The sequence below is a fragment of the Bacteroides cellulosilyticus genome (genome assembly GCF_020091405.1).
In the GTDB taxonomy this organism is placed as follows: domain Bacteria; phylum Bacteroidota; class Bacteroidia; order Bacteroidales; family Bacteroidaceae; genus Bacteroides.
In genome coordinates, this window is sequence record NZ_CP081903.1 from 2,364,530 (window position 1) to 2,422,200 (window position 57,671).

Below are 57,671 nucleotides of genomic sequence, written 5' to 3' on the forward strand. Positions count from 1 at the left end.
ACACCCCGTGGAACTTCTGCGGAATGACGGCGGATGAGAGCTGGGGAAAGATGGCCTACTTCTGGGGAACCGAATATCATGTGGACGGATCTGACAGAAACTACCAGCCCGGTGGTTACGCAAGTGCAGAAGCGGAAATGGAAGCTCTTTTCAAAAAGATGCAGACGAAATATGTAAGCAAGGGTATTCCGGTGATTCTGGGTGAGTTCGGTGCTAACAGACGTTCTTCCCTGACCGGAGATGAGCTGACCAAGCATTTGGCTTCGCGCGCTTACTATCTGAAAACGGTGGTTGCCAATGCCGGAAAGTATGGTCTTGTGCCTTTCTACTGGGATAATGGATATAATGGAGACAATACGATGGCTCTCTTTAACCGTAATACCTGTAAGGTTTACGACCAGCAAGCGTTGGATGCCTTGATAGAGGGGATTGCAAACTAATTGGGAAAGATAGGTTTTTCATAAATATAGGTTCTCTTAGTTAAGAGATAGGTTTTTAATACAGGTTTTTTTTTGATTGGTGCTGGGGAGCGGCTTCTGTGAGGGAAGTGGCTTCCCTATTTTCTGTTGTTGAAACAAATGATGGGGTATCAAATGATAAAAAAACACATTGAAAACTTTGTTTTTACGATTCCTTTTTGTTTCATTTGCAGTATGTTAACGATATTCCTATATCTACTACTATGAAGAGATTGATTTTACTTATCGTTTCAGTCGTTGTGGCATGTTTCTCTGCCTTTTCACACGACTTTATGTTCAAACATCTGGAGGTTAAGGACGGAATGCCCAGCAACCAAATCAATGCCATTTATAAAGATTCAAGAGGCTTTATGTGGTTCGGTACCGCTGCCGGACTGGCTCGTTATGACGGATATCGTTTCAAGATATTCCGGAGCACGGACAATGCTTCTACGTCTTTGCCCGACAACTATATTGAGAAGATAGTGGAAGACGGTGAGGGGCGTTTATGGATACGGACGGGAGAAAACGGATATGTCATTTATAACTGGGATACGGAGAGCTTTGTCTGTGATGTTCGTTCCCGGATGTGGGATATAGGGATAGATGGGACTCCTCGCTATGTATTTGTCGACAAGCAAAAGAATACATGGTTTGCCGTAGACGGGAAAGGGTGCTATTGCTATCGGCCCGGTGAAAAGAATGCTGTATCCCTGCCTTTCGGTGAGAAAGGGATACCCGAAGGTGTCATTATAGACATGGCCGAATGTAAGGATGGCATTCTGCTGGTATATGATAACGGACGTGTAATCTGTATCGACCGTGAGACGGTACGTGTAAAATGGACTTTGACAGATATTGCAGAGCACATGGGAACGCGTACTGAAATATTCTTCCTGTACGTGGATAAGGATGAAGATTTATGGATATATGGTGCCCCGGGTGTATGGGCTTATGATTTGTCTGACAGGAAGTGGCATTCACAATGGAATTTCAGCGATAGAGGTCAGGCACATATCGTAGCAATAGCTCAGGATAAGCAGGGGCGTATTTGGTTTGGGAAGGACCAGGATGGCATCGATATCTGGAATAAGGCGACTGGTGAAACGGTCTCGCTTACGTATGATGTGGATGATGAACGCGGTTTGCCCAATAATACCATCAATGTGCTTTATGAAGATGAAGGCGGTGTGATGTGGATAGGTACTTATAAGAAAAGTGTGGCTTATTACGATGAGGGCATTTTTAAGTTCGGCATCAACCACTTGGGAGATATTAACTGTCTGGAAGAAAGTAATGACGGTTCGTTGTGGCTGGGTACCAATGACGCCGGGCTGATACGTTGGAATCCGAAGACGGATGAAAAGAAATTGTATGCATACTCGCCGGGAGGAAACTCTATTGCTTCGAATGTCATTGTAAGTTTGTTACAAGCTAAGGACGGCAAACTCTGGATAGGGACATTTTGGGAAGGATTGGATTGTTTCGACGGCAATCGCTTCGTGCATTACCGGAACAGACCGGGAGATGATAATTCGCTGGCTAATAACAATGTCTGGTCATTGGCAGAAGATAAGAACGGAAATATCTGGATTGGAACCTTGGGAGGTGGTTTGCAATGTCTGAATCCGGGGACAGGTGAGTTCACCACCTATAAGATAAGCAACTCCGGGATTATTTCCAATCATATAGCCTCTTTATGTATGAGTCGTGATAATCGTTTGATAATCGGTACTTCTTCTACGGGGGTATCCATTATGGATCTGACTACCCGGAAAATAACGAATCTGGTAGGCAACCAGTCGGGAAGTATCCGCTTTTCCAATCAGAGCATTAACCAGGTCTATGAGGATAGCCGGGGATTGATATGGGTGGGAACACGTGAAGGACTGAATCTCTATAACCCGAAGAACGACCATTTACAGGTAGTTCCTCTTTCGCGGAACGATTCTAGGGTATTTATTACCGGTATCGTAGAAGATGATAATAAAAATATGTGGGTGACTACGGCCAATGGTGTAGTGAATGTAATTCCTTCTATCGATACAAAAAACGGAGATTATACTTTCAACTATTACAGGTATGATGATAAGGACGGTTTGCAGGGCTGTGAGTTCAATCAACGTTCCATTAAACGTCTTTCCTCGGGTGAGATTGCAATGGGAGGTATGTATGGATTGAATACCTTCAGACCGGAGAATATCAAATATAACCGGACGTTGCCCAAGGTGATGTTTACCGGCTTCCAGCTTTTCAATGAAGAAGTGGAGGTTGGAAAGGAGTATGGTGGACGTGTTTTGCTGCGTGAGTCGCTGAATAAAGCCAGAGAGGTGAAACTTGATTATAAACAGAATGTCTTTACTGTATTGTTTGCATCGGATAATTACGTCTTGCCTGAGAAAACCCAGTATCTGTATAAACTGGAGGGCTTTAATGAGGATTGGATGACAGGTGCGGCTGATATGCACCGCGTTACTTATACGAATCTGGCACCCGGTACTTATACGCTGAAAGTAAAGGCCATCAATAGTGATGGATTTGCCGGAACAGAAGAGTCAAGTCTTAAAATAGTAATCCTGCCACCTTTCTGGATGACGCCCTGGGCGTATGTTCTGTATGCTATGCTATTGATAGGCACATTGCTTCTCGCCCGCAATGCTGTGCTGCGCCGTGAACGCAATAAGTTCAGGATACAACAGATGGAACGTGAAGCGGAGCGGAATGAAGAAGTCAATCAGATGAAATTCCGTTTCTTTACCAATGTGAGCCATGAACTGCGTACACCGCTGACGTTGATCATTTCTCCGTTGGAAGGAATGATGAAAGAAACCCATGACGAACGGAAGCTGGATCAACTGAAGTTGATGCATCGTAATGCATTGCGGTTGCTGAATCTTGTGAACCAATTACTTGATTTCCGTAAAAATGAGGTGGCAGGGTTGCATTTGAATCTTTCGGAGGGGGAGGTTGTGTCGTATGTTCACTCTATATGCAACTCATTCCTGATGCTTTCGGAAAAGAAAAACGTGCATCTCACTTTTTTCTCGGCAATCGAATCGCTGAATATGTCGTTCGATGAGGATAAGATAGGTAAGGTAGTGATGAATCTGCTTTCTAATGCATTTAAGTTTACTCCGGATGGAGGGCGGGTGGATGTTTCTCTTGAACTGATAAAAGGAACTACGGAAACATTGGAAATCAAAGTATCCGATACGGGGGTAGGTATCAGTGACCTTGATAAAGAACGCATATTCGAACGTTTCTATCAATCGGAGCGTAAAGGTGATAGTAACCCCAGTACGGGGAGTGGTATCGGTTTGAGCCTGGTACGTGATTACGTTACGCTGCATGGCGGTGTGGTGCGCGTGTTCGACAATGTGGGTACGGGCAGTGTATTTGTGGTAGATATTCCGGTGAAACATTCGGTGGTGAACGTAGCGACTCCACTCTCGGAAGAAGCTGCGGAAGAGGATGCGGTGGCACTTGCTTCGGTGGAAGATTTGAATGAAGAAGAACGGAAGAAGCCACTTGCACTGATTGTGGATGATAATGAAGATTTTGTTTCTTTCATGCGCTATACATTAAGTCTGTATTTCCGCATAGAATCTGCCGGAAACGGAAAGATAGCCTGGCAGATGATACCGGAACTGATGCCGGATATCATCGTTTGTGATGTGATGATGCCTGAAATGGACGGGAACGAACTGTGTCGTTGGGTGAAGGCTGACAAGCGTACAAGTAATATTCCGTTTGTGTTGCTTACGGCCAAGCAATCCGTAGAGAATAAGGTGGAAGGCCTGACGATTGGTGCGGATGACTATGTGACGAAACCTTTCAATATGGAGGTACTGATTTTGCGCATGCGCAAACTGATAGATTTGAGTAGCAAAAATAAACTTCGCACCCGTATTGATCCCGAACCGAGTGAAATCGTTATCACTTCAATGGACGAGAAGCTGATTGAGAATGCGATAAAGTATGTGGAGACGCATATTGCCCGTCCCGATTTATCTGTGGAAGAATTGAGTCATGAACTGGGCATGAGCCGGGTGCATCTCTATAAAAAGCTGTTGCAGATTACCGGTAAAACTCCGATAGAATTTATTCGTATTATCCGACTGAAACGTGCGGCACAACTTCTGCGCGAGAGCCAGCAGAATGTGTCGGAGGTTGCCTATCAGGTGGGCTTCAATAACCCTAAATATTTCAGTAAGTATTTCAAGGATGAATTCGGCGTTTTACCCTCTGTATATCAGGAAAAGGAGGGTAAATAACAAAAAGTACCCATTGTTGAAACATCTGATATTTCTATAAATCAAATAAGCCCTTTCCTTTCAACATCGGGAGGGCTTGTTTACTGTATGATTTCCTACTTTTACACTCGGAGAAAATAACTTTAAAAACAAAGATATGAAATTGAAAAACACTTCAGTTTGTTTGCTCGCAGGATGGATGCTGATGGCATGCTCCGGAGGCGGGTATGAGAAGACGAGTAACGGCATTATTGTAAATGTCGAACAACAGCAACCGACGGATGTGCGAAAGGTGAAGGTTGAAGTAATGGGAGAGAAGTTGATTCATGTGTCGGCCACTCCCGAAAAAAACTTTTCAAAGGCGGAAAGCCTGATTATAGTTCCCCAAAAAGATAAGACGGACTTCAGCGTGGAAGAAAGTGAAGATGCCGTTTCGGTAAAAACCTCAGAGGTGTGCGCCATTGTATCCAAAGCTACGGGTGAAGTACGTTTTACCGATGCTTCCGGTAACCTGATTTTGGCGGAAGATGAGAAAGGCAGGAGTTTCCAGCCTATCGAAGTGCAGGGAACAAAGGCGTATACGGTACGTCAGGTATTCCAGTCACCCGATGATGAGGCGTTCTACGGACTGGGACAACACCAGGCTGATGAATTCAACTATAAAGGTAAGAACGAGGAACTTTTCCAGTATAATACAAAGGTTTCCGTACCTTTTATCGTTTCCAATAAGAATTACGGTATTCTGTGGGATAGTTATTCGCTTTGCCGTTTCGGCGATCCGCGTGATTATGCACAGTTAAGCACTGTTTTCAAACTCTATGATAAGGAGGGTAAGGAAGGCGCTTTGACAGGAACATACGTACCCTCTCAGAAATCAACAGCGGAAACACTGGTACGCCGGGAAGATTCTGTTTATTTTGAGCATCTGAAATCGGAAGATTTGTCGAAAGTCGTGAACTTACCAGAAGGATTTCCTTTCATGGGTTCACAGGTGACGTATGAAGGCGAAATTGAGCCGATGGAGAGCGGTCGGTTCCGTTTTATCCTTTATTATGCAGGATATACGAAGGTATATATTGACGGTGAACTGGTGGTTCCCGAACGTTGGCGTACGGCTTGGAACCCGAACAGTTATAAGTTTGCCGTAGATTTGAAAGCCGGTAAACGTGTTCCATTGAAAATTGAATGGATTCCTGATGGATATGTATCCTATTGCGGTTTGCGTGCATTGTCTCCTGTATCTGCTGAAGAACAGAACAAACAGTCGTGGTGGGGAGAAATGCAGAATGAAATCGATTATTATTTTGTTTATGGCGAGGATATGGACGAGGTAATCAGTGGATACCGTGCTTTGACCGGAAAATCACAAATCATGCCGAAGTGGGCGATGGGATACTGGCAGAGCCGCGAACGTTATAAGACGCAGGAAGAAATACTGGATGCTTTGAAGGAATTCCGTAAACGTCAGATTCCCATTGATAATATTGTGCTCGACTGGAGCTACTGGCCGGAAAATGCCTGGGGCAGTCATGAGTTCGACAAAGCTCGTTTCCCTGATCCGAAAGGAATGGTAGATTCTATTCATGCCCTGAATGCCAAGATGATGATTTCCGTTTGGCCAAAATTCTATATGACTACGGAACATTATAAAGAGTTTGATGAAAAAGGCTGGATGTATCAGCAGGCCGTTAAAGACAGCATCCGTGACTGGATTGGCCCCGGCTACGTCGGTTCTTTCTATGATGCTTATGCTGAGGGTGCACGGAAGCTGTTCTGGAAACAGATGGAAGATCATCTTTATCCCCTCGGAATTGATGCCTGGTGGATGGATGCCAGTGAACCGAATGTACGCGACTGTACGGATTTGGCTTACCGGAAAGCTTTGTGTGGTCCGACTGCTCTCGGCCCGTCCGATCAATATTTCAATGCGTATGCGTTGATGAATGCTGAGGCTATTTATGACGGGCAACGTGCCGTAGACAATGACAAGCGTGTATTCTTGCTGACTCGTTCGGGATTTGCCGGATTGCAACGTTATTCTACCGCAACATGGAGTGGCGATATCGCTACCCGTTGGGAAGATATGAAGGCACAGATTTCTGCCGGGCTGAATTTTGCAGTCAGCGGTATTCCTTACTGGACAATGGACATTGGCGGATTTTGCGTAGAAAAACGCTATGAAGACGGACAAAAGGAATTCAACAGGACCGGAAAAGAGAATGCGGACTATAAGGAATGGCGTGAGTTGAATACACGTTGGTATCAGTTTGGCGCATTCTGCCCGTTGTTCCGTGCACATGGACAGTATCCGTTCCGTGAGGTGTGGAATATAGCTCCCGAAGGACATCCGGCTTATAGTTCTATAGTGTATTATACGAAGTTGCGCTATACGATGATGCCTTATATTTATTCATTGGCCGGGATGACTTATTTTGATGATTATACGATTATGCGTCCGCTGGTAATGGACTTTACGGCAGATACAAAGGTGAATAATATCAGTGACCAGTTTATGTTCGGTCCGGCGTTGATGGCGGCTCCGGTGTATGAGTATGGTGCACGCAATCGGGAGGTCTATTTCCCGGCAACTTGCGGTTGGTATGATTTCTATACCGGTAAGTACATGGCTGGTGGGCAACAGTTGAAGGTGGACGCTCCCTATGAACGCATGCCGCTCTATGTACGCGAAGGGGCTATTGTGCCTTACGGACCGGAAATGCAGTATAGTGATGAGAAGCCTGCGGAAGAAATTACACTGTATGTATATGCGGGTAAAGATGGTGAGTTCACTTTGTACGAGGATGAAGGTGTGAATTACAACTACGAAAAAGGACAGTATGCCACTATCCCGTTTACTTACAATGATGCGGAAGGCACTCTGACTATTGGTGACCGTGCAGGAGAATTTCCCGGTATGCTGAAAGAACGTATATTCAACGTTGTAAAGGTAAGTAAGGATAAGCCGCAACCTTTTGACGCGAAGGCTAAGGGTACGGTGGTGAAGTATGATGGGAAGGAACAGAAGGTGAAGCTGTATTAAGTTACGAGCTACGAGCTGCCAGTAACGAGTTGCTGCGCTATAAGGGCGAATAAGTATTCGCCCGGCTATCACGCCGAAAGGCACTTGTCACTTGTAGCTCGTAGCTTGTCACTTAATTTAGCGCAGAGCGCTAAATTCTCATTTTATAGAATAAATGACATGAAAAGATTATTGCTAATACAAATATCCTGTTTTCTTCTTTTTCTGACGGTGGGAAGCTGCACTTCCGCTGAGAAGATGACGAATGACCGTCGACAGGATTTCACCGCTGACTGGACTTTCCATCTGGGAGATGACTCTGCGGCATCCCGTCCCGATTATGACGACACGGCATGGCGGATCCTCAATCTTCCACATGACTGGGCCATTGAAGGAGAGTTCAGCAGGGATAATCCTTCCGGAACAGGAGGCGGGGCATTACCCGGTGGTATCGGTTGGTATCGCAAAACGTTTACTGTTGACAAAGCGGATGAAGGCAAGCGCCTGTATATTGATTTTGACGGTGTATATATGAATTCGGAAGTTTTCATCAACGGTCATTCCCTCGGTGTGCGTCCTTATGGATATGTCTCGTTCAGTTACGATCTGACTCCCTATATCAAGTGGGGCGGAAAGAATGTAGTTGCCGTACGTGTGGACAATGGGGAACAACCTAATTCCCGCTGGTATTCGGGATGTGGCATCTACCGTAATGTATGGCTTACGAAACTTAACCCCGTGCATATAGCGCAATGGGGTACTTTTATCACGGCGGAAGATGTGTCGAAGAACAGTGCCCGGCTAAACATACGTACTAAAATACAGTATGATGCGGCCGCTCAACTGCAAGATTCCGTGAAGCAGGCGGATGGCACGTATGTTGTTTTTGACTCGGAAATTGTTCCCCTGGCAGATGTCGTGTTGCAGTCACGGCTGATGGATGCGGAAGGGAATGTTGTGGGTGAGGTTGCATCGGAACTGCAAGTGATACCTACCTGTCTGAACGAGGTAGAACAGGAAATTGTAGTGAAGAACCCTAATCTCTGGAGCGTGAACACTCCTTATATATATAAGGTGAACAGTATCCTTATTGATAAGATAACCGGTAAGGTACTGGATAATTACTGTACGAATACCGGTATCCGTACCTTCCGTTTTGATGCACAGAAAGGATTTATTCTGAATGGAGAACGGCTGAAGATTAATGGTGTATGTATGCATCACGATCTGGGGTGTCTTGGGGCGGCAGTCAATATCCGCGCTATCGAGCGTCAGCTGGAGATACTGCAAGAAATGGGCTGTAACGGCATTCGCTGTTCTCATAATCCTCCCTCACCGGAACTACTCGATCTTTGTGACCGTATGGGATTTATCGTAATGGATGAGACGTTCGATATGTGGCGCAAAAGAAAAACGGCTCATGACTATTCCCGCTACTTCAACGAGTGGCACGAACGCGATTTGACGGATTTGATACTTCGCGACCGTAACCATCCTTCTGTTTTCATTTGGAGCATCGGTAACGAAGTGCTGGAACAATGGTCGGATGCAAAAGCGGATACGCTGACCTTGGAACAAGCGAACCTGATTCTGAATTTTGGTCATGATCAGAGTATGCTGGCGAAAGAAGGTGAGATGAGCGTGAACTCTTTACTGACGAAGAAACTGGCAGATATGGTAAAAGCCCTCGATTCTACTCGTCCCGTTACGGCTGGCTGTAATGAACCGAACCCGAATAATCACTTGTTCCGTTCGGGAGTATTAGATCTCATCGGCTTCAATTACCATGATGATTGGTTTGCCGGTGTGCCCGAGAAATTTCCCGGTAAACCCTTCATTGTGGCGGAAAGTGTATCAGCACTGATGACACGTGGCTACTACCGGATGCCGAGTGACGAAACTGTTATTTGTCCTGAACGTTGGGATAAACCTTATTTTGATGATAGTTTCTCCTGTTCTTCGTATGATAACTGTCATGTACCTTGGGGGAACAGCCATGAGGGCACGATGCGCCACGTGAAAAATAATGATTTTATCAGCGGACAGTATGTCTGGACCGGGTTTGACTATTTGGGTGAACCGACTCCTTACGGTTGGCCTGCCCGTAGCTCTTATTTCGGCATTGTCGATCTGGCCGGTTTCCCGAAAGATGTGTATTATCTCTATCAGTCGGAATGGCATCCGGAGAAAAAGGTATTGCACCTTTTTCCGCATTGGAACTGGACACCGGGACAGGATATAGATATGTGGGCTTATTATAATAATGCGGATGAGGTGGAGCTTTTTGTAAATGGCGAGTCACAGGGCGTGCGTACAAAAGGTAAGGATGATTTTCATGTCGTATGGCGTGTGAAGTATGAACCGGGTGTGGTAAAAGTCGTTTCCCGCAAGGATGGAAAAACGGTATTGGAAAAGGAAATACATACAGCCGGAGAACCTGCACAGATACGCTTGACGGCTGATCGGAATGAAATCAAATCAGATGGCAGAGATCTTAGTTTTGTAACAGTGGAAGTACTGGATAAAGATGGTAATCTTTGTCCGAATGCCGATAATCAGATCATGTTCGATGTGCAAGGTGCAGGATTCATTGCCGGTGTAGACAATGGTAGTCCTGTTTCAATGGAGAAATTCAAAGCTGATCATCGCAGGGCTTTCTATGGGAAGTGCCTGGTGGTTGTTCAAAGTGATGGAAAATCCGGAGGCATCAAACTGACGGCTACATCCGAAGGATTGAAAACGGCAGTGACCGCTATTAAAGCAAAATAAAAGTAACTTGTTAGCGGAATTCATTCATAACGGTAGAAGAATAAAGCTACGAGCTACAGGCTACAAGCTACAAGTAGCTGCGCTATGTTCCGAAAGGCACTTGTAGCTTGTAGCCTGTAGCTCGTAACTGATTCAGAAATGAATTCCGCCAACGACTAAAAATAATATCTTTAATGTAATAATAATGAAGAAACAACTCTTTTCAACTCTCCTGTTTGCTTGTTCATTGACTACTCTGACAGCGCAAACTCCTGTATATTTAGATGATACGCAACCCATTGAAGCACGTGTAAAAGATGCTCTCAACCGTATGACACTGGAAGAGAAAGTAGCCCTTTGCCATGCGCAGAGCAAATTCAGCAGTCCCGGTGTGCCCCGTCTTGGTATCCCCGAGCTTTGGATGAGTGATGGACCTCACGGTGTTCGTGCAGAAATCAACTGGAACGATTGGGGATATGCCAAATGGACTAATGACAGTATTACTGCTTTTCCTGCTTTGACTTGTCTTGCCGCTACCTGGAATCCGGAAATGTCTGCCATCTACGGCAAGGCTATTGGTGAAGAAGCTCGTTATCGGGAAAAAGATGTTCTTTTGGGCCCCGGTGTTAATATCTATCGTACTCCTCTAAATGGTCGTAATTTTGAATACATGGGGGAAGATCCTTATCTGGCAGGCGTAATGTGTGTACCTTATATTCGGGAGATACAGAAAAACGGGGTTGCCGTAAGTGTGAAACACTATGCTCTGAACAATCAGGAGTTATGGCGTGGACACATTGATGTGCAACTAAGCAACCGTGCCTTACACGAAATCTACCTCCCCGCTTTCAAGGCTGCTGTGCAGAAAGGCGGTGCCTGGACCGTGATGGGAGCCTATAACAAGGTGCGTGGTCAGCATGCCTGCCACAATGATCTTTTGCTGAATAAGATTTTGAAGAATGACTGGGGTTTTGACGGCGTAGTCGTAACCGATTGGGGTGGTGCCCATGATACTTACGAAGCAGCCATGAATGGCTTGGACATCGAGATGGGATCCTATACCAACGGTCTGACCTCAGAAAGTGCATTTACCTTCGACGATTATTATCTGGCTAAGCCTTATCTTCGGATGTTGAAGGAAGGTAAGGTGCCTATGAGTACAGTGGATGATAAAGCTTCCCGTATTCTTCGCCTGATATTCCGCACGGCGATGAATCGTCAGAAACCGTATGGTTCGCTGACAAGTGAAGAGCATTATCAGGCTGCCCGTGAGATTGGTAATGAGGGTATTGTGCTTCTGAAAAACACACCTGTCCAGAAAAAAGGCACCCCTTTGCTGCCGCTTGATGGCTCTAAATATCAACGTATACTGGTAGTAGGTGACAATGCTGTCCGCTTGTTGAACGAAGGAGGCGGTTCTTCTGAACTGAAGGTAAAAGATATGGTATCTCCGCTCGATGGCATGCATACTCTTTATGGTGATAAGGTAGTTTATACGAAAGGTTACGCTGCCGGACGTCCGATGTATGGGCGTGCAGAAGAAATTCCCCAGTCGGTGATGGATTCCTTGCGCACAGCAGCAACTGAACTTGCCAAAGAAGCCGATCTTGTGATTTTGTTCGGCGGATTGAATAAGAATCATTTCCAGGATTGTGAAGCCGGCGACCGTGTGACATACGGTTTGCCATTCGGACAAAATGAACTGATTGAATCTCTGTTGGGAGTCAATAAAAATATGGTATTGGTATTGTTGAGTGGTAATGCCGTGGAAATGCCTTGGCTGAATAAAGTTCCGGCCGTCCTGCAAGGCTGGTATCTGGGATCTATGGGTGGCAATTCACTTGCTGATGTACTGAGTGGTGCGGTGAATCCCAGCGGAAAACTTCCTTTCTCCTTTCCTGTGAAATTGACGGATTGCGGTGCACATGCATTTGACGAATTGAGTTATCCGGGTGATAGTATCAAGCAGGTCTACAAAGAAGATATTCTGGTAGGTTATCGCTGGCATGATACCAAGAAGATTCCCGCCTTATTCCCTTTCGGGTATGGTTTGAGTTATACGACTTTTGCCTATGGCAAACCGGTAGCTTCTGCTAAAACAATAACTGCTGACAATTCTCTGACTGTGACTATTCCTGTAAAGAATACGGGTAGTGTTGCCGGAAAGGAAGTCGTACAACTGTATGTGGGAGATGAAAAATGTAGTGTTTTGCGTCCTGTGAAAGAGTTAAAGGCATTCCAAAAGATAACTTTGGCACCGGGTGAAAAAAAAGAAGTAACCTTCACCATCACCCCGGATGATTTGAAGTTCTATGATGAAGCTGTTGACGGATGGACGGCAGAACCGGGTAAGTTTAAGGCTTATATCGGAGCCTCTTCCGCAGATATTCGTGGAACGGTTCCGTTCGAGTTGAAATAAGATAGTGATTGCTGAATGGGGAAGGGGTGTGGAGTGTTTTTCGCATTTCTTCTCCATTTATTATATTCCCCTTTATTACAAGCCCTTTGCAGGGCTTTTTTCGATAATATCTATCGAACCTACAGTTAGAAATTTCTTTTTATTTTTCTGCAAAATCAATCAGTTTATCAGGCAATATGTTTCACAAACTCACGGATTCGTCTGCCACAGTATGTCTACTACTGGGGATGTTTTGCAAATCTTTATCTATTTTCTTAGGCATTTCTATTGCTTTTGTTGCGGGAGCTTAGTACATTTGTATACGAATACTATTTCTTTCCACCACGGGGATTTTTCCTTTCTTCCACGGTGGAAAGAAAAAATCCCCGTGGTGGAAAGAAACTTTCTCCATGATAGAAAGAATAAGCGTTTGCTGCGATTTCCCTTAGCCGTCGTAGGAAAAAGAGATAGAAATGGCGGTGCGGCCACTTAACCCCGGCACTTCATGTTTTCTGACGTGGAGTACCCCGTAAAAAACATATAGATGAGTGCATATTATGATCTTTTTGAGAAGCCTGACATTCGCCAAACCGGTGAACAGCAACCCCTTTACGCCCGTTTCATACCTAAAGGAACCATTGAGCGGAAAGAATTTATAAACCGTGTCCACCTTTTCACCGGCATCAGCCGCAGTCTGTTGGAAGGCGCTATGGCTTCCTTTATGGATGAGTTGCGCGACTGCCTTGCCGATGGCTGGACGGTGGAACTGGGCGAACTTGGCTATTTCACCCCCTCACTGAATTGCCGTCGCGAAGCAATGGAAAAGAAAGAACTGCGTGCCGCTTCGGTGACGCTTCGCGGTTTGAACTTCCGTTTGGGGAAGGAATTCTATAAGGAATTGCATAAAAAGATGCGATTGGAACGTCATCCGCAGTCGTCATCCAAGCCCGAATCTTCTACTCCGCTTCTGTCCGTAGAGCAGCGTTTCCGGTTACTTGACGAATACTTGCGGCAGGAACAGCCCTGCATCAACCGTGCACAGTATGCCCGTCTGACAGGACGCAGCGTGAAACAGGCGGTTACGGACTTGAACTTGTTTATTGAGGACGGGCTGTTGAAGAGGTGCGGAGCGGGGAGGAATGTGGTGTATATGAGAAAGATCCAGAAATAAAAAGAGTATTGCTGATATTTGTTAATAAGTAAGTGCTTATAATTAGTTCACATAATAATTAGGTAGCTAAATTATCATTTATAGTACGAATTAATTTTGATAGAGTACTTAAACTAAATATTTCATACTTTTGATATGCCAAGAGAGGCTTTGTTGGATTTGCAGATTAATTGCATCGGTTAAAGGTTGTAGGCTAAGCTGATCGATAGCTTCAGTTTTTAGCAGTTATAATAAATGCAAATCCTCATATTTATATATAGTGATTCTTTTCAATAGTGTAAAAACTTTATCTGCTTTCCTCCGTCACATTTCTAATATCGTGTGTGGAAATGATATTCATATGCGTGAAAGTTAATTGCCGGTTGCGGCAAAAATTACTGCTTTATATTATTTTGCATTTTATTTTTGGGGGATTTATACTTATCCTTCGTCATTTAAACAAAACTATCAAAATTCTTATGAAAAGTTGTACTATGTTTAAATGCGTTGTTTCTATTTCTTTAATACTGCTTTTTTTGTTTGTGGGAAAGAATGCTCAGGCAAAAGATCTGGTGAAATATGCTAATACATTACAAGGAACAGATTCTAATTTTGGATTGAGTTGGGGAAATACATATCCGACAACGGCACTGCCTTATCCCATGCATGCTTGGTCAGCGCAGACCGGAAAGAATGGTAATGGATGGAAATACCAGTATGCGTCAACTACCATCAGGGGATTTCAGCAGACACATCAATGCAGTCCATGGATGGGAGATTATAATGTCTTTTCTATAATGCCCGTGATTAATCGATTGGAGGTAGATGAAAATAAGCGGGCATCTGCTTTCAGTCATAACAATGAAATAGCAAAACCACATTACTATCGTGTAAAGTTTGATAATGGTGTGGTAACAGAGATGTCTCCTACGACACGATGTGCCCATTTGCGTTTTTCTTTTCCCTATTCACAAAAGGCCTATCTCGTGTTGGATGGGTATACCAATATGAGTAGTGTCAAGATTGATGTGGAGAAACGCCGTATTACTGGGTATGTAAACAATGGGAAATGGGCGCCTGAATCCTTCAAAGCCTTTTTTGTTGTTCAGTTTGATAAACCGTTTGTTTCTTGTGGTACTTGGGAGAATAGACAGAATACAATAAAAGAAGGAAATGTTGCAGATGAAGGAAAGGGAGTGGGAGCATATATTGAATTTTCCAAAGGGGTAAAGGTGGAAGCTCGCGTGACTTCTTCTTATATAAGCGTAGAGCAAGCCGAACTTACCTTGAATACTGAATTAGGAAGATTTACGTGTTTGGAAGATACCAAACGTAATGCTTTTCAAGAATGGAACAATCTGTTTAACCGTATCCTGGTAGAGGGGGGCAGTGAGGAACAAAAAGCCACATTCTATTCCTGTCTGTTTAGAGCCAACTTGTTTTCTCATAAATTTTATGAAGAAAAGAGTGATGGAAGTCCTTACTACTATAGTCCGTATGACGGAAAAATACATACTGGCTATATGTATACGGACAATGGTTTCTGGGATACGTTTCGTTCACAATTTCCTTTAACTAACATCTTGCACCCTACCATGCAAGGACGCTATATGAATGCTTTGCTTGATGCTCAGGAACAATGTGGTTGGTTACCCTCTTGGTCGTTTCCATCTGAAACGGGAGGTATGTTGGGCAATCATGCCATCTCCCTGCTTGCAGATGCTTGGGCGAAAGGTATTCGTACTTTCAATCCCAAACGGGCATTGAAAGCTTATGTACACGAGGCTATGAATAAAGGCCCGTGGGGAGGAGCCAATGGACGTCAGGGTTGGAAAGAATACTATCAGTTGGGTTTCGTATCTTATCCGGAATCTATGGGGGCTACTTCCCAAACTTTAGAATATGCTTATGATGATTTTTGTGGCTATTTGATAGCGGAGGCTGCTGCTGATGATTTTTATCGTGATATTTTTGGTAGGAATATGTTCAATTATAGAAACGTATATGACCCTTCCGTTGGCTTTATGCGTGGAAGAAAGATTAATGGCGATTGGAGTGAGTTTGACCCCTATGAGTGGGGAGGTCCCTATTGTGAGGGGAATGCTTGGCACTATTTATGGTCCGTATTTCATGATGTGCAAGGTTTGATAGACTTGCTGGGAGGCGATGATAAATTTGTGGCAAAAATGGATTCTGTATTTTCTGTTCCCAATATCATTAAATATGGAACTTATAAGACTAAAATTCATGAGATGTTGGAAATGGAATTAGGGAATATGGGGCAGTATGCCCAGGGAAACCAACCTATCCAGCATATGATATATTTGTACAATTATGCTGGTGCTCCTTGGAAAACTCAATATTGGATAAGGCAGGTGATGGATCGTTTGTATAATAGCACGGAGAAAGGCTATCCTGGGGATGAAGATCAGGGTGGAATGTCGTCTTGGTACGTATTAAGTGCTTTGGGAATATATAGTGTATGTCCGGGAACAGACCAATATGTTTTAGGAAGCCCTCTGTTTGAAAAGGCGACTATAACTCTGGAGAATGGTAACGAATTTGTGATTGAAGCCAAAAACAACAGCAACAAGAATGTGTATATCCGTTCTACCACTCTGAATGGGAAAACTTATACGAAAAACTACATTACTTACCAAGACATAATTGAGGGAGGTACTTTATTTCTGGAAATGGATGATAAACCCAATATGTACAGAGGTATAGGTCAGGGAGACAGGCCTTTCTCGGTAAGCACGAGCAATAAGTGATTTGTTGAACTATAATTTTTTGACTAAAGATGAAAAAATGGAGATTGTATGTCTTGTGTATTTTGTTGGGTTGTATGAAGATGCAGGCACAAACGTTGCCTATGCCCTTTCAAAAGGGCGATAGGGTGGTGTTTTTGGGGAACAGTATTACCGAAGGAGGTCATTATCATTCTTACATTTGGCTTTACTATGTTACCCGTTTCCCTGAATCGCGTATGCAGATGTATAGCGCAGGTACTGGAGGTGATGCCTCTTGGAATATGCTGGAACGTCTTGAAGAGGATGTTTATGGTAAGAAGCCTACGGTAGTTACCGCTTCTTTCGGAATGAACGATAGTGGTTATAGTGAATATTTGAAAGACGATGTGGAGAAGTTTGTTTCCAGTCAGTTGTTACGCGTAGATACCGCATTCAGGAAGATGCAGGACATCATGTTGGCGCATAAAGATACCAAGGTGATTTTAGTAGGTGGGCCACCTTATGATGAAAAGTGGCAGAATGATAAGAATAAGCCACTTCCCGGTAAGAATGAAACGATGAGCAGAATTGTGGAGATGCAAAAGAAAGCCGCAAGCAGGAACGGATGGGCTTTTGTTGATTTTTTTAGCTCGATTGAGGCGGTTAATAAGGATCGGCAAACAAAGAATCCGGCTTTTACTTTGACTCAAGGGGATCGTGTTCATCCGGATAATCATGGTAACATGCTGATGGCTTATTTTTTTCTGAAGTCACAAGGTTTGGCTGATAAACCGGTAGCGAATGTCTGCATCAATGCTGCTACGCGAAAGGTGTTGAATACAGAAAATTGCTATGTTAGTAAACTAAAGCAAGACAATGGAATTGCATTGGCATTCAATTATTTGGCAAAGTCTTTACCTTATCCACTTGACACAGTGCCGCGTGGCTGGGGAAAAAAGCATTCACAATTTGAAGCTTCCGAATATATTCCCATTATCGAGGAATTGAACCAAGAAATATTACAAGTGAAAGGACTGCAGCCAGGGAACTATATGTTGAAGATAGACGGACATTTTATAGCAACTTTTGATGCCGGTGCTTTGGGGAGTGGCATCAACATGGCTGTACTTTATAATACTCCTCAGTATCAGCAGGCTGTAAAGGTGATGCATCTCAATGAGGAACGTTGGAACATAGAGAAACGTTTTCGAGAATATGCCTGGACGGAATTTCGTATTTTGAAACAAAAAGGTATGTTGTTTCAAGATAATCTAGCTGCAATGGATACTTTGCGCACCAGTGTGCATGAGAATATTTTTTTGGCGGGGCATCTGGATAACTTTTCCAAAATGATGTATCCTGAAATCCGGGAGGCATGGCAAGACGGGATGGACTTATTGGTAAATCGTATGTATGAACTGGCGCAGCCCGTGGTACATCGGATAGAACTGGTGAAGGAAACAGAAACTTGCCAATAAATTATTGATTTATATTGAACCAAATTATTTAATGACATAGTAATGAAATGCGCTAAATTTATATTGATATTTTGTATCTTTTTGGGGAGTGTTTCTTCAGGAACCGCTAAAGTCACTTTACCCCGTATATTTTCTGACAATATGGTATTGCAAAGGAAAATGCCTATTCGTATATGGGGGAATGCTGATGCCAAAGAAATTGTAAATGTAACCTTAAACGGCATTTCGCAATCGGCTACAACAGATAAATCAGGGAAGTGGGAAATCGTTTTGCCGGCATTGGAAGCAGGGGGGCCTTTTACGGTACAGGTAAAAGGCAAAGAGAACGAAATCTTATTTGATAATGTTATGATTGGCGATGTATGGTTGTGCAGTGGACAATCGAATATGGAATTTTCTCTGAAAGGTTCCACTAATGCTCGTAAGACCATCCGGCATTCGGATAATAAGCATATACGTTTGTTTACCGTACCTAAAAACATACAGACGGCTGCGAGAGGTGATTTGCCCGAAGGAAATTGGGAAGAATGCAATCCTCTTACCACTCCTGATTTTTCAGCGGTGGCTTATTATTTCGGTGAAGCACTTCAGAAAGAGGTGGATGTGCCGGTCGGCTTGATCAATTCCTCGTGGGGAGGGACCGATATTGAGACATGGACGAGCTGGGAATCTGCCATGGCTAATCCCGTATATATGGTGCATGAGGGAAAAAGTCTGGAACAGGCGATAGGCTACTCCACCCGTGATTTGGAACGTTACCACCAGGCTCTGCGTACGAAAGACAAAGGTATGACAGAGCGTTGGTATGCTGCTGATCGCGATATATCGGACTTAAAAACTTGTGAATTACCTTCTGCCTGGGATGGCGAATTGGCTAATGAGGATGGTATCGTGTGGTTTTATAAGGACGTAGTGTTACCACAGTCCGTATCCGGACTTTCAGCCTTGCTTTCATTGGGTTCTATAGACGATAGAGATGTGACATTTGTGAATGGAATAAAGGTGGGGGGTACAAACAATTGCTTTTTCGGTCGTAGGTATACTCTGAACCCCGGTGTATTGAAGCCAGGCAGAAACCGTATTACCGTAAAAGTGATAGATATGGGAGTGAAAGGTGGTTTTACAGGGAAACCGAAAGATTTATTTCTCGAAGTGGGTGGTGAGCGTTACTCATTGGTTGGAAAGTGGCATTATAAGCCCTCAGTTCTTACTTCGCACTACGGATTAGGGAATCTGGGTAGTGGCCCAAATGCTTTTTCTTCTTTGTTGTATAATGGTATGATAGCTCCGCTGGTGGGATATAACCTCAAGGGAGTCATCTGGTATCAAGGGGAGAACAATACAAATCGCGCCTACGCCTACCGTAATTTGTTTCCTTTAATGATAAAAGATTGGAGGAGACAATGGGGTTACGATTTCCCTTTCATTTGGGTACAGTTGGCAAACTTCATGGCGGTGGATACACAACCGAAAGAGAGTGAATGGGCGGAATTGCGTGAGGCGCAGAATATGGCTCTGTCTTTGCCTGTTACCGGACAAGTAGTGATAACCGATCTTGGTGAAGCAGGAGATATCCATCCTAAGAATAAAAAAGATGTAGGGCAACGTTTGGCGGCCAATGCTTTGCAAGTGGCTTATGGTAGAGATAGCATTGCTTCCGGGCCGCTGTATCGTTCAATGGAGTTGGTCCCAGGAAAGATAATTCTTTCTTTTGCCAATATGGGCAAGGGGTTACAAGCCAAAGGCAATAAATATGGCTACCTCAATGGTTTTGCCATAGCCGGTGATGACCGTAAATTTGTTTGGGCAAAGGCCTATATCGAAGGTGATAAGGTGGTTGTGTTCAATGAAGCTCTGAAGCGTCCGGTGGCTGTGCGCTATGGATGGGGAAATAATCCGGATGATATGAATCTGATAAATAGTGCTGGTTATCTGGCTTCTCCTTTTCGCACGGATAGTTGGTCGGGGGTGACACAACCCACTCTCTATAAATGATATTTGTTCTTTTTGCATTTTTAGGAACTGAAATTTAAAAAGTGTCTGAGGTTAGGACTGCCAGAAGATGGTTGGAACATACTTTTGAGAGGATTGTATTAATAATTATTTAAATTCACAAGATATGAAAAATGTATTATCTCCATTTTTATTTTGTTTGCCCGCTTCTTTAGTAGGCGGCACTCAAAATTGTTATGCAGGGGAGGAGGAGTCAACGTCACCCCAAAAAATGAATGTAGTTTATATTATGACAGACGATCATTCATATCAGACTATTAGTGCTTACGGTGGTATATTGGCAAAATTGGCTCCCACTCCAAATTTAGATCGTTTAGCGGAAAAAGGAATGCTTTTTGAACGGGCATTTGTAGAGAATTCACTTTCTGCTCCTTCCCGTGCTTGTCTGATGACCGGATTATACAGTCATCAGAATGGTCAGCGACAGCTTTTTGGACAGATTGATACAACTAAGACTTTTTTTTCAGAGATATTGCAGCAGCACGGTTATCAAACGGCAGTTGTTGGTAAATGGCATTTGCAATGTGAACCCAAGGGATTTGACTATTATGAAGTGCTGTATGGGCAGGGTGAATATTATAATCCGGAATTTAAGAATAAAGAAACAAATGGAAAATATGTAAGGCGTGATGGATATGCTACACGGTTGGTGACGGATTATGCTATTGATTTCTTGGAACATCGCAAATCTGACACCCCTTTCTGTCTGCTAGTCCATCATAAGGCGCCTCATAGGAATTGGATGCCGGAGCCTAAATATCTTGATCTTTATGAGGATGTAGAGTTTCCTTATCCGGATACCTTTGATGATGATTACGCCACACGCTGCCGGCCTGCCTATGAACAGGAAATGCAGATAGATAAGGACATGACTGCTGTTTATGATCTAAAATTAAATAAATTGAAGGATACCGCGCCTTATAGTAAGGAGTGGAATGTAAAAGGCATGCAAGAGTCTATTGACCGCATGAAACCCGAAGAACGTCTTTTATGGGAGAAGGCTTATGACAGGCGACTTGCGGATTTTAAAAGTCTGCAGTTGACTGGGAATGAACTGAAAAAATGGAAATATCAAGCATATATGAAAGATTATCTTCGGTGCATCAAATCAATAGATGATGAGGTCGGACGATTGGTCGAGTATCTGAAAGAACATAATTTGATGGAGAATACTGTAATAGTATATACATCAGACCAAGGATTTTATATGGGAGAACATGGATGGTTTGACAAGCGTTTTATGTATGAAGAGTCTTTAAGAACGCCACTTATTATTTATTATCCCGGAATGAAAAAAGGGAAAAAATGCAGCAAGCTGGTACAAAATATAGATTATGCTCCGACTATTTTGGATATTGCCGGAATTGATAAACCGGATTATATGTCCGGAGAGTCTTTGATTCCTTTGTTGAAGGGGAATACGCCTAAGAATTGGAGACGGGATATTTATTATCATTATTATGATTATCCGGCTCAACACAAAGTACGTCGACATGATGGAGTACGTGACGAGCGTTATAAATTGGTTCATTTTTACGATGCAAAGAACAAAACGTATGATTGTAATGAGTTATATGATTTGTTGAAAGATCCTCGTGAGCTGAATAATGTTTATAATGAATCGAGCTATAAAGAAATACAAAAACGTTTGCAGGACCGTCTTGATTGCTATAGAAATGAATTGAAAGTTGATGAACATTAGTTCTGGGGCCTTTTTATTCATAAGTTTGACACTTGGAAAGCTTGTATTTCAGGCTTTTCAAGTGTTTTGTATTTAGTGTTATCGGGTTCTTTTCACTTCTGGACGGTAGAGAAAATAAAAAAATAAATATTTTCCTTGGGGGATGATTTATTTTTCATCGTCCTATAAATGAATGTATGATAAAAGCAAAATTTTAAGGTATAATGAAAGATAATGATTTTAATAGGTATTTTACCGGAAACATGACTGATACGGAAAAGCGGGCTTTTCTTGTGGAGGTTACAGCCAACCCTGCGTTGCGACAAAAATATATTCGCATAAAAAATATGATGGGACTGGTGGCTTATACTTCGGATTTGGATAATAAGAAAGGTAAAGGTGCATCTGATATGTCGGGCGTAAGGATGAAAACGTACAAGATGAAACGTTACTTCCATGATGCGTTAGGATATGCAGCTGTCGCTTTGATTGCAGTAGGGATAACTTTATTTTTGACTTTGCAGGTTGTATCGACTAATGAAGAAACGCAGTTGACGAAAATTGAAGTTCCGGTTGGACAGAAGGCTCATGTGTTGTTGAGTGATGGTACTTCTGTGTGGCTGAATTCAAAAAGTAAGTTCAGTTTCCCTGCCGTATTTAATGGTGATAAACGGCAGGTTTATTTGGATGGGGAAGCTTATTTGGAGGTTGCTAAGGATGAAGACAAGCCTTTTGTTTTGCATACCAGCAGAGGGGATGTGCGCGTGTTGGGTACAAAGTTTAACGTGTTTAATTATTCGGATAAGCCACTTTTTGAAACTACTCTTTTGCAAGGTGCGGTGGAGGTAGATTGTGGAGCAAAAGGAGGCAAATTGCATCTGTCTCCCAATGAGCAAGTAGTGTTGAACGATGGAAAGATGTTGAAGCGAACCGTAAAGGAAGATGAATTCCTGTTATGGAATGAAGGACTTTTGTATTTCGACAACCAGCTCTTAAGTTATATTATACTACGGCTGGAAAGTTATTACGATGTGAAATTTGTGGTGCAGAACCGTAATTGCTTGAAAGGACGTTTTACGGCTAAGTTCCGGGTGGGAGATGACATAAAAGTAATACTGGATGCTTTGATTAACACGGGGCGTTTCTCATACAAGTTGAGTGTAGATAATAAGATAGTCTACATACAATGATATTGATTGGTGATTTTATCAATATATAGTTAATTTAAAAATAGGTTTTGTTATGGAAAACACTTCACTTGAGATGCTTTCGCGAAGGCTTCCTGAAAGGAACTGGCGGAAAGCATGCGTGCTGCTGAACCTTTGTCTATTGTTGGGAAGTACGCCCAATTTGGCAATGGCTGCTAATGTGCCGACTCCGACCGTAAAGGTCAGTGTCCAAACGGTAAACGCTACATTGAAGAGCGTGTTAAATGATTTGGAGAAGCAGTCGGGGTATTATTTCGTCCATTCGGATGATGTCAATGTCAACCAACCCGTCAGTTTGGATGTGCGTGGCATCAAACTGAAACAAGCTCTTGAGATGATTTGCAAAGACCGAGGATTGGTTTATGAATTCTCCGGCAAGTATATCACTTTGAAAAAGGCTCCCCGTGAAGTAAAGGCTGTGGCTCAGAGTGAAAAGAAGAAAGTTGTCAAAGGGCGCATTATTGATAAGGATGGAGAACCGATAATTGGTGCTACTATTCAGGTGAAAGGTGGTACGACTGGTGCCATTGCCGATGTTGAGGGCAACTTTTCTCTTGAAGTGGAAGAAGATGCGACTTTAGTTGTGTCCTATATAGGTATGAAGACCGAGGAGATTACTGCTCGTGGAAAACAGACGTTGAGCATAGTTTTGCAGGAAGATGCTGTCTTGATGAATGAAGTGGTGGTTGTGGGTTATGGAACACAGAAGAAAGTGAATTTGACGGGTGCTATTGCCACGGTGGGAACCGAACAATTGGTTCAGGCACATCGTCCGAATCTCTCCAGTGCATTGGCCGGTAATCTGCCAGGTATCCGTTCGGTGCAAAAAAGTGGTCGTCCGGGTGAGGACGGGGCTACAGATTTGGATATACGTGGCTTTGGTAGCGCTTTGGTGATTGTGGATGGTGTGGAATCCGACTATAAATCCATTGACCCCAATGATATCGAATCGATTAATGTGTTGAAGGATGCATCAGCTGCTGTATATGGCTTTAAGGGTGCAAATGGAGTTATTTTGGTTACAACCAAGAAAGGCAAAGAAGGGAAAGCTAAAGTGAACTATAGTTTTAATATGGCTTTACAGAGCGCAACACGCATGGTGGAAGTGATGGATGCTGTAGAATATATGACTTACATGAATGAATCGAATGCCAACCGTGGTTTGTCTGAGGCTTTTTCTCCTGATGTTATTCAAGAGGTTGCCAATGGCACAAGTAAGCAGTATTTCAATACGGACTGGAATGATTTGGTTATGCGTAAGAATGCGCCGATGCAAACACATAATATTAATGTATCGGGCGGATCGGGCAAGTTCAGATATTTCACTTCATTTGGCTATCTGCATCAGGACGGTATTGTACGCACAAACGATACGTATGAACGTTTGAATGTGCGTTCTAATCTGAGTATGGATATCATTGAGAACCTGACGGCAGACTTGAATTTGAGTGCACGCCGTGAAAATCGCCATTCGCCCGTAGCAATAGGAACCGGGGGGGCGTTTGATGATAAATTCTCATCGGGGGTATTTACTAATATGCGTACAGCTTTGCCTTACTACGAACCCTATGCCAATGGGAACAGGAAGTATTATAATTCGGTGCAGGATGGTGTGATTAATCCGTTAGTGGCATTGGATGAGGATGTAGTAGGTGCGAAAATATCCCATGCGGAACAATTTGCCGGTCAATTTCAATTGAAATACGACTTCTCTAAATGGGTGAAAGGACTTTCTGCCCGTGCTGTAGTTAATTATGAACGTAATTCTACGTTGGCAAAAGAAAACCCCAAAGCATTTAGTACTTACTCGTACGACGCGGTAAACGACACTTATGTGGAAAAAGAGCAAAGTTCTACGAATAAGATAAACCGTTATCATGATACCAACAGCTGGCTGACGCAACAATACACGCTGAATTACAATAACAATTTCGGAAAGCATGACATTTCAGCTTTGGCGGTATGGGAAACCAAGAAGTATGATCGTGAATATTTTAAGGCCGAAGGTGAACTGGACAACACTTTGATTCCTGAACTGGATGCTTCGAACTCGAATAACCGTATGATAAGCGGCTCGTCTGAAGAGAAGGCATGGGCGGGTTTGGTGGCTCGTATTAATTATGCTTACGATGCCAAGTATTTGATAGAATTAAGCGGGCGTTATGACGGTTCCTACAAATTTGCTAAAGACAAGCGTTGGAATTTCTTTCCTGCAGTGTCTGTAGGTTGGAGATTGTCTGAGGAGAACTTCATCAAAAATAGTACTGATATTTTTGACAATATCAAATTGAGAGCTTCATTCGGAATAATTGGTGATGAGGTGGATGCTAATCCGGGTAATTATTTGGAAGGATATACTTATCCGAGTGGTAACCGTTATGTATTCGGGCCAGGTAATGTGATTTCCGGTGCAAAAGACAAGGGTTTGATTAATCCTAATTTCACTTGGTATGAATCTCGCTTGACTAATGTGGGGATAGACGTTTCGATGTGGAAAGGAAAACTGGGATTGGAATTTGACGTATTCTACCGTAAACGTACCGGTTTGAAGGCTACGTTGGGATCTACATTGCCTACTTCGTTCGGAGCCAACTTACCGGAACAAAACTTGAATAGTGATTCTCACAGAGGTTTTGAATTGGTCCTGTCGCACAAAAATACGATTAATGATTTTCATTATGAGCTAAGGGGTAATCTTACATATACTCGTAAAAAGAACTTGTATAGGGAACAAGCACCTTTTAAAAATGCTTATGACAACTGGAGACATAACGGTGCAGAACGCTGGGAAAATATCGGTTGGGGCTATAAGGCTGTCGGGCAGTTCGGAAGCTGGGAGGAAGTTTTATCCTCACCGGTACAAGACAACAATGGGAACTTGTCATTGATGCCCGGTGACATTAAGTTCGAAGACTATAATCGGGATGGTATTATCAACGAGCTTGACGAACAACCTATCACGAGAAACGGTACACCCGAGATGTTCTTTGGTCTGAATATGTTAGCTTCGTACAAAGGATTTGACTTTTCCATGCTATGGCAGGGAGCCAGCAATTATACATTTACAATTTTACACAAAGAGCCTTATCAACAGAGTGGCAGAGGTAATGGTTACCGCATGTATGAGGATAGATGGCATCGTACCGATATGAATGACATGAACAGCCAATGGATACCCGGGCGTTTTCCCGCCATTCGTGCGGAAAGTAATCCTGCATCAAATGGTAAAGCTTCGACTTTCTGGTCCCCCAATATTTATTACCTGCGTCTGAAGAATATAGAACTGGGTTATACATTGCCTAAGTCTTGGGTAAATAGGTGTGGTGTGCAAAATTTGCGTTTTTATGTGGGTGGTTACAATTTGCTGACTTTTGCTCCCTCATCGGTGGATGGTATGGATCCGGAAGGCAATGCACTTTATGGCATGTATTATCCTCAAACAAGGACTGTGAATTTTGGTTTTAATTTGGAATTTTAAACTGGTTACTTATGAAATCAATTAAATATACTTTATTTTCATTCTTGTTGGCTTCGTCCCTAGTGTCTTGCGATGACTTTTTCGACATTAAGCCTGCAACTTTTATTCCGGCGGAAAATGTGTGGAATGATCCGGACGTTGTTAATTCCGTCATTGCGGAAATGTATTCCAGTATGCAACTCGAATTATTCTTTTATGCCAATGGTTTCTTCGATTTTTCACATACGGATTTGTCGTATTGTTCGGATGAAGCTGCCGTATCTTGGGCTAATGGTGTTTTTGCCAATACTCCCAATGTGGTGGTATATGGTGACGACTGGTTTTATATGTATGGAGATACTTACAAAGGGATTCGCCAATGCAATACGTTCATCAGACAGTCAGAAACTGCTGCAATTGACCCGTCCGAAAAAAACTCGGTAGTGGCGGAGGCGCGTTTTATTCGTGCTTTTCATTATTTCAATTTGGTAAAGCGTCTGGGAGGGGTACCTCTGATTACCGAAGTGCAGGAATATGATGGTGATCTGACTGCTTTGCAAGTACCACGTAACAAGGAAGATGAGGTTTGGGATTTCATTCGTACCGAGATGGATGATATTGTGGATGATCTGCCTGAAATTCGGAGTGAAAGTGAAAAATATCGTATCACCCGCTATGCGGCTTATGCTTTAAAATCCAGAGCTTGCCTATATGCTGCCTCCATTGCAAAATATGGAAAACAGGATGATGAACATTGTGTGGGAGTGCCTTCCACAAAAGCCGCCATGTACTGGGAAGCCGCTGCCGATGCAGCCGAAGAGGTGATAAATAGTGGTCACTATGAACTGTATGGATATAATGTCGCCGCTGGGCAACGTACGGAAAATTTCCATCAAATATTTTTCGATGAATCGGCTTCAAATAGAGAAATGATTTGGGCAAAAGGGTATTCTTTACCGGATGTGAAGCATAATTATACGCGTTATTTTGTTCCATTCAGCTTTACTCGTAATGGTTATGGTTGTTCCGGTACTCCCACATTGGAATTTGTCGAAGCATTTGAGTATATTGACGGAAGTGATGGTGAGTTAAGGGTACAGAATGAGGATGGCAGCTATATTAAGTATGGCGATATGATTGACTTGTTTAAGAATAAAGATCCCCGTTTGGCAGCCACGGTATGTTTACCCGGTGATAAATTTCAGACTAGTTTTATTGAAGTACGACGTGGAATTGCTAAAGGCATGCAAATCCCGGACAAGAGCAATTGGGTAAATGACCAATCGAAAACTGAAGCTTTGGCGGATGGGCAGGAACTTACAGTATTAGGTAAAGATGGTCCTACAGTGGCAAAAAATCCAACAAAGACCGGCTTCTATGCGCGTAAGTTTATAGATGAAGATGTGGCTGACTATAATATGTGTTCCAATCCTTGGCCGGTATTCCGTCTAGCTGAGATGTATCTTAATTTGGCTGAAGCCAGAATGGAGTTGGGCAATCTGGCTGCTGCAAAGGCAGCTGTAAACATGGTTCGCCATCGTGCAGGCATAAAAGAACTGGATGTTGTGGAAGTGACTTTGGATCGTATACGTAACGAACGCCGTGTAGAATTGGCTTACGAAAGTCATCGTTACTGGGATTTGCGACGTTGGAGAATTGCTGCCACTCCGCGGGCTGATAACGGAGGTAAGGGAGTATTGGATAATAGTCCTATTACTTCACTATTTCCGTGGGCTGTTTATGAAGATGGTACAAAGATCAGTGAGATTGATGGACGGGTTGTGCCTAAGTCTTATATATTTTCAAGAGAAAGCGGTTATGACCGTGTAAACCGTCCGGGCAAACAATTTTTGGAAAGACATTATTATATTAAGCTGAGTGATGCGGATTTGAAAACGAATCCTAAATTGGTACAAAATCCTCATTTCTAAATTAAAAATGATATTGATTATGAAATTGAAATATACGATGCAGGTATTACTGGCATGCTGCACTTTGTCGTTTGTAGCCTGCGATTTAGATAATTATGGTGCTCCTGATGGAGGCATTAAAGGTTCGGTGATAGATTCGGCCACGGGAGAATTAGTCCCACAGCCAGTAAATGCTACGACCGGTATGCGCGTTCGCTTGACGCAACAAGATTGGGAAGTGGAAGCTGAATCCCAATTGTTTTATGCACAAGAAGACGGACAATTCATCAACGGTCAGTTGTTCGACGGAGAGTATACGATGGCATTGGAGCAGACAAACTTTTTTCCTATAGAGAAACAGACCGTCACTATCAATGGGCAGACGAATATAAGGGTAGAGGTGATTCCTTATGCAAATGTGTCGATAGGAAACCTTTCTATCGAAAACTTGACGATTACTGCCGATGCTATAATCGGTCGTACTTGGGATTGGCAGGCAGACAGTAGAAACTGTAAGATAACTGCCATCAAGTTGTACTGGAATGTTTCCAGTCATATAGACAAGGCAGCCGGACATAATTTGGGAACCGGTAGTTTGAATTGTGCAGCAATAAGTGATGCAGACGTATTGTCCGGTACGCAGCAAATAAATACGGAAATAAACAGTGCTGACATTGATAAATACGCCCATTTTATCAAGGCCAATGGCAATAAAATTTATGTACGTGCAGCTGTAGTAACCAAATGTGCAGGTACGGAGTATTATAATTATAGTAACATACAGGAGTTGGACATTGAACTTTAATTGTGATGAATAAAATCTTTCGTATAATAATATCAACTTTGCTTTTATCTTATGTACTTCCGGTGGAAGCCGGGAATAGAGTACCGTATGCAGAGCTGGTAAATACAATGATAGGTACGAAAGGGGCAGGATGGGCCTCAGGATATACATATCCTGGGGCTACCTGTCCTTTTGGAATGGTGCAATTTACTCGTTCCTATTTTTGTCCTCATTTGGGTTTCGGCATTAACCAGTTGAGTGGAGCAGGCTGTGATCACATGGGAAATTTTCCTATGCTTCCGCTGGCAGGAGAGTTAACGGTTTCTCCCGGTAATTTAAAAGGATTACGTCTGGAAGTATCTCAAGAAAAGGGAATTGCCGGTTATTATCAAGCTTGTGTTAACAAGAGTACGCAGGTGGAACTGTCCGTGACGGAGCGTACCGGTATGGCACGTCTTGTCTTTTCAGGTAATGAAAATAAGAATACGGTTATAATAGCAGGTGGTGTTGCTGGAACTCCGATAGAAGTGGCATCTGTTGTCATCACTGGAAAGAATACATGTGAAGGTTATGCCGAAGGGGGTAGTTTTTGTGGAATTTCGACTCCTTACAAGGTGTATTTTGTTGCAGAGTTCAACAAACCATGCATAGAATCAGGTATTTGGAAAGAAGACGATATTTATAAGGGACAAACTTTTTCAGAAGGAAAAAATTCCGGTGTCTTTTTTACGTTTGCAGGAACAGATTCTCTTTTGCTGTATAAGATTGGCATTTCTTACGTATCGGTGGCAAACGCAAGGGAGAACCTGAAAGCGGAAAACAATGAATGGGATTTTGATAAAATTAAAATGGCAGCTATAGACAAATGGAATTTTTATTTGGGAAAAATAGAAGCGGATAGCGACAATGATGACAGGTTGACGCAGTTTTATACCCATTTATATCATGCGTTGATTCATCCTAATATTTGTAGTGATGTGAATGGTGATTATATGGGAGCCGACAATAAGATTTATAGAACCCGCAACAAGCAATATACATCATTCAGTAATTGGGATACATATCGTGGGCAGACCCAACTGTTAGCAATGTTGGCTCCGGATGTATGTTCGGATGTGGTCGCTTCTCATTATGATTTTGCCATGCAGGGTGGAGGAGGATGGCCTCGTTGGGTAATGGCGAATATTGAGACGGGGGTAATGCAGGGAGATCCTACAACTTTGGTCGTGGCAAATGCATATGCTTTTGGTGCTAGAAATTATGACCCCCGTACTCTTTTGTCTGTTATGAAACGTGGAGCTGAAAAACCAGATACCCGGTCACAGAATGAATATACCCGTCCAGGATTGAAACAATATTTAGAAAAAGGCTACTATGATGCGTCCATTCATCTGGAGTATACATCCGCTGATTTTGCAATAGCCCAGTTTGCTCTTCATGCCTGTAACAATGAACCGACTTCTTGGCATTATATGAAGCGGGCAGATTTCTGGAGAAATTTGTATAATCCCGAAACCGGTTGGTTGCAATCTCGGAATCCCGATGGTTCATGGAAACCTCTGAACAAAGATTTTCGTGAATCCACATATAAAAATTATTTCTGGATGGTTCCCTATAATTATAAGGGTTTGATTGATATTATCGGAGGAAAGCAGGAGGCTGAAAAACGCTTGGATGAAATGTTTGTGCGCTTGGATGCCAGCTATAATGACCCTTGGTATGCCGCCGGAAATGAACCGAGTTTTGGGATTCCTTGGGTGTACAATTGGGTTGGTAAGCCTTGGAAAACGCAAGGCATCATTCGCCGTGTACTTAATGAGCAATATTTTTCTACAGACAATGGCTTACCCGGAAATGATGATTTAGGGTCTATGGGAGCTTGGTACGTATTTGCTTGTCTGGGTATTTATCCTGAGATTCCGGCAGTAGGAGGTTTCTCCATCCATAGTCCTATTTTTAAATCTGTGACCTTGCATCTTGAAAATGCGGATGTGGTAATAGAGGGTGGTTCTGAAAAGAACGAGTACGTACAGTCATTACACTGGAATGGTAAAGAGTATGATAGTACATGGATTGATTGGAATACTTTTTCCAAAGGAGGGGTCTTAAAGTTTAAGTTGGGAAGTAGACCTAATGAAGTTTGGGGCACAAAGATTGCTCCACCTTCTTTTCAATAGAGACATTTAAGTGAGTTTTAGTATTTAGTATATAGTGATATTTTATGAGAAACAAATTATACCTGATAGAGCTTTTAGTAACTTTATTGTTGGTTGGTTGCCAAAATACCAGTAAAAAAGAAACAACAGATGTTTATGTACCTTCTTTTCCGCTTGTGGAGTTTGTGCGGCCTGCCAATGTAAACCCTATTATAACTCCCGATTCTGCCACTTGTTTTTATTGCCCTTTGACAGAGGACTCTGTGGCATGGGAATCGAATGATACTTTTAATCCGGCGGCTACTACCTATGGTGATAAAGTGGTGGTCTTCTATCGTGCGGAAGATCGTTTGGGCAAAGGAATCGGGCAACGTACTTCCCGTTTGGGCTACGCTGAATCGGAAGATGGAATTCATTTTAAGAGAGAACGATACCCTGTATTTTATCCGGCTGATGACTGTCAGAAAGACTTGGAATGGCCAGGTGGCTGCGAAGATCCCCGCATTGCAGTTACTGAGGACGGTCTATACGTGATGCTGTATACACAATGGAATCAGAAGTTACCTCGTTTGGCTGTGGCTACCTCCAAAGATTTGCGTACATGGACGAAATATGGTCCGGCCTTTGCAAAAGCCTATGATGGACGTTTTTTCAACATATTTTCCAAGTCGGCTTCAATCGTTACCTCTTTAAAAGACGGTAAAATGGTAATTACCAAGGTAAATGGTAAATATCTGATGTATTGGGGAGAAAAGGCTATTTGTGCCGCTACATCTGAAAATTTAGTGGATTGGACTCCGGTATTGGATGAAAAGGGCGAATTGTTAAAACTTCATGCTCCTCGAAAAGGTTATTTTGATAGCGGTCTGACCGAATGTGGTCCTCCTGCGGTGATAGGAAAAGATGGAATCATTTTGTTGTATAATGGGAAGAATAAGGCTGGTGTAGAAGGTGATTCTAATTACGCGGCCAATGCTTATTGTGCTGGACAGATTTTATTTGATTTGAAAGAACCAATGAAGATTTTACAGATACTGGATAAGCCTTTTCTTGTTCCCAGTGATTCTTTTGAGAAAAGTGGTCAATATCCTGCTGGAACTGTATTTATAGAAGGATTAGTTTACCATCAAGATAAATGGTTTCTGTATTATGGATGTGCAGATTCTCGTGTAGCGGTTGCAATATATGATCCTTGGAATAATAATTCTGAATAAACAAGTATCATATTTTTAAGGGTTCCTTGAAGTTTGGAAGATTCCGAGCATTTTTTGAAATATAATAGGAATTGCAAAAGGGATGAAGTTGAAAATCTCAAATATGAGTACAAAACAGAATAAATGAACGGTTTCTTTAGTAATATTATGTTTGATTGGAAGAATTTGAGTATTATACTCTTAGTAGTGGCTCTGATGTTGAATGGCTGTGATAATCATGTGGATGAAAAGGATGGGTTATCTACTTATGTGAATCCCTTTATTGGAGCAAGTACTAGTATTAGTGCCGCTGGTGCTTATCATGGATTAGGAAAGACTTTTCCGGGTGCCACAACCCCTTTCGGTATGGTGCAAGTAAGCCCGAATACGATTTCGGGTGGAGACAATAGTTCCGGTTACAGCTATGAGCATAATACCATTGAAGGTTTCGCCTTGACACAGATGAGTGGTGTAGGATGGTATGGCGAGTTGGGTAATTTTTTGGTAATGCCTACTACTGGAACTTTGCAGACAGTAGCAGGAAAAGAGGATGGTTCGATTAAAGGGTTTCGTTCAGCTTATTCTAAAAAGTTTGAAAAAGCTGAAGCCGGATACTATTATACTGAACTCACAGATTATGGGATTAAAGTCGAGACATCGGCCACTCCCCATTGTGGTATCATGAAATTTACTTATCCGCAGAACAAGTTGTCACGTATCCAAATAGATCTTGCCCGTCGTGTGGGAGGAACTTCCCGCTTTCAGCATCTCGAAGTATTGGATAAGTATCATATATCCGGTTATATCCAATGTACCCCCGAAGAAGGGGGATGGGGGAATGGTGAGGGAAATGTTTCTTACATGTTATATTTTTATGGGGAATTTAGTAAACCATTGGAAAAATATGGCTTTTGGAGTGCTGATATACCTAATGGATGGGTGCGTAAACGTGATGAGGTACAAAGTTGGAAATATTTGCAACGAGTGGCACAAGCCGAAATTATTAAAGGTAAGAAACAGTTCTCGGGCAAGCATATTGGTTTCTTTTCAGATTTTGAAACTTATGAAAATGAAGAGGTGACACTTAAAGTCGGAATATCTTTTGTAGATGTCGAAGGGGCTCGGAAGAATTTCGAGAAAGAAATTGAAGGTATGGACTTCCAGACAGTACGTAAACGTGCTGTAGATTCATGGGATAAAGCATTGGCTAAAATCAAAGTGAAGGGAGCCTCGGAAAATGAGAAGATTGTTTTTTATACCTCGTTGTACCATACCATGATAGATCCTCGTATATTTACTGATATAGATGGACGCTATGTAGGAGGCGATGGTGAGATATATCGGGCTGATGGGTTTACTAAACGTACGGTATTTAGCGGTTGGGACGTATTCCGTTCTCAAATGCCATTGCAAACTATAATTAATCCGGACTTGGTAAATGATGAATTGAACTCTTTGATAACCTTGGCGGCAGAAAGTGGGCGTGAGTATTTTGAGCGTTGGGAATTGTTGAACGCTTATAGCGGATGTATGTTGGGTAATCCGGCTTTGTCGGTTTTAGCTGATGCTTATAGAAAGGGAATCAGGAATTATGATACTGACAAAGCGATGCGTTATGCCATAAATTCATCAAACAAATTCACTTCGTGGAAGATTGGTTATGATACGACTGCTCTGTGCATATCCAATACGTTGGAGTATGCCTATGCTGATTGGTGTGCGGCGCAGTATGCCAAAGATTTGGGATATGACATTGAAGCTGATACCTTGTTGACTCGTTCACAGATGTATCGTAATGTTTTTGATCCTTCGAAAAAATGGTTTCGTCCTCGCAAGGCAAATGGAGATTGGGTGAAGTGGCCGGAAGATGGTATATTACGTGAGTTCTACGGTTGCATGGAGTGCAATCCATTGCAACAAGGATGGTTTGTACCACACGACCTACGAGGTTTAACAGAATTGCTTGGAGGTAAAGAAAGTATTCTGAAAAAACTGGAGGATTTCTTCTCCAAAACTCCTAAAGATATGTTATGGAATGCTTATTACAATCATGCTAATGAACCGGTGCATCATGTGCCATTCTTGTTTAATCGTTTGGGTAAACCTTGGTTGACGCAGTATTGGGTCCGTTTTATTTGTAATAATGCTTATTTCAATTCCGTAGAGGGTTTGGTAGGTAATGAGGATGCCGGGCAAATGTCGGCTTGGTATGTATTGGCTTCTTCCGGATTATATCCGATATGTCCTGGCGACAACCGTTATGAAATAGCTTCTCCGGTATTTTCTGAAATATCTTTTGAAGTTCCTGCCACCAATAAGATTTTTACCATAAAGGCTCATAACAATTCTGTAGAGAACGTATATATACAATCTGCCAAGCTGAACGGTGTGAATTATAATAAATGCTATCTGACACATGGAGATATATTGAATGGCTCGACTTTGGAGCTTTTTATGGGTGATAAGCCAAATGAAAAATGGGGACTGGATCCGTAAAATCCTATTTCTTGGTTCTGACTTTTAATTTGCACATTTGGTTTTATTAACTGGTTTTGCTTTATGATGTATCAATGGGCTTTGTTATTATGTCTTTTTATTATGGATGATAGAGTGTTGGTTGTAAAGTAATAATGGAAGTAAATGGAAGTAGAAAAAAAGTTTTCGGAAATATATAGTTCTTATTATCCGAGATTATGCCGTTTTGCCACAGAATATGTAGGCAATGTGGAAGATGCTGAGAATCTGGTACAAGATACATTTGTGTATTTGTGGAACAACTCTACTTCTCTTGATACTGTAGTTAATCTCAAAGCTTTTCTATTTGTCTTGATTAAGAATCGTTCGATTGATTTCTTGAGGCAGCAACTGCGTAAAGGACGAACTTCTTATTATTTGTTGGAAACAATGGAGTATGAATTGAATCTGGAAGCTTTGGAAGCAGTGGATGAAAATTTAGTGTTAGACACTGATCTGGAACAGAGAATACATGAGGCTATTCAATCACTTCCAGAAAAATGCCGGGAGATTTTTATACTAAGTCGGGTGGAAGGATTGAAATATTCTGAAATAGCGGAGAAACTTCATTTGTCTATCAGTACTGTGGATAACCAGATTGGTATTGCATTAAAAAAACTACGCGTACAATTAAAAGATTTTTTACCACTGTTAATGTTCTTATTGTAAATTAGAAAAATGTATGAGGAATAGATGGAAACTATTGCTGTTTGGGGGACTCTTTTTGGTGCCTATGACTTTGAATGCACAGCAAAGTTACTTCATAGATGGGTATCATGGGGGAGTTTATGGGCACTATCCGAAAGGATATACCCGTTTTATGGTAGAGCAGCTGCAAAGACATTCAGATTGGAAGATTAATTTGGAAATAGAACCGGAAACATGGGATAGGGAACGGATAGAGGACCCGTTACATTACAATGCTTTTGCTGAAATGATACAGGATTCGGTCTCGCGCATTGAATATGTCAATCCAAGTTATGCTCAAAGTTATTTGTTCAATTGTTCTGCTGAAAGTACGATTCGTCAGTTTTCGATGGGATTGGAAAAGTTGAGGGAACATTTTCCTAATATATCTTTTCGTTCATATTCTAGCGAAGAACCTTGCTTTACAGCTGCTCTGCCGGCTATTTTGTCTTCATTTGGTGTAAAATACGCATCTTCAAAGAATCCCAATACTTGTTGGGGGGGATATACAACAGCTTTTGGTAATCAGAATTTTGTGGTTTGGAAAGCGGCAGATGGGAGTAGTGTGTTATGTGTACCTCGTTATGCATCAGAAAAGTTGGAAAAGAATTCTACTTGGCAAACCAATGCTTGGAGGCATTCTAAGGAATATGTTGAAGATGCTTTTAAATCGGGAGTGAATTACCCTATTGGAATGTGTTTACAAGACGCTGGATGGCGTGGTGGTCCTTGGTTGAAGATGTCTGGGCATTATATGCCAGTAGAGTTTACCTTGTGGAGTGATTATTTCAGGAAATATGAATTTACCGTTCAGCCTCAAGAGTGGAGAATGTCACAAGAGGATATTCGGGTGAGTTTGGTTTGGGGGGCGCAAGTATTACAAAAGATAGCTCAACGTGTACGTTGTGTTGAGAATTTATTGCCTCAGGTCGAAAAAATAGCCACAATGGCACATTTGTGGAAAGGTTTGAACTGGGAAAGTTGGAAATTTAAGGAAGCTTGGAGGGGCTTGTTGCTTTCACAGCATCATGACTGTTGGATAGTACCTTACAATGGTCAAAAGGGAGAAAGTTGGGCTGATAAAGTTTGTGACTGGACATCTGTGTCAAAACACTATGGAAATGAAATTATAAACTGTTCTGCACGCTCGTTTGGCGATAATGTAATTGCTCCTGATGGAGTTTTGGTGTTTAATACACTTGGCTATCCAAGAAAGGAAGTCATAACTGTCAGCCATCCGAAAACTCATAAAGAGTATGCTTTTTATGCTGAGATTCCGGCAATGGGTTATACTTCTTATTTATGGGAAGAGATTATGCAGCAATCTCAAAATACTCAAGGTGGTATGGTTACTAAAAGAGAAGGAAAATATGTGATAGACACAGAGAAATATAATGTTGTTATTAATCCTGAATGTGGTGGTGCAATTGAAAGCTTGAAAGTTAAGGAATTGGGAAATAAGGAGTTTATTGATAAAACATCACCTTACGCTTTTAACACTTTGCGTGGATATTTTGCGGAACAAAAAGAGTTTGTAAATTCTTCTTCTACAATAGCTAAAGTAACTATTTTGCTTAATACTCCTTTAAAGGTACGTGTGCAACTTGACGGTAAAATTGCAGAACAGCCTTATTCGCAAATTCTCTCTTTTACTAAAGATGGTAATCTGATAGACTGTGAGTTGCGTATCGATTGGAGCAACAACATGCGGATTGGAAAGGAGACTGTAGGGGATTTTAAAGCTGAAAATCCTGTAAAAGCATTTTATAATGATAAATACAAACTTCATTTACTTTTTCCTTCTATAGTTAATGGAGGGATTATTGATAAAAATGCTCCATTAGATGTATGTAGAAGTCGGGAAGAACATACGTTTTTTAATTCATGGGATAAAATAAAGCATAATATTATTTTGAACTGGGTGGATAACACTGATGAAGAAGTACAAAATGGCATTTCTCTTTTTTCCGATCATACGACGAGCTATTTACATGGCAAAGATTATCCTTTAGGACTGACTGTACAGTATTCGGGGTTAGGTTTGTGGGGGCGTGATTATAAAATAATGGAACCCACAGTGATTCATTATGCCATACTTCCTCATGCTGGAGATTGGCGGGCTGCTGATGTTCCTCAATATAGCATTTGCTGGAATGAGCCTTTATGTGTGTTGAATGTTTCTAATATTCAAAAAGCTTCAGCTTCTTTGTTTGAATTTAGCCAACGAGGGTATGAAATCATGGCTTGCTATATGGATAGAAATGATACTTATCTTCGTGTTGCTAATACGGGAGTTGGGAATGAAACTGCAGAATTGCAGATAAGAGGCGACTATGAATGCTTACAGTGGGTGGAGCTGGATGGACACACTACTGAGGTTGTCAAAGTGGATGATAAGATTCAGCTATCTATTCCACCATTTGGTTTTAAAACATTGTATATACGAAATTTATGTGTTAAGTAATATTTTAAATGTAGATATGAATAGAAAAGAAATCTTTTTAATCTTGAGTTGCATGTTTTTATTTGTTCAAACTGCATTTACTCAAGTAATAAAAATGTCACTTAATAGTTCTGATGGGATAGCTTGGCAAGTAAAACCTCAGGATGATTTACAAGGTGTAAGGGGAGAACAGGTCTCTACATCAGGGTTTGAAATAGGAGATTGCGTACAAGGTGTTGTACCTGGTGTAGTATTTACTGCATATGTTGAGGCTGGTAAGGAACAGGATCCTAATTATGCGGATAATATTTATAAGGTGGATGAAACATTTTATAATCGTCCTTTTTGGTATCGGACAGAATTTGAACTTCCTGAAAGTTATTCCAAAGGGCAAAGGGTTTGGTTATGTTTTGATAATACAAATCGTTTTGCTACTTTTTATTTTAATGGAGCTAAAATTTCTGGAAACTCAACATCCACCAAAGATGTGAGTGGGCATATGCTGCGTTCTAAATTTGATGTGACGGATTTGTTAAATGTGAATGGTGAAAATGTAGTGGCTGTTTTAATAGCTGATGCTGACCAAAAGAAAACACGTACAGCTAAAGACCCTTATGGAATAGCTTGTAGTCCTAGCTATTTGGCAGGTGCGGGGTGGGACTGGATGCCGTACGTACCTGGACGTTTAGCTGGCATAACGGGGAATGTTTATTTGGCCATTACAGGCGATGTAGTGATGATGGATCCCTGGGTACGTTCTGATTTACCATCCTTGCAAAAAGCGGAATTATCGATTACAACAAAATTAGAAAATACATCCTCTTTTCCAAAAGAAGTTATCTTATCTGGAATAATTAGACCTGGTAATATACGTTTTTCAAAAACGATTCAATTGGCTGCTGATACAATAGAGCATGTCTGTTTCTCTACAAATGAATTTAAACAATTGATTGTAGATGCTCCTAAGTTGTGGTGGCCTAATGGTTATGGAGAACCTAATCTTTATGATTGTGAACTGATTTGTAGAATAAATGGAAATATTTCTGATAAACAGAACATAACTTTTGGTATTCGTAAATATGATTATGAGATGGTAGATAACTCTGTGGGTTATCCTGTTATGCATTTTTATATCAATGGACGACGGATTTTTCTGAAAGGAGGCAATTGGGGTATGAGCGAATACTTGCTTCGTCGTCATGGTGAGGAGTATGAAACGGTTATAAGATTGCACAAAGATTTGAATTATAATATGATTCGTCTGTGGACAGGTTGTGTGACGGATGATGAGTTTTATGATTATTGCGATCAATATGGTATTATGGTATGGGATGATTTTTGGTTATATGTAGCTTATAATAATGTGGTACAACCCGAAGCATTTAAATTAAATGCTCTTGATAAGGTGAGGCGCTTGCGTAACCATGCTTCTATTGCCTTGTGGTGTGGAGCCAATGAAACATACCCTAGTCCGGATTTAGATGACTATTTGCGTGAAATGATTGCACGAGAGGATAATAATGATCGTTTGTATAAATCTTGTTCTAATAAAGACGGTTTGTCCGGTAGTGGTTGGTGGGCGAATTTTCCTCCGAAACATCATTTTGAAACTTCTGCCAGTAATTTGGCATTCAGTAAGCCAGCTTATCCGTATGGAACAGATCATGGATATGGGTTGCGCTCAGAAATAGGAACAGCTACCTTTCCTACTTTTGAGAGTATACGTGAGTTTATTCCCAAAGAAGACTGGTGGCCGTTACCAACAGATGAGCAGTTAAAAAATGATCCCAATACAGTATGGAATAAGCATTTTTTCGGTAAAGAAGCCTGGAATGCAAAGCCTATAGATTACAAGAAAGCGGTGAACGAACAATTTGGAGAATCCGGTAGTTTGGAAGAATTTTGTGAAAAGGCTCAGTTGCTGAATATAGAAGTGGTAAAGGGTATGTATGAAGCATGGAATGATAAAATGTGGAATGATGCTTCTGGTTTGTTACTTTGGATGAGTCATCCCGCCTATCCATCTTTTGTATGGCAAACATATGATTACTATTATGATCCTACTGGTGCGTATTGGGGAGCAAAAAAGGCTTGTGAACATTTGCATATACAGTGGAATGCTTCCAATAATAGTATTAAAGTCATTAATACGACAGCTAAAGATTTGAGGCGTGTTTGCGCCAAAGCAGTTGTATATAATTTGAATGGAAAGGAAGTTACCGATTGCAGCCAGATGCAATGGCTGGATGTATCTGCTGGCAATATAGCAGAAGCTTTTGTTTTGGATTTTGCAGCTTCTCACAAATTAACTTCGCTTCATTTCATTCGTTTGCAATTGTTAGATGATAAAGGACATTTGTTGTCTGAGAATTTTTACTGGAGAAATGGAATAGATGATTTGGATTATAGGGGATTCAATACAATGCCAGAAACGAATTTGGTTTGTACATTGCGTAATCTGTCGAAGTCCAAAGGGATTATGACTCTTGTTTTGGAAAACCGTTCGCAAAGTGTGTCTTTTGCCAACCGTTTACGTTTGGTGAATAGGGCAAATGGGCAACGTGTACTTCCTATCATAATGTCTGATAATTATGTTACGCTCATACCGGGTGAGAAGAAAGAAATTCGAATAGAAGCATCGCCCGATTTATTGAAAGGTGGGGTAGATATATTGCAAAAACAATATGGTAAAACAGAAAAATGTGTATTAAGTTTTTAAAGGCTTGATATAGAAAAAGTTTGTTTTATTTCATTGTAAATAAGACGATACTTACTAGCAATAAAAAAACTTTTATATGAGGCTCTTTTGCTATTCTGCCTATATGGAGAAATAAAAAATCAATGGCTGGAGAAGGAATTTATTAATTCACTCCGGCTGTTTTTCTTTTGTGCTGTTGTGTAATGATTTGTTCAAGGATGATATGGACAAAAGAGGGAGAACTTCTTTCTGAAACGTTTGTGAAGACCTTATTGGCTGATATAAATGCAGGCTTCACAAGTATATTCATTGTCCTGTGTTGGAGGCTTAAGGTTGGGTTGGCATAAGCAGGCAAAAGGTTGTAGAGAAAGAAGAATCGCTGATTTTATGGCTACAACGGATGAAGCCCACCTTTTTACCACGCTCATCCATAAGCAAGAAAAAGAGCTTATGAGACAGACTGGCTTTTTAATAAAGAGGACACTTCACTTTTATAAGAAGCTAAAGTTAACATCTGTGGATTGTAGAGTTGTTGGAAAAAGTTTCCTTCATTATCAGTTGCTTAGACCTTTCTTTTGTAGAGATCATTGCTGATTTTTCTTCTTTTCTATCTTTGCCATATTTTCTTCATTTCATTCGTTGTAGAGATGGGGATATTGTAATACCTTGTTTATTAGTAGTTTATGATTTTGTGTGGTAGATACCATTTTCTTGCTTTCCGATGCATCTCACCCTAACTTTGCAACATCGAATCTGAGAAAACAGAACGCTTGACTGTTGAGGCCTCACGGTGAAATGTTTCTTGCTTCCGGATGAGATGAAAGAGATGTATTATACATATTATTATTAAATCATTTAAAACAGAAAAGATTATGGCTATTAAGTATGAAGTAAAGAAGGTAGTATTTGGTTTCGATGAATCTAAAACTGAGAAATTCGTGGCACAGACAAAAGTGTTGGGTTTGGTAGGATTCAAGAAACTTTGCGAAGAAGTGCAGAAGGTGAGTATGGCACCACGTGGCGTGGTGAAGATGGTGATTGACGGGTTGATTGATACCCTGAATATGGATTTGGATAAAGGATATTCCGTGCAGTTGGGAGACTTCGGGTGTTTCCGTCCCGGATTAAATGCGAAAAGTCAGGCGGGCTCGGAAGCTGTAGATGCCAATACGGTGTATCGTCGTAAAATCATCTTCACTCCCGGAAGCTATTTTAAGGAGATGCTGAGTGATGCCACGGTGGAAAGATTGACGCTGGGTAAGGGTACTGTGCTCAAAGACGCAGTCGTTAATCCGAAACCGGACGGCAGTGGTTCCGGTCAAGGAGGCTTGGACGAGAATCCTTTGGGATAACATTAAATAAGCTTGGACAGGAAGAGAATGGAAAAAGTTTCTTCCTGTCCTATTTTATTGTATCTTTGTCCGTGACATTGATGAGAATGTTTTTAATAACGCTTCTCTGATAAGGCGAGGCATATTTATATTTTACGTATGAAAGCACTAATTTTGTTTTTTCTAGTTTCTGCTTCTTCATTAATCGCAGTGGCTGATACGTTGGCGGATAACTACAACCATCAGCTTTATTACACCGCTCCGGCTACCATTTGGGAAGAAACCCTGCCTTTGGGTAACGGTCGTTTGGGCATGATGCCCGACGGAGGTATTGATAAGGAACATATTGTACTGAATGAAATTTCACTTTGGAGCGGTATGGAGGCCGATTACGGTAATCCCGATGCATCCCGTAGTTTGCCTGCCATTCAACAACTTTTGTTTGAAGGTAAGAATAAAGAGGCACAAGAGTTGATGTACAACAGTTTTGTTCCTAAGAAACCCGAATCGGGTGGTACTTATGGCAATTATCAGATGTTGGCCGACCTTACCTTGAATTTCAGTATTCCTGTCAAAAAGAAATTTGCTTCCGATGAGGTGGTTCCGGTTACCAATTATCGCCGTTGGCTCGATTTGCGTGATGCTGTGGCTTATACTACTTTTACGAAAGGGGGCATTGATTATCAGCGTGAATATTACACTTCCCGTGATAAGGATGTCATGATTATACACCTGACGGCCAGTCGCCGCCATTCTCTCTTTTTCACAGCTTCTCTTTCCCGTCCGCAGCAAGGGACGGTGTCTTTGGTTCCCGGTAGCGGGAAAGAAGCGGGTACACTTTTGCTGGAAGGTGCTTTAGATAGTGGTAAACCCGGTCAGGACGGAATGAAATATCGTGTTGCCATGAGAGTGGTTTCCAAAGGAGGGAAGCAGTTTATTTCTGCCGAAGACGGCATAATGTTGACGCAGGGGACGGAAGCCTGGCTGATAATTTCCGCTACTACTTCCTATGCCGCTGCCGGTACAGACTTCCCCGGAAGTCGCTATAAAGAAGTTTGTGACAGCCTGCTGAATGCCGCCACGCCCCCCGGCTCTCAACTCTCCATTCTCAACTCTCCACTTACCAACGCTTCCCATCGCGAACTTTACGACCGCGTTTCTTTAACTCTTCCTGCTACGGAAGATGATGCGTTACCGACCAATGAGCGTATCGTCCGTTTTGCAGAACGGGAATCTCCTGCCTTGGCTGCACTGTATTATAACTATGGCCGTTATTTACTTATCAGCAGTACCCGTCCCGGCAGCCTGCCACCGAATTTGCAGGGATTGTGGGCGAATGGAGTGCAAACTCCCTGGAATGGTGACTATCACACCAATATCAATATCCAGATGAACCACTGGCCTCTTGAGCAGGCCGGCCTTTCGGAACTTTATCAGCCTTTGACGGGTCTTGTTGAACGTCTTGTTCCTTCAGGAAAGGAGACTGCCCGCACCTTTTATGGCAATCATGCCCAAGGCTGGGTGCTCCACATGATGACGAATCTCTGGAACTATACGGCTCCGGGCGAACACCCTTCTTGGGGCGCGACTAATACCGGTGGCGCCTGGTTGTGTGCGCATCTTTGGGAACATTATCAATATACCCAGGATATAGAATATCTGAAAAAGATATATCCCATACTGAAAGGTGCTTCTGAGTTTTTCTATTCTACGATGGTGCGCGAACCTAAGCATGGTTGGCTGGTGACGGCTCCTACGTCTTCTCCTGAGAACGCTTTCTTTGTAGGAGACGATCCGACACCCGTCAGTGTTTGTATGGGCCCGACGATGGATGTTCAATTGTTGACAGAACTCTATACGAATGTGATTGAAGCTGCCTCTATATTGGAGTGTGACGATGATTATGCTGCGAAATTGCGGGAGGCTCTGGGGAAGTTTCCGCCTATGCAGATCAGTAAGGGAGGCTATCTGCAAGAGTGGCTGGAAGATTATAAGGAACAGGATGTACATCATCGTCATGTTTCCCATCTTTATGGTTTGCACCCGGGTAATCTGATTTCTCCTGACGCTACGCCCGAACTTGCCAATGCTTGCCGTGCTACGCTGAACCGTCGTGGGGATGGTGGCACAGGTTGGAGCCGTGCCTGGAAGATAAACTTCTGGGCTCGCCTGGGTGATGGTGACCGTGCCTGGGCTCTTTTCAAGAGTCTTCTTCAACCGGCTGTCGATCCGGAGACTAAACATCATGGTAGTGGTACGTTCCCTAACTTGTTCTGTTCGCATCCTCCTTTCCAGATTGATGGTAATTATGGTGGTGCAGCGGGTATTGGTGAAATGCTGATGCAGAGCCATGAAGGGTTTATTCATCTGTTACCTGCTTTGCCGAAGAGTTGGCATGCCGGTAACTTCCGTGGGATGAAAGCCCGTGGCGGCCTTTCGGTAGATTTGGAGTGGAAAGACGGAAAAGCGGTGAAAGCTATACTTACGGCAACTGTATCGGGAAATTTTCACATAAAGATGCCGGAAGGCGTCAAACAGGCCAAAACGACACTGAACGGGCAGGGGAATACTTATACAGGTAAGACGATTTCTTTGAAGCTGGCTGCGGGGGACTCTTGTGCATTGCTGTTTGAATAAAGTTACAAGCTACGAGCTACAAGTGCCTTTCGGAATACAGCGCAGCTACTTGTAGCTTGTAGCTCGTAACAGATTCCTCACCTCTGCATAAAAAATCTTCAGAGGATTTGTCCGGTGCATTTGAATCTTTTACATTTGCACGTTGTTAATGTATAAGTGCCTAATGCAACATAGTTATGAAGAACAAGCTTACTTTATTTTTTCTTGCGCTTTTCCTGTTGGCATCCGCAACAGCCAGTGCACAAATCCGTGAGTTGGAACGCTCCACGCCCGAAGCCGAAGGGGTACCTTCCGGAGCGGTCATTGCTTTGATGGACTCCCTAATGGAACTGCCTAAAACTGATATACACAGTGTAATGGTGCTACGTCATGGTAAAGTCATTGCCGAAGCCTATCCCGCACCTTTCGCACCGGAATATCGCCATACCGTATTTTCCTGTTCTAAAACCTTTGTCGGTGCTGCTGTCGGTCTTGCCATCTCCGAGAACCGCCTGCGGCTGACAGACCGTGTTGCTTCTTTTTTCCCTAACCAACTTCCGGATAGCATTTCAGCAAACCTTGCCGATATGACCGTCCGTAACTTACTGAACATGACTTCCGGCGTTACTCCGGACTGGAATATGCGTAATGTCCGTACCGACTGGATAAAAGGTTATTTGGGAAAACAGGTAAAAGTTCCCGGCGAACATTTCGATTATGACTCTATGAGTTCCTACATCCTTTCCGCCATTGTGCAGAAAGTAACCGGAATGAAGGTGTTGGATTATCTCCGAATGAAACTTTTTGAGCCGATGCACATCACTGATATATCCTGGGAGGTCAGCCCTGAGGGTATCAATACCGGGGGATGGGGCGTATATATACAGAGCGAGTCACTGGCGAAATTTGGTCAGTTGTTGCTGAATCGCGGTGTATGGAAAGGTAAACAACTGCTTCCTGCCTGGTGGGTAGACCAAATGATGGCGAAACAATCGGATACGGGTAGTTTTGGCTATGGTTATGGCTATCAGATGTGGCTTTGCGAATATCCGGGTGCCATCCGTATGGACGGAGCTTTGGGGCAATATGTGCTTATCATACCTGATAAGGATATGGTAGTGGTCATCACCGAATGTACCCTGATAGACGGAGCCACACAACGTCGTCTGGTATGGAACCGCCTGTTACCTGCTGTGACAGGTGACCAGCCACTGATAGCAGGGAAAGATTATAAGCGCTTGCAGAAAAAACAATCTTCTTACCAATTGCCGTTAGTACAGGGAAAAGCAAGTTCATCCCTTGTCGCGGAATATGCGGATAAAAGTATAATGCTTGAACCTAATAAGTTCGGCTGGCAGTCTCTGGAACTTCATTTTAAGCAGAAAGAAGTGATAATGACAGTGACGGAAACTAACGGAACAAAGTATGACCTCCTGTTCGGCTATAAACAATGGAAAAAGGCTTCTATAGAAGGTTATCCACCTTATTCTATTGAAGCCAAGGGACGTTTTAACGGAATAGAAGGTCTCTTTTATGTGGCGGGAAGTTATGCTTGGCCGTCTTCTTCCACATTGGAGCTGAAAGCTCATTACGTCAACTGGATTACAGCTCTCAATCTTACTCTCCGTTTTGACGGGGAGAATGTGCAGCTGACGGTAAAAGAAAACTATTCTTCCGAGGCGAAGGTGGTTAAAGGAAAGGTTTTATTTATCTTTGCACCCAATTAAAGAGTTTATCGATTATGAACCGTATCACACTAACCTTGAAACGCCCTTTCATCTGGTTGAGCCGCTTTCGTCACCGTTGCGGTTATGGGGTACATTCACCTTTTGCTTTCAGTCTGATTACGCAGGTGATTTATGAGAGTACTCCTTATTATAAATACAAGGATCTGGCTGTGGAACAAAAGAAGTTGGCTTCGCAGAAAGATAAGAACTGGAAGTACGAATCGAAAAAAGTGAAACGTCTTTTGTTCCGGTTGGTCAACTATACCCAGCCTGATACCATTGTGGATGCAGGCAGACTGGCTGCTTCTTCTCTTTATCTGAAAGCGGGAAAGGAAGGGGCGGACTATACTTCCGCATCCGAGCTTTCCGAACTGTTTTTGGAAGTCGGAGTGCCCGTAGATTTCCTTTATCTGCATGATTACCGCCATCCTGAATTTGTAGAGGAAGTGTTTCGTATTTGCGCCGCACGCACTGCAAAGAAATCTATTTTTGTAGTGGAAGGAATAAGATATACTCCACAAATGAAAAAGCTTTGGAAGTGCATGATGCAGGATGAGAAAGTGGGCATAACGTTCGATCTTTATGATATCGGCATCCTCTTCTTTGATAAAACTAAGATAAAACAGGATTATATTGTCAACTTTTGATTATCTTTAGGCGTTTCAATAGTGATAAATACTAATCGTTATGAAAATATATACAAAAACCGGTGATAAAGGTACTACCTCGTTGGTAGGTGGCACCCGTGTACCGAAAACCCATGTCCGCCTAGAGGCGTATGGTACGGTAGATGAATTGAATTCCAATTTGGGTTTGCTCATTACCTATCTGCCCGATGAAGAAGACAAAATACTTGTCCGTCATATTCAGGACCGCCTCTTTGCAGTCGGTTCCAATCTGGCTACTGATCTTGAAAAGACGGATCTGAAGTGTGCCAGTGTTATTCATCCCGAAGAGATAGAACGCATTGAGAAGGAAATAGACCGTTTGGATAATCTGCTTCCCCCGTTGCATGCTTTTATATTGCCCGGTGGCAGTCGCGGTGCCTCTGTTTGTCACGTTTGCCGTACGGTTTGCCGCAGGGCTGAACGTCGCATCCTGGCTTTGGCGGAACAATGTGAGGTTGCTCCTGAATTACTCGCCTACGTGAACCGTTTGTCCGATTATTTGTTTGTCTTGTCACGGAAAATCAACCAGGATGAGAAAAAAGATGAAATATTTTGGGATAATAGTTGTAAGTGAGAGATTTTATTATACTTTTGCCGAAAAATAGAAAGTAGGACTTAATATTCACAATTTTAATACTTAGGACTTATGTATTGGACATTGGAATTAGCATCTAAACTGGAAGATGCTCCCTGGCCGGCAACCAAGGACGAATTGATTGATTATGCCATTCGTTCAGGCGCTCCGCTTGAAGTTATTGAAAATTTGCAGGAAATGGAAGATGAAGGCGATATTTATGAGAGCATCGAAGATATTTGGCCTGATTATCCAAGTAAAGAGGATTTCTTCTTTAACGAAGAGGAGTATTAGATACGATTTTTAGACTCTGCACTTGTTGCGGGGTAGTAAACACATAGAAAGAGGTAGTCCGTAGACCTGTTTGCAACGGGTTAAAGGACTGCCTCTTTTTTTTATATTTGTTCCATTATGACTGAAACACGAAAAGAAGCGGCATGCCGGTTGCCGGAATTGAAAGAACGGCATTTGCCCGGAAATTGCCGGGAAGCGGTACACACACTTTTGAAAGAGACTTACGGGTACGAACAGTTTCGTGACCTGGAGGTGTACGATGATTTGTTCAAGGGGAAGAACACGCTCCATATCTCGCAGGGGCAATTGATAGAAAGTGTCATTGCCGAAGCGGAGAGGGCGCGCAATGGAGAAGAAGAGGTTGACAACATTTTGCTGACGGCACCCACCGGAGCGGGAAAATCCCTGTTGTTCCAGTTGCCTGCTATCTATCTGGGCAATGAATATGGGCTGCTTACCATTGTCGTATCTCCCTTGAAAGCACTGATTGTAGACCAGGTGGAGGGTTTGCAGGAACTGGGATACATGCGCGTGGCGTATGCTTCTTCCGACTTATCGCCTGAACAGAAGAATGAAGTGTACCGGCAAGTACGCGAAGGTGAGGTGGATTTATTCTATCTTTCGCCGGAGTTGTTGCTCTCGTATGACATCAAGCACTTTGCAGGCGAACGTCGCATCGGGCTGATTGTAGTGGATGAGGCTCATACGGTGACTACCTGGGGTAAGGAGTTCCGCGTGGATTACTGGTTCCTCGGTCGTTATCTGCAGGGTTTGAAGAAAAACCTTGGCTATGCGTTTCCGCTCTTTGCACTGACGGCTACGGCGGTCTGGAATCCGAAAGGGGACAATGACATGGTGTTCGAAACCATTCGTTCGCTGCAAATGGAACCCTGTGTGCTCTATGCAGGTACGGTGAAGCGCAGGAATATCGGTTTCGATATTCGCCAGATGGAAATAGAGGAAGGTGAGACGTATGATAAAGCCAAGCAGCGTGTAGTGGCTGAACGGGTGGAGGATTTCCTCGACGGACACAAAACCATTCTTTATTACCCCTTTGCAGGCGGCATCGACATGCGCCTGAAGACGTGGGTGAAATCGTCAGACTGGCATTTGGTGGCTTCCTACTACGGCAAAAAGGACAAGGAACAGAAGGCGGCGATTGTACAGGAATTTAAAGAAGGCGAAAAGCGGATGATTGTAGCTACAAAAGCCTTCGGTATGGGTGTGGATATCAGTGACATCGACCGGGTATATCATGTGGCACCATCCAGTACGTTTGTCGATTATATACAGGAGATCGGACGTGCAGCCCGAGATATGGATATTCATGGTGTTTCGGCAACGGACTATCATGAACGGGATTTTTATTATATGAAACGCCTCCACATGGCAGGCAATATCGCACAGGAACAGTTGTCGTTGATATTGAAGAAACTGATGGAAGTGTACCGGATGAAAGGCGGAAAGCAGGAAATGCTGGTGTCTTTGTCTGACTTCGAATTCGTGGTGAAACTGCCGCGAATGAAGAATAAACTGGAGTATGAGGCGGAACTGGGACAATTGATTAAGACGGCTTTGTTGTGGCTGGAGGATGATTTAAGTCATCGCTACGGCAAGAAACTGTTGGAAGTTAGTCCGCAAAACTTGTTGACGGAAGGATATATACAGGATAAGACGGGCGATGCTTTTATTCGTGAATTTGCGGCTTATCTTACGAAAGTGCCCGGCACGGAAGATGTGTACACGGCACGTCTGGAAAAACTCTGGGAAGAGCGCTTCGCTGAGTTAGGGTATAGAGAATTTAAACAGAAGCTGAATGGTGGTACGTTGTGGGAAGGTTCACGTGCGGTGTCTGTAGGCAAGCATGAAGTGTTGTTGAAAGAAAATGCGGAGACGATTCGCCAGCGGATGGATGCGTTGTTCAATAGCTTGAAGACGCTGCTGGTTGATAAACTGCGGAAAACGAAAGGCCGCTTTGACGAAGAAGAGTTACGGGCGGTATTTGCTGAACATGGCATGGATGTGCCATCGGCAAAACGCTTCATAGGCTCATTGTTGGAGTCGCGCACGGAAGAGGGACGCAGCGTGAGTTATATCAGCAGTGTGAAGAAGAAAGATTCTAACGAACTCTCTTTCACGGTGACGAAAGGATTTGATTTATTGTTGTCCCGTTATCAGAAGCTGTTCAGTCAGCGCATTGTGGGGAGGAAGGGTGCACGCTTACTATTCTACACAACGCCGTTCTCCGACCTGAATATGCTGCTCAACTTACTTTCTATGCTCGATTGTCTTTCGTTCAGTGTAGAAGGTGGAGGTACGCCTTGTGTATTGGTTACTTTTGATGAGCCCGAAACGTTGGAGCAGATTGCGTCTTCTGATGAATACCGTAACCTGATTCTTGAGAATAATGAGAAGATATTTCAGGAACAAATAGAGCTGTTCTCCTTCTTCTTCGGAACGGATGGCATGGATGATACGAAACGCTGGAATTTTATTGAAGATTATTTCACCGGAATGGGAGTAGAGGAGTTGAAAGTGAAATACGCTACTCCATCATAAAACCAATTCTTTGAATAATCTTTCTAACGTCCTGTCCAGATCGTCGGAGAAACCGGCATGTGGGCGGGACGTTTGGATACAGGAACTCCGCACGGCAGTCAGCCACCGGAAACGTTCCGGAACATCGAGTTGGGCAATGGGACCGCCGTCTTTGGCGCCTGAACATATTTTATTAAACACATCCAAGTGTGCAAATACCAGTTCCCGGTCTACTTCGGACACATATAGCTTCAACTTTTCCTCGTTCACCTGGCAAACGGATTTGATGAAGTTCGCCTTTTTCGAGAAAAGGATTACGCCTACATTGAAGAATTCTTCACGTTCTACTTTGGGAACGAGGCGGATAACTGCGTATTCATATAAGTGCTTTCCTTGCATTCTGCGCTTCTTTTACAAATATTTCGGAATGGGTTCGTCTTTCGGTCAGAAAGCGGAGGTAGATGTCTCTGATCTCTTCGGGTGTCTCATGGGTATCGTTCCAGTGCAACCAATCGTCGGGAATGAGTGAGACGATTTCCTGTATCTTTTCCTCAGTCAGCAGGATGCGCAGGGCGGCATCGGCTTCTTCGAGCCGGGACGCTTCGGGCAGCAATACATGATTCTTGATATAGGCGAAAGGGCTTACCGCATGCTTCTCCCAGTTCTCCCATGAGTGGTGGAAGTAGAGCGAAGCGCCCTGGTCTATCAGCCAGAGTTCCTTGTGCCACATCAGCATATTGGTGTTGCGGAAAGTGCGGTCTATATTCGTGAGGTAGGCATCCAGCCAGACAATGCGGGAAGCCAGATCGGGATCTACTTTGGTTGCCACGGGGTCGAAGGTCAGGGCTCCCGACAAGAAATGCAGTCCGAGGTTCAGACCACGGCTGCCTTGCAACAGATCCTGTATTTCTTCATCTCCTTCGGTACGACCGAAAGCTTCGTCAAGGTTCAGGAATACCAGTTCCGGCACTCTGAATCCTAGCACACGTGCAACTTCTCCCCCAATCAACTCGGAAATCAGTGCCTTTGTACCGTGACCGGCACCACGAAACTTCACGACGTACTTGAATTCGTCGTCAGCTTCTGCCAGCGCAGGCAATGAGCCGCCTTCACGCAAAGGGGTAATATAACGGGTAAGGTTGACTGTTCGCAACTCTATCATGGTGGTCCTTTCTGAAAAATGGTTATGCTGTCCGCTTTTTCGAGGAACAGCAGTTGCAAAGATAATGCAAATCGAATGCATAACTTTCATGCTTGCATGAAAAAGTTATGCTGGGATGCAGCTTATCTTCTTTAAAGATAGTGAATATTCACGATTCTCCAAGATGTGTTTCAAGAAACTGTTGCAGGATGCGGGCATGGTTGCGGACAGGCTCTTTGGATGCATATAGCAAAGTAACCGTTTTATAGGATTTGATTTTTGTGAGGAAATCCTGTACTGCCTCCGATGTTTCCAGTTCTTTACGGTACATGGCTGAGAAGCCTTCCCAATTTCCTATGGGATTCTCATGGAACCATTTTCTTAGTTCGGATGAAGGGGTGATTCCTTTTTCCCAGGCATCATATTTCAAATGTTCTTTCTTCATGCCCCGGGGCCAGAGGCGGTCTACCAATACACGGTAACCGTCTGTAGGTTCGGGGTCTTCATACACTCGCTTGATTTTAATCTGTGTCATAACTTTATCCTCTATATTACGATACTTCTTTCATTCTCCACAGAGTTATGGGGATGTTTTGTATATACTACAGTTATCTGTGGAGGAATGTTCGGGAGATTATGATAAATTGGATTGCTCTGGTTCAGCTGAATGATAGCGTTTTGTATAGGGAAATCTTCCTGCCATAGAGTATGGTACACGGCGTTTTGAAAAAGACCGACTCTAGTTGTTCGATTGAACAACTAGAGTCGGTTGATTAACCCACTGGAGTCATTCAATCGAACAACTCCAGTGGGTTAATTGAATAATTAGGCTTTGCAGTTATTAATATATACCTTCAAGATGTCAAGACACAAGCGTTAAGGTGTATTGTTCTCGTGGAATGCAATGGATAATGAAAGGAACAGCTAAGGATAATCCTGAAAGCACTTTTCTGCCCTTCAGGTGGAAGATTCAGCCGGAATACCTATGAACAGGGTGATGCTGAAAGATGAAAGAATGTTGAACCATACTCTTTGCCTTCTTTTTTTTAGCTTCCGCCTTACACAATTTTTTCTTGTTTTATCAGTTCTTATACTGATGAGATACTGTTTTATCTTGAAATATACAATCTTGCTGTGCCTCTTCCTCTGCATGGCAGAAGTACGGGCACAGTTTGACGCGCGCTTTAGTCAATACTGGGCGGTGCCGGGCTATTATCATCCCGGCTGGGCAGGACAGACGGATAATAAACTGAACATCTATGGTTCGTACGGCATGCAACTGATGGGCTTCACCCGTGCTCCGCGGGTGATGTATTTCGGTGCGGATATGCCTTTTACCCTGTTCAAGAAACAACAGGGTGCCGGTGTGGGCTTTTTTAATGAAGCTATCGGTCTGTTCCGCAACCAACGCTTCTGGGGGCAGTATGCCTATCAGATGAAAATCCGTAAAGGTAAGCTGGGCATTGGTTTGCAGGTAGGTATGCTAAACATTTCTTTTGACCCTTCCGATATTAATCTTGGTGATGAAACAGACGATGAGGCTTTCCCCACTACGGCAGAGAGCGGTACGGCCGTGGATATCGGCCTGGGAGCTTATTACTCACATCCCAAATTTTATGCAGCCTTTTCCGCCCATCACCTGACGGCTCCCAGCATCTCCCTGGGAGAAAAAAGCCAAATTAAAATACATCCTATCGTTTATTTGACAGGTGGATACAATATTCAGACACGTAATCCGTTAATTTCCATACAGCCCTCTATGCAGTTGCAAAGTGATTTTATTTCTACACGACTGGACGTGACGGGACGGTTGTTCTATACCTACCGCTCTAAAGTACTTAGCGGAGGACTGACGTATTCACCTGACACCTCGGTGACGTTCAGCTTCGGACTGACCGTGCAGGGCGTGACATTGGGATATGCTTATGAGTGCTTTACCTCGAAAATAGGTGCCGCAAGTGGTAGCCACGACCTGATGATAAGGTATGCATTGGACTTGAATGTATTTAAGAAAAGCCGGAACTTGCATAAGAGTGTACGGATTTTGTAAGAGATATACGAACGATGAAAAAGAATAAAGGAATGAAAGTGATTCATGCATGGTACGGGGCAGCGTTATTGTTGTTCGGTTCGCTGGTTTCGTGCATGGGGACGGTGGGCAACAGTTCCATGCGGGGCGGGGAGGTGATAGGCGCCAGTGCCGTGGCATGGAATGAACCCGCGCCTTACGGTATGGTGCTGGTGAAACGCGGTTCGGTGAAAATGGGACCTGACAAGCAGGATAGCTTGTGGGGAACAATCGTTCCTTCACGGGAGATTTCGGTAGAGTCTTTCTGGATGGACGATACCGAAGTGACCGTTGCCGAATATAAACAGTTTGTCAACTGGGTGCGCGACTCCATTATCCGCGAGCGCCTGGCAGATCCTGCTTATGGCGGTAATGAATTATATAAGATAGAAGAAGATCGGGAAGGAAATCCTATCAAACCTTATCTGAATTGGTCGAAGCCTATTCCTTGGAGGCGGGCGACAGAAGATGAGCAGATGGCTATTGAGAGCGTATATAAACGTCATCCTATCGACGGTACGCTGATGCTGGATGCCGGTCAGATGAATTATTATTATGAGATTTATGATTATGCTGAGGCAGCCAAGCGCCACAATCGCTTGAATCCTTCCGAACGTGTCAAGAACACCGATATACAGGTAAACCCGGAAGAAGTGGTTATGATAACAAAGGATACGGCATACATTGATGATGAAGGGCGGATTGTGAACCGTACCATTACCCGTCCGTTGTCCAGCGAATGGGATTTCCTGAATAGTTATATTGTGAATATCTATCCCGATACGACCTGTTGGGTGAATGACTTCCCGAACGCGAATAATGAGCAGTATATGCGTCTGTATTTCAACCATCCCAGTTACAACGAACATCCGGTGGTGGGGGTCAGTTGGGAACAGGCGAATGCATTCTGTGCTTGGCGCACGAACTATCTGCTTGCAGGTCTGCGCGGGCAGGCGAAGTATATCCAGCGCTACCGTCTGCCGACTGAGGCGGAGTGGGAGTTTGCCGCACGAGGCCGAGAAGACAACAAATATCCCTGGAAGGACAGTGAAGAAACGAAGGATGACCGGGGATGCTACAATGCAAACTATAAGCCGGGTAAAGGAAATTACACCAAAGACGGCAATCTGATATCAACCCGTGTGGGGGCTTATACGCCTAATTCGAACGGATTGTATGACATGGCAGGTAATGTGGCGGAGTGGACTTCGACGGCTTATACCGAGTCCGGAGTTTTGCAAGCAAGTGACATCAATCCGGATATTCAGTATAATGCCGCACCGGATGACCCGTATGCGTTGAAAAAGAAAGTGGTGCGTGGAGGTTCATGGAAAGATGTGAACGCGTTTATCCGTTCGGATGCCCGTACGGCGGAGTATCAGAATGAACAACGCTCGTATGTAGGGTTCCGTTGTGTACGTACGCAAGTGGGATATAATAAGAAGGGAAAATGATAAGATGGTAAAATGCTAAGATGATGGAGAAAGACACTGTAAATAAAAAGAGGGATTTCGGGCAAAAGTTGCAGGACTTTATGGCGAGTTACCGTGGCAAGGTCATTATGAATTATGCCTATAGCTGGGGTGCTGCCATTGTTATTGCAGGCACATTGTTTAAACTGACGCACTTGCCCGGTGCCAATCTGATGTTATGGATTGGGATGGGAACGGAAGTTCTGGTATTTTTCATTTCTGCATTTGACTTGCCGAGAAGACAGACGGAGACAACCCCATCCGCTGGTGTTGTTGTGGTGGGAGATGCTATAACCGGCAATGCTGCAATCGGCAATGCTGACGGATGGGCGAATGATTCTTATAAAGGACAATCTTCTTCTTCAAATCAGCCGGTATCAGTGACTGTAGGAGCGAATCATTATTCACCCGGAACTCCGGCTCCTGCTTTTACTCCTGAAATGGAAGAAACTACGCAGGCTTACATAGCCCAACTGAAAGAAATGACAGAAATGCTTTCGCGCTTTACGGCACAGGCTGAATCTCTCTCACATGATGCTGAGCAGATGAGTGCCTTAAACCGTAATCTTGCAGGTATCAATGCTATCTATGAGATGCAGCTTCGCAGTGCCAGCACTCAGATCAATACAATTGATCAGGTGCATGAGCAAACCCGTAAGATGGCGCGTCAGATAGAAGAATTGAATGCTGTCTATGCCCGCATGTTGCAAGCTGTGCAGGTTAAGTGATAAAGTGGTAAAGCGATAGGGTGGGAGTTAAAGCTATCGTATAGCCAAGATGTAAATAGTAAATTGCTAAATAGTAAATAGCCTCATGTCTCTGAATACCAACCCGGATTCTCCGCGTCAGAAGATGATAAACCTGATGTATATCGTCTTGATGGCGATGCTGGCGCTCAACGTTTCGTCGGATGTGCTGAATGGTTTTTCATTGGTAGATGAAAGTCTTTCCCGTACAACGGCAAATTCTACCGTGCAGAATCAATCGCTGTATGACGGGCTTGCCGGTGCCAACGAACGTAATCCTGAGAAAATAGGACCGTGGTTTGAGAAAGCAGTACGTGTGAAGAATATGTCCGATTCGCTCTATACCTATGTGGATGAATTGAAACTACGCATTGTGAAGGAAGCGGATGGCAAGAATGGGGATGTTGCCAATATCTCCAATAAAGAAGACTTGGAAGCTGCTTCTTTTGTGATGCTTGCACCCGGTAGCGGACAGGGCAAAGCGCTGTTCAACCGCATCAATCAATACCGGGAAAATATTCTGACTCTTGTTACCGATCCGATACAACAGAAGATTATCCGTGATAATTTGGGTACCGAAGTACCGCGTAAGGCATCAGCAGCCGGAAAAAACTGGCAGGAATATATCTTTGAAAATACTCCGGTGGCCGCGGCTGTCACCCTATTAACCAAACTGCAAAGTGATGTGCGCTATGCCGAAGGTGAAGTATTGCATTTGCTGACGCAGAATACCGATGTGCAGGATGTACGTGTAAATCAACTTCAGGCTTATGTCATTCCTACCTCTCAGAATGTGGTGCGTGGTGGTACGTACAGTGCCCGTGTCATTCTGGCTGCTGTGGATTCTACCCAGCGCCCTTCTATTTACATAGCCGGTGAAAAGCAACCGGATAATGCCGAAGGATGGTTCGAAACTGTTTGTAACCGTACAGGGGAGTTTTCTTTGGATGGTTATCTGGAGTTGGCGCAAGGGAATGGCGAAGTGCTTCGCAGAGAGTTCTCACAGAAATATACGGTGGTGGAACCTACTGCTACGGTTTCTGCTACAATGATGAATGTACTCTATGCCGGATATGATAATCCGATCAGTATTTCTGTTCCCGGAGTGCCGGGGGGACAGGTACAGGCAAGTATTGTGAATGGAAACGGAACTCTGAATCGTGCCGGAAACGGGTATATTGCTCATCCTACGACTATCGGTAAAGATGTAGTGATTCGTGTGATGGCATCCGTTGGCGGACGTACGCAGTCGATGGGGGATTATACTTATCGTGTGCGCCAGTTGCCTGATCCTTCACCGTTTATAGAATATACGGAAGACGGGACACCTAAACGATATCGGGGGGGGCGTGGATTATCTAAAGCAATTTTGATGAATACTCCCGGCATTGTAGCTGCTATTGATGATGGTTTGTTGAATATCAACTTCCGGGTGCTGGGATTTGAAACTGTTTTCTTTGATAATATGGGAAATGCCGTGCCGGAAGTGTCTTCGGGGGCTTCATTCTCTACACGTCAG

The 57,671-nt window shown here is 43.1% G+C and carries 34 protein-coding genes (2 of these 34 running past the window's edge); 31 read left to right on the plus strand and 3 right to left on the minus strand.

What is annotated here, in order from left to right:
* From K6V21_RS08170 to K6V21_RS08300, 27 genes are all read left to right on the plus strand, one after another.
* Positions 1-440 carry the 3' end of a cellulase family glycosylhydrolase gene (locus K6V21_RS08170; protein ID WP_224321471.1) on the plus strand. The gene continues 1,351 nt to the left of window position 1, outside the view, so only the last 440 of its 1,791 coding nucleotides appear in the window; its start codon lies beyond the left edge, outside the window; it ends in the stop codon at positions 438-440.
* 242 nt (positions 441-682) lie between these two features.
* The gene (locus tag K6V21_RS08175) at positions 683-4,732 is read left to right on the plus strand and encodes a hybrid sensor histidine kinase/response regulator transcription factor (RefSeq protein ID WP_224321472.1); all 4,050 of its coding nucleotides are present in this window, start codon (positions 683-685) and stop codon (positions 4,730-4,732) included.
* Positions 4,733-4,868: 136 nt separating this feature from the next.
* Positions 4,869-7,751 carry a TIM-barrel domain-containing protein gene (locus tag K6V21_RS08180; RefSeq protein ID WP_217713500.1) on the plus strand — a complete coding sequence of 961 codons (2,883 nt, stop codon included), beginning with the start codon at positions 4,869-4,871 and terminating at the stop codon, positions 7,749-7,751.
* A gap of 159 nt (positions 7,752-7,910) precedes the next feature.
* Entirely contained in the window at positions 7,911-10,499 is a 2,589-nt protein-coding gene (locus tag K6V21_RS08185; RefSeq protein ID WP_224321473.1) for a sugar-binding domain-containing protein, read from the plus strand.
* Between the two features lie 184 nt (positions 10,500-10,683).
* A complete protein-coding gene (locus tag K6V21_RS08190; RefSeq protein ID WP_224321474.1) occupies positions 10,684-12,897 on the plus strand; it encodes a glycoside hydrolase family 3 C-terminal domain-containing protein in 2,214 nt (737 codons plus the stop codon).
* Positions 12,898-13,420: 523 nt separating this feature from the next.
* A complete protein-coding gene (locus K6V21_RS08195) occupies positions 13,421-14,047 on the plus strand; it encodes a DNA-binding protein (RefSeq protein ID WP_224321475.1) in 627 nt (208 codons plus the stop codon).
* A 458-nt stretch (positions 14,048-14,505) separates the two neighbouring features.
* Entirely contained in the window at positions 14,506-16,797 is a 2,292-nt protein-coding gene (locus K6V21_RS08200; protein WP_408912680.1) for a GH92 family glycosyl hydrolase, read from the plus strand.
* Between the two features lie 29 nt (positions 16,798-16,826).
* Positions 16,827-18,233 carry an SGNH/GDSL hydrolase family protein gene (locus K6V21_RS08205; protein ID WP_224321476.1) on the plus strand — a complete coding sequence of 469 codons (1,407 nt, stop codon included), beginning with the start codon at positions 16,827-16,829 and terminating at the stop codon, positions 18,231-18,233.
* 159 nt (positions 18,234-18,392) lie between these two features.
* A complete protein-coding gene (locus tag K6V21_RS08210) occupies positions 18,393-20,228 on the plus strand; it encodes a sialate O-acetylesterase (RefSeq protein WP_224321477.1) in 1,836 nt (611 codons plus the stop codon).
* 124 nt (positions 20,229-20,352) lie between these two features.
* Entirely contained in the window at positions 20,353-21,948 is a 1,596-nt protein-coding gene (locus tag K6V21_RS08215) for a sulfatase (RefSeq protein ID WP_408912682.1), read from the plus strand.
* Between the two features lie 203 nt (positions 21,949-22,151).
* On the plus strand, positions 22,152-23,117 hold the full coding sequence (locus K6V21_RS08220) for a FecR family protein (RefSeq protein ID WP_224321478.1): 966 nt from the start codon (positions 22,152-22,154) through the stop codon (positions 23,115-23,117).
* A 52-nt stretch (positions 23,118-23,169) separates the two neighbouring features.
* On the plus strand, positions 23,170-26,613 hold the full coding sequence (locus K6V21_RS08225; RefSeq protein WP_224321479.1) for a TonB-dependent receptor: 3,444 nt from the start codon (positions 23,170-23,172) through the stop codon (positions 26,611-26,613).
* A gap of 11 nt (positions 26,614-26,624) precedes the next feature.
* Positions 26,625-28,523: a RagB/SusD family nutrient uptake outer membrane protein gene (locus tag K6V21_RS08230; protein WP_224321480.1), complete on the plus strand. Its 1,899-nt coding sequence runs from the start codon at positions 26,625-26,627 to the stop codon at positions 28,521-28,523.
* Between the two features lie 19 nt (positions 28,524-28,542).
* Positions 28,543-29,307: a DUF3823 domain-containing protein gene (locus K6V21_RS08235; RefSeq protein ID WP_224321481.1), complete on the plus strand. Its 765-nt coding sequence runs from the start codon at positions 28,543-28,545 to the stop codon at positions 29,305-29,307.
* 5 nt (positions 29,308-29,312) lie between these two features.
* Positions 29,313-31,463 carry a GH92 family glycosyl hydrolase gene (locus tag K6V21_RS08240; RefSeq protein WP_224321482.1) on the plus strand — a complete coding sequence of 717 codons (2,151 nt, stop codon included), beginning with the start codon at positions 29,313-29,315 and terminating at the stop codon, positions 31,461-31,463.
* Between the two features lie 44 nt (positions 31,464-31,507).
* Complete coding sequence (locus tag K6V21_RS08245; protein WP_224321483.1) at positions 31,508-32,656, plus strand: glycoside hydrolase family 130 protein; 1,149 nt, start codon at positions 31,508-31,510, stop codon at positions 32,654-32,656.
* Positions 32,657-32,803: 147 nt separating this feature from the next.
* Complete coding sequence (locus tag K6V21_RS08250) at positions 32,804-35,131, plus strand: GH92 family glycosyl hydrolase (protein ID WP_224321484.1); 2,328 nt, start codon at positions 32,804-32,806, stop codon at positions 35,129-35,131.
* Positions 35,132-35,275: 144 nt separating this feature from the next.
* Positions 35,276-35,818, plus strand: coding sequence for an RNA polymerase sigma-70 factor (locus K6V21_RS08255; RefSeq protein ID WP_224321485.1), 543 nt, complete (start codon positions 35,276-35,278; stop codon positions 35,816-35,818).
* Positions 35,819-35,831: 13 nt separating this feature from the next.
* Positions 35,832-38,300, plus strand: a complete 2,469-nt coding sequence (locus K6V21_RS08260) for a hypothetical protein (protein WP_224321486.1) — start codon at positions 35,832-35,834, stop codon at positions 38,298-38,300.
* A gap of 52 nt (positions 38,301-38,352) precedes the next feature.
* Positions 38,353-40,998 carry a glycoside hydrolase family 2 protein gene (locus K6V21_RS08265; RefSeq protein WP_224322016.1) on the plus strand — a complete coding sequence of 882 codons (2,646 nt, stop codon included), beginning with the start codon at positions 38,353-38,355 and terminating at the stop codon, positions 40,996-40,998.
* 851 nt (positions 40,999-41,849) lie between these two features.
* Entirely contained in the window at positions 41,850-42,329 is a 480-nt protein-coding gene (locus K6V21_RS08270; protein WP_224321487.1) for a DNA-binding protein, read from the plus strand.
* A gap of 138 nt (positions 42,330-42,467) precedes the next feature.
* The gene (locus K6V21_RS08275; protein ID WP_224321488.1) at positions 42,468-44,945 is read left to right on the plus strand and encodes a glycosyl hydrolase family 95 catalytic domain-containing protein; all 2,478 of its coding nucleotides are present in this window, start codon (positions 42,468-42,470) and stop codon (positions 44,943-44,945) included.
* 176 nt (positions 44,946-45,121) lie between these two features.
* Positions 45,122-46,651, plus strand: a complete 1,530-nt coding sequence (gene bas-suc, locus K6V21_RS08280) for a 3-succinylated cholic acid synthase (protein ID WP_224321489.1) — start codon at positions 45,122-45,124, stop codon at positions 46,649-46,651.
* Between the two features lie 14 nt (positions 46,652-46,665).
* Positions 46,666-47,298, plus strand: coding sequence for a hypothetical protein (locus tag K6V21_RS08285; protein ID WP_224321490.1), 633 nt, complete (start codon positions 46,666-46,668; stop codon positions 47,296-47,298).
* Positions 47,299-47,338: 40 nt separating this feature from the next.
* The gene (locus K6V21_RS08290; protein WP_217713510.1) at positions 47,339-47,893 is read left to right on the plus strand and encodes a cob(I)yrinic acid a,c-diamide adenosyltransferase; all 555 of its coding nucleotides are present in this window, start codon (positions 47,339-47,341) and stop codon (positions 47,891-47,893) included.
* A 72-nt stretch (positions 47,894-47,965) separates the two neighbouring features.
* Positions 47,966-48,187, plus strand: a complete 222-nt coding sequence (locus tag K6V21_RS08295; RefSeq protein WP_007212024.1) for a DUF2795 domain-containing protein — start codon at positions 47,966-47,968, stop codon at positions 48,185-48,187.
* A 117-nt stretch (positions 48,188-48,304) separates the two neighbouring features.
* On the plus strand, positions 48,305-50,746 hold the full coding sequence (locus K6V21_RS08300; protein WP_224321491.1) for a helicase-related protein: 2,442 nt from the start codon (positions 48,305-48,307) through the stop codon (positions 50,744-50,746).
* Here K6V21_RS08300 and K6V21_RS08305 read toward each other — a convergent pair.
* From K6V21_RS08305 to K6V21_RS08315, 3 genes are all read right to left on the minus strand, one after another.
* Entirely contained in the window at positions 50,741-51,124 is a 384-nt protein-coding gene (locus tag K6V21_RS08305; protein WP_217713512.1) for a DUF3037 domain-containing protein, read from the minus strand. The genes K6V21_RS08300 and K6V21_RS08305 overlap by 6 nt on opposite strands.
* Positions 51,102-51,884 (minus strand): HipA family kinase, encoded by a 783-nt coding sequence (locus tag K6V21_RS08310; protein ID WP_224322017.1) that lies wholly within the window; start codon positions 51,882-51,884, stop codon positions 51,102-51,104. Before K6V21_RS08310 ends, K6V21_RS08305 begins: the two co-directional genes overlap by 23 nt.
* Positions 51,885-52,035: 151 nt before the next feature.
* Positions 52,036-52,401, minus strand: coding sequence for a DUF488 domain-containing protein (locus K6V21_RS08315; protein WP_217713513.1), 366 nt, complete (start codon positions 52,399-52,401; stop codon positions 52,036-52,038).
* Between the two features lie 561 nt (positions 52,402-52,962).
* Between K6V21_RS08315 and K6V21_RS08320 the strand changes: the two genes are divergently transcribed.
* The 4 genes from K6V21_RS08320 to gldM all read left to right on the plus strand — a co-directional run.
* Complete coding sequence (locus K6V21_RS08320; protein WP_291533625.1) at positions 52,963-53,916, plus strand: PorP/SprF family type IX secretion system membrane protein; 954 nt, start codon at positions 52,963-52,965, stop codon at positions 53,914-53,916.
* Between the two features lie 14 nt (positions 53,917-53,930).
* Positions 53,931-55,388, plus strand: a complete 1,458-nt coding sequence (locus K6V21_RS08325; protein WP_224321493.1) for a formylglycine-generating enzyme family protein — start codon at positions 53,931-53,933, stop codon at positions 55,386-55,388.
* A gap of 20 nt (positions 55,389-55,408) precedes the next feature.
* Positions 55,409-56,134: a gliding motility protein GldL gene (gldL, locus tag K6V21_RS08330; protein ID WP_217713516.1), complete on the plus strand. Its 726-nt coding sequence runs from the start codon at positions 55,409-55,411 to the stop codon at positions 56,132-56,134.
* 85 nt (positions 56,135-56,219) lie between these two features.
* Positions 56,220-57,671 carry the 5' portion of a gliding motility protein GldM gene (gene gldM, locus K6V21_RS08335; RefSeq protein ID WP_217713517.1) on the plus strand. 120 nt of this gene lie beyond the right edge of the window, so the window shows 1,452 of its 1,572 coding nt (coding positions 1-1,452); the start codon lies at positions 56,220-56,222; the stop codon falls past the right edge of the window.

Bases quoted from the DNA above. Each gene is read 5' to 3' on its own strand.
- K6V21_RS08175 (WP_224321472.1), top strand. From the start codon at position 683: ATGAAGAGATTGATTTTACTTATCGTTTCAGTCGTTGTGGCATGTTTC.
- K6V21_RS08180 (WP_217713500.1), top strand. From the start codon at position 4,869: ATGAAATTGAAAAACACTTCAGTTTGTTTGCTCGCAGGATGGATGCTG.
- K6V21_RS08185 (WP_224321473.1), top strand. From the start codon at position 7,911: ATGAAAAGATTATTGCTAATACAAATATCCTGTTTTCTTCTTTTTCTG.
- K6V21_RS08190 (WP_224321474.1), top strand. From the start codon at position 10,684: ATGAAGAAACAACTCTTTTCAACTCTCCTGTTTGCTTGTTCATTGACT.
- K6V21_RS08195 (WP_224321475.1), top strand. From the start codon at position 13,421: ATGAGTGCATATTATGATCTTTTTGAGAAGCCTGACATTCGCCAAACC.
- K6V21_RS08200 (WP_408912680.1), top strand. From the start codon at position 14,506: ATGAAAAGTTGTACTATGTTTAAATGCGTTGTTTCTATTTCTTTAATA.
- K6V21_RS08205 (WP_224321476.1), top strand. From the start codon at position 16,827: ATGAAAAAATGGAGATTGTATGTCTTGTGTATTTTGTTGGGTTGTATG.
- K6V21_RS08210 (WP_224321477.1), top strand. From the start codon at position 18,393: ATGCCTATTCGTATATGGGGGAATGCTGATGCCAAAGAAATTGTAAAT.
- K6V21_RS08215 (WP_408912682.1), top strand. From the start codon at position 20,353: ATGAAAAATGTATTATCTCCATTTTTATTTTGTTTGCCCGCTTCTTTA.
- K6V21_RS08220 (WP_224321478.1), top strand. From the start codon at position 22,152: ATGAAAGATAATGATTTTAATAGGTATTTTACCGGAAACATGACTGAT.
- K6V21_RS08225 (WP_224321479.1), top strand. From the start codon at position 23,170: ATGGAAAACACTTCACTTGAGATGCTTTCGCGAAGGCTTCCTGAAAGG.
- K6V21_RS08230 (WP_224321480.1), top strand. From the start codon at position 26,625: ATGAAATCAATTAAATATACTTTATTTTCATTCTTGTTGGCTTCGTCC.
- K6V21_RS08235 (WP_224321481.1), top strand. From the start codon at position 28,543: ATGAAATTGAAATATACGATGCAGGTATTACTGGCATGCTGCACTTTG.
- K6V21_RS08240 (WP_224321482.1), top strand. From the start codon at position 29,313: ATGAATAAAATCTTTCGTATAATAATATCAACTTTGCTTTTATCTTAT.
- K6V21_RS08245 (WP_224321483.1), top strand. From the start codon at position 31,508: ATGAGAAACAAATTATACCTGATAGAGCTTTTAGTAACTTTATTGTTG.
- K6V21_RS08250 (WP_224321484.1), top strand. From the start codon at position 32,804: ATGTTTGATTGGAAGAATTTGAGTATTATACTCTTAGTAGTGGCTCTG.
- K6V21_RS08255 (WP_224321485.1), top strand. From the start codon at position 35,276: ATGGAAGTAGAAAAAAAGTTTTCGGAAATATATAGTTCTTATTATCCG.
- K6V21_RS08260 (WP_224321486.1), top strand. From the start codon at position 35,832: ATGAGGAATAGATGGAAACTATTGCTGTTTGGGGGACTCTTTTTGGTG.
- K6V21_RS08265 (WP_224322016.1), top strand. From the start codon at position 38,353: ATGTTTTTATTTGTTCAAACTGCATTTACTCAAGTAATAAAAATGTCA.
- K6V21_RS08270 (WP_224321487.1), top strand. From the start codon at position 41,850: ATGGCTATTAAGTATGAAGTAAAGAAGGTAGTATTTGGTTTCGATGAA.
- K6V21_RS08275 (WP_224321488.1), top strand. From the start codon at position 42,468: ATGAAAGCACTAATTTTGTTTTTTCTAGTTTCTGCTTCTTCATTAATC.
- bas-suc (WP_224321489.1), top strand. From the start codon at position 45,122: ATGAAGAACAAGCTTACTTTATTTTTTCTTGCGCTTTTCCTGTTGGCA.
- K6V21_RS08285 (WP_224321490.1), top strand. From the start codon at position 46,666: ATGAACCGTATCACACTAACCTTGAAACGCCCTTTCATCTGGTTGAGC.
- K6V21_RS08290 (WP_217713510.1), top strand. From the start codon at position 47,339: ATGAAAATATATACAAAAACCGGTGATAAAGGTACTACCTCGTTGGTA.
- K6V21_RS08295 (WP_007212024.1), top strand. From the start codon at position 47,966: ATGTATTGGACATTGGAATTAGCATCTAAACTGGAAGATGCTCCCTGG.
- K6V21_RS08300 (WP_224321491.1), top strand. From the start codon at position 48,305: ATGACTGAAACACGAAAAGAAGCGGCATGCCGGTTGCCGGAATTGAAA.
- K6V21_RS08305 (WP_217713512.1), bottom strand. From the start codon at position 51,124: ATGCAAGGAAAGCACTTATATGAATACGCAGTTATCCGCCTCGTTCCC.
- K6V21_RS08315 (WP_217713513.1), bottom strand. From the start codon at position 52,401: ATGACACAGATTAAAATCAAGCGAGTGTATGAAGACCCCGAACCTACA.
- K6V21_RS08320 (WP_291533625.1), top strand. From the start codon at position 52,963: ATGAGATACTGTTTTATCTTGAAATATACAATCTTGCTGTGCCTCTTC.
- K6V21_RS08325 (WP_224321493.1), top strand. From the start codon at position 53,931: ATGAAAAAGAATAAAGGAATGAAAGTGATTCATGCATGGTACGGGGCA.
- gldL (WP_217713516.1), top strand. From the start codon at position 55,409: ATGATGGAGAAAGACACTGTAAATAAAAAGAGGGATTTCGGGCAAAAG.